General features: G+C 66.8%; 39 protein-coding genes and 3 pseudogenes (1 of these 42 running past the window's edge). 19 read left to right on the top strand and 23 right to left on the bottom strand.

Features of this window, described 5'->3' with window-relative positions; translation table 11 throughout:
• Both AC5Y47_RS16605 and AC5Y47_RS16600 read right to left on the bottom strand, forming a co-directional pair.
• On the bottom strand, window positions 1-274 hold the start of the coding sequence (locus tag AC5Y47_RS16605; protein ID WP_499945192.1) for a sulfate ABC transporter substrate-binding protein. Its footprint begins 764 nt before the window's first position; only the first 274 of its 1,038 coding nucleotides appear in the window; the start codon lies at window positions 272-274; its stop codon lies off the left edge, out of view.
• Window positions 275-627: 353 nt separating this feature from the next.
• Complete coding sequence (locus AC5Y47_RS16600) at window positions 628-831, bottom strand: hypothetical protein (RefSeq protein WP_499945281.1); 204 nt, start codon at window positions 829-831, stop codon at window positions 628-630.
• Window positions 832-1,067: 236 nt separating this feature from the next.
• Here AC5Y47_RS16600 and AC5Y47_RS16595 point away from each other — a divergent pair.
• Window positions 1,068-2,972, top strand: a pseudogene (locus AC5Y47_RS16595) (glycoside hydrolase family 15 protein); the annotation flags it as partial.
• Window positions 2,973-2,982: 10 nt separating this feature from the next.
• On the opposite strand, the gene AC5Y47_RS16590 reads toward AC5Y47_RS16595, so the two are convergent.
• On the bottom strand, window positions 2,983-3,732 hold the full coding sequence (locus AC5Y47_RS16590; protein ID WP_499945191.1) for a sensor domain-containing protein: 750 nt from the start codon (window positions 3,730-3,732) through the stop codon (window positions 2,983-2,985).
• 36 nt (window positions 3,733-3,768) lie between these two features.
• Window positions 3,769-5,717: pseudogene (gene lepA, locus AC5Y47_RS16585) on the bottom strand (translation elongation factor 4).
• Here lepA and AC5Y47_RS16580 point away from each other — a divergent pair.
• A complete protein-coding gene (locus tag AC5Y47_RS16580) occupies window positions 5,711-6,322 on the top strand; it encodes a type II toxin-antitoxin system PemK/MazF family toxin (protein ID WP_499945190.1) in 612 nt (203 codons plus the stop codon). The pseudogene lepA and the gene AC5Y47_RS16580 sit on opposite strands and share 7 nt — an antisense overlap.
• 84 nt (window positions 6,323-6,406) lie before the next feature.
• Here the strand turns inward: AC5Y47_RS16580 and AC5Y47_RS16575 are convergent, their stop codons facing one another.
• Complete coding sequence (locus AC5Y47_RS16575; protein WP_499945189.1) at window positions 6,407-6,835, bottom strand: CBS domain-containing protein; 429 nt, start codon at window positions 6,833-6,835, stop codon at window positions 6,407-6,409.
• Window positions 6,836-6,997: 162 nt separating this feature from the next.
• Between AC5Y47_RS16575 and AC5Y47_RS16570 the strand changes: the two genes are divergently transcribed.
• Window positions 6,998-7,837, top strand: coding sequence for a ribonuclease Z (locus AC5Y47_RS16570; RefSeq protein WP_499945188.1), 840 nt, complete (start codon window positions 6,998-7,000; stop codon window positions 7,835-7,837).
• 115 nt (window positions 7,838-7,952) lie between these two features.
• Entirely contained in the window at window positions 7,953-8,300 is a 348-nt protein-coding gene (locus AC5Y47_RS16565) for a PE family protein (protein ID WP_499945187.1), read from the top strand.
• 63 nt (window positions 8,301-8,363) lie between these two features.
• On the opposite strand, the gene AC5Y47_RS16560 is transcribed toward AC5Y47_RS16565, so the two are convergent.
• From AC5Y47_RS16560 to AC5Y47_RS16550, 3 genes are read right to left on the bottom strand one after another with little or no spacing between them, the layout of a single operon-like run.
• Entirely contained in the window at window positions 8,364-9,203 is an 840-nt protein-coding gene (locus tag AC5Y47_RS16560) for a transglutaminase family protein (RefSeq protein ID WP_499945186.1), read from the bottom strand.
• Entirely contained in the window at window positions 9,203-10,180 is a 978-nt protein-coding gene (locus tag AC5Y47_RS16555) for an alpha-E domain-containing protein (protein ID WP_499945185.1), read from the bottom strand. The genes AC5Y47_RS16560 and AC5Y47_RS16555 overlap by 1 nt, the downstream gene beginning before the upstream one ends.
• Window positions 10,180-11,832: a circularly permuted type 2 ATP-grasp protein gene (locus tag AC5Y47_RS16550; protein ID WP_499945184.1), complete on the bottom strand. Its 1,653-nt coding sequence runs from the start codon at window positions 11,830-11,832 to the stop codon at window positions 10,180-10,182. The genes AC5Y47_RS16555 and AC5Y47_RS16550 overlap by 1 nt, the downstream gene beginning before the upstream one ends.
• A gap of 143 nt (window positions 11,833-11,975) precedes the next feature.
• Between AC5Y47_RS16550 and rpsT the strand changes: the two genes are divergently transcribed.
• Complete coding sequence (gene rpsT / locus AC5Y47_RS16545; protein ID WP_499945183.1) at window positions 11,976-12,239, top strand: 30S ribosomal protein S20; 264 nt, start codon at window positions 11,976-11,978, stop codon at window positions 12,237-12,239.
• A gap of 4 nt (window positions 12,240-12,243) precedes the next feature.
• Here rpsT and holA read toward each other — a convergent pair whose 3' ends face one another.
• Complete coding sequence (holA, locus tag AC5Y47_RS16540; protein ID WP_499945182.1) at window positions 12,244-13,227, bottom strand: DNA polymerase III subunit delta; 984 nt, start codon at window positions 13,225-13,227, stop codon at window positions 12,244-12,246.
• A gap of 112 nt (window positions 13,228-13,339) precedes the next feature.
• On the opposite strand from holA, the gene AC5Y47_RS16535 reads away from it, so the two are divergent.
• Window positions 13,340-15,055 (top strand): serine/threonine protein kinase PknE, encoded by a 1,716-nt coding sequence (locus AC5Y47_RS16535; protein ID WP_499945181.1) that lies wholly within the window; start codon window positions 13,340-13,342, stop codon window positions 15,053-15,055.
• Between the two features lie 3 nt (window positions 15,056-15,058).
• Here AC5Y47_RS16535 and AC5Y47_RS16530 read toward each other — a convergent pair whose 3' ends face one another.
• Both AC5Y47_RS16530 and AC5Y47_RS16525 read right to left on the bottom strand, forming a co-directional pair.
• On the bottom strand, window positions 15,059-16,621 hold the full coding sequence (locus AC5Y47_RS16530) for a ComEC/Rec2 family competence protein (protein ID WP_499945180.1): 1,563 nt from the start codon (window positions 16,619-16,621) through the stop codon (window positions 15,059-15,061).
• A gap of 17 nt (window positions 16,622-16,638) precedes the next feature.
• Window positions 16,639-17,478 (bottom strand): ComEA family DNA-binding protein, encoded by an 840-nt coding sequence (locus tag AC5Y47_RS16525; protein WP_499945179.1) that lies wholly within the window; start codon window positions 17,476-17,478, stop codon window positions 16,639-16,641.
• 219 nt (window positions 17,479-17,697) lie between these two features.
• Here AC5Y47_RS16525 and AC5Y47_RS16520 point away from each other — a divergent pair, with 219 nt between their 5' ends.
• From AC5Y47_RS16520 to AC5Y47_RS16505, 4 genes are all read left to right on the top strand, one after another.
• Entirely contained in the window at window positions 17,698-18,105 is a 408-nt protein-coding gene (locus AC5Y47_RS16520) for a phage holin family protein (RefSeq protein ID WP_499945178.1), read from the top strand.
• The gene (locus tag AC5Y47_RS16515; protein ID WP_499945177.1) at window positions 18,092-18,337 is read left to right on the top strand and encodes a DUF3618 domain-containing protein; all 246 of its coding nucleotides are present in this window, start codon (window positions 18,092-18,094) and stop codon (window positions 18,335-18,337) included. The genes AC5Y47_RS16520 and AC5Y47_RS16515 overlap by 14 nt, the downstream gene beginning before the upstream one ends.
• 122 nt (window positions 18,338-18,459) lie before the next feature.
• Window positions 18,460-19,617: an acyl-CoA dehydrogenase family protein gene (locus AC5Y47_RS16510; RefSeq protein WP_499945176.1), complete on the top strand. Its 1,158-nt coding sequence runs from the start codon at window positions 18,460-18,462 to the stop codon at window positions 19,615-19,617.
• A 7-nt stretch (window positions 19,618-19,624) separates the two neighbouring features.
• Complete coding sequence (locus AC5Y47_RS16505) at window positions 19,625-20,734, top strand: acyl-CoA dehydrogenase family protein (protein ID WP_499945175.1); 1,110 nt, start codon at window positions 19,625-19,627, stop codon at window positions 20,732-20,734.
• Between the two features lie 9 nt (window positions 20,735-20,743).
• Here AC5Y47_RS16505 and AC5Y47_RS16500 read toward each other — a convergent pair whose 3' ends face one another.
• Window positions 20,744-31,771 carry a type I polyketide synthase gene (locus tag AC5Y47_RS16500; RefSeq protein ID WP_499945174.1) on the bottom strand — a complete coding sequence of 3,676 codons (11,028 nt, stop codon included), beginning with the start codon at window positions 31,769-31,771 and terminating at the stop codon, window positions 20,744-20,746.
• A 377-nt stretch (window positions 31,772-32,148) separates the two neighbouring features.
• Between AC5Y47_RS16500 and AC5Y47_RS16495 the strand changes: the two genes are divergently transcribed.
• The 7 genes from AC5Y47_RS16495 (at window position 32,149) to AC5Y47_RS16465 (ending at window position 43,948) form a co-directional block, all read left to right on the top strand.
• The gene (locus AC5Y47_RS16495) at window positions 32,149-33,570 is read left to right on the top strand and encodes a condensation domain-containing protein (protein ID WP_499945173.1); all 1,422 of its coding nucleotides are present in this window, start codon (window positions 32,149-32,151) and stop codon (window positions 33,568-33,570) included.
• A 9-nt stretch (window positions 33,571-33,579) separates the two neighbouring features.
• Window positions 33,580-36,573, top strand: a complete 2,994-nt coding sequence (locus tag AC5Y47_RS16490) for an MMPL/RND family transporter (RefSeq protein WP_499945172.1) — start codon at window positions 33,580-33,582, stop codon at window positions 36,571-36,573.
• Window positions 36,574-36,617: 44 nt separating this feature from the next.
• Window positions 36,618-37,730: an acyltransferase PE gene (gene pe, locus AC5Y47_RS16485; RefSeq protein WP_499945171.1), complete on the top strand. Its 1,113-nt coding sequence runs from the start codon at window positions 36,618-36,620 to the stop codon at window positions 37,728-37,730.
• A 43-nt stretch (window positions 37,731-37,773) separates the two neighbouring features.
• On the top strand, window positions 37,774-38,823 hold the full coding sequence (locus AC5Y47_RS16480) for an NAD(P)H-dependent amine dehydrogenase family protein (protein WP_499945170.1): 1,050 nt from the start codon (window positions 37,774-37,776) through the stop codon (window positions 38,821-38,823).
• A 167-nt stretch (window positions 38,824-38,990) separates the two neighbouring features.
• Window positions 38,991-39,446, top strand: coding sequence for an MmpS family transport accessory protein (locus AC5Y47_RS16475; RefSeq protein WP_499945169.1), 456 nt, complete (start codon window positions 38,991-38,993; stop codon window positions 39,444-39,446).
• Window positions 39,443-42,346 (top strand): MMPL/RND family transporter, encoded by a 2,904-nt coding sequence (locus tag AC5Y47_RS16470; RefSeq protein ID WP_499945168.1) that lies wholly within the window; start codon window positions 39,443-39,445, stop codon window positions 42,344-42,346. Before AC5Y47_RS16475 ends, AC5Y47_RS16470 begins: the two co-directional genes overlap by 4 nt.
• A gap of 75 nt (window positions 42,347-42,421) precedes the next feature.
• Complete coding sequence (locus AC5Y47_RS16465) at window positions 42,422-43,948, top strand: PecA family PE domain-processing aspartic protease (protein ID WP_499945167.1); 1,527 nt, start codon at window positions 42,422-42,424, stop codon at window positions 43,946-43,948.
• An 8-nt stretch (window positions 43,949-43,956) separates the two neighbouring features.
• On the opposite strand, the gene AC5Y47_RS16460 is transcribed toward AC5Y47_RS16465, so the two are convergent.
• From AC5Y47_RS16460 to nadD, 5 genes are read right to left on the bottom strand one after another with little or no spacing between them, the layout of a single operon-like run.
• Entirely contained in the window at window positions 43,957-44,787 is an 831-nt protein-coding gene (locus AC5Y47_RS16460; RefSeq protein ID WP_499945166.1) for a DegV family protein, read from the bottom strand.
• Window position 44,788: 1 nt separating this feature from the next.
• Window positions 44,789-45,523: a diglucosylglycerate octanoyltransferase gene (octT, locus tag AC5Y47_RS16455; RefSeq protein ID WP_499945165.1), complete on the bottom strand. Its 735-nt coding sequence runs from the start codon at window positions 45,521-45,523 to the stop codon at window positions 44,789-44,791.
• A complete protein-coding gene (gene gpgP / locus AC5Y47_RS16450; RefSeq protein ID WP_499945163.1) occupies window positions 45,513-46,196 on the bottom strand; it encodes a glucosyl-3-phosphoglycerate phosphatase in 684 nt (227 codons plus the stop codon). Before gpgP ends, octT begins: the two co-directional genes overlap by 11 nt.
• Window positions 46,193-46,579 (bottom strand): ribosome silencing factor, encoded by a 387-nt coding sequence (rsfS, locus tag AC5Y47_RS16445; protein ID WP_499945162.1) that lies wholly within the window; start codon window positions 46,577-46,579, stop codon window positions 46,193-46,195. The genes gpgP and rsfS overlap by 4 nt, the downstream gene beginning before the upstream one ends.
• Complete coding sequence (nadD, locus tag AC5Y47_RS16440; RefSeq protein WP_499945161.1) at window positions 46,576-47,220, bottom strand: nicotinate-nucleotide adenylyltransferase; 645 nt, start codon at window positions 47,218-47,220, stop codon at window positions 46,576-46,578. Before nadD ends, rsfS begins: the two co-directional genes overlap by 4 nt.
• Window positions 47,221-47,391: 171 nt before the next feature.
• Here nadD and AC5Y47_RS16435 point away from each other — a divergent pair, with 171 nt between their 5' ends.
• Complete coding sequence (locus AC5Y47_RS16435) at window positions 47,392-48,384, top strand: class I SAM-dependent methyltransferase (protein WP_499945280.1); 993 nt, start codon at window positions 47,392-47,394, stop codon at window positions 48,382-48,384.
• Window positions 48,385-48,554: 170 nt separating this feature from the next.
• Here AC5Y47_RS16435 and AC5Y47_RS16430 read toward each other — a convergent pair whose 3' ends face one another.
• The 6 genes from AC5Y47_RS16430 to AC5Y47_RS16405 form a co-directional block, all read right to left on the bottom strand.
• The gene (locus tag AC5Y47_RS16430; RefSeq protein WP_499945160.1) at window positions 48,555-49,997 is read right to left on the bottom strand and encodes a vWA domain-containing protein; all 1,443 of its coding nucleotides are present in this window, start codon (window positions 49,995-49,997) and stop codon (window positions 48,555-48,557) included.
• On the bottom strand, window positions 49,997-50,872 hold the full coding sequence (locus AC5Y47_RS16425) for an AAA family ATPase (RefSeq protein ID WP_499945159.1): 876 nt from the start codon (window positions 50,870-50,872) through the stop codon (window positions 49,997-49,999). The genes AC5Y47_RS16430 and AC5Y47_RS16425 overlap by 1 nt, the downstream gene beginning before the upstream one ends.
• Before the next feature lie 27 nt (window positions 50,873-50,899).
• Window positions 50,900-52,147, bottom strand: coding sequence for a glutamate-5-semialdehyde dehydrogenase (locus AC5Y47_RS16420; protein ID WP_499945158.1), 1,248 nt, complete (start codon window positions 52,145-52,147; stop codon window positions 50,900-50,902).
• Between the two features lie 47 nt (window positions 52,148-52,194).
• Window positions 52,195-52,692, bottom strand: coding sequence for a hypothetical protein (locus AC5Y47_RS16415; protein WP_499945157.1), 498 nt, complete (start codon window positions 52,690-52,692; stop codon window positions 52,195-52,197).
• 197 nt (window positions 52,693-52,889) lie between these two features.
• Window positions 52,890-54,293: a mechanosensitive ion channel domain-containing protein gene (locus AC5Y47_RS16410; protein ID WP_499945156.1), complete on the bottom strand. Its 1,404-nt coding sequence runs from the start codon at window positions 54,291-54,293 to the stop codon at window positions 52,890-52,892.
• Complete coding sequence (locus AC5Y47_RS16405) at window positions 54,290-56,473, bottom strand: adenylate/guanylate cyclase domain-containing protein (RefSeq protein ID WP_499945155.1); 2,184 nt, start codon at window positions 56,471-56,473, stop codon at window positions 54,290-54,292. The genes AC5Y47_RS16410 and AC5Y47_RS16405 overlap by 4 nt, the downstream gene beginning before the upstream one ends.
• Window positions 56,474-56,775: 302 nt before the next feature.
• Here AC5Y47_RS16405 and AC5Y47_RS16400 point away from each other — a divergent pair.
• A pseudogene (locus AC5Y47_RS16400) lies at window positions 56,776-57,671 on the top strand (DUF222 domain-containing protein); the annotation flags it as partial.

The raw sequence follows: 57,671 nt of genomic DNA, 5'->3' as shown, positions 1-57,671 counted from the left end.
CGACGCCGCGTGACTGGTCACCGGAGGCCCCGAAGGAACTGATCACCTGCACGCCGTTACCTTCCTCGGACGCGTTGAACGCCGGAATCACCTTGCTCCAACCGGGTTCGGCGACCGAATAGGCGACCAGGGTGATGCTGGACTTCGCGTTGCCGAGTCCTGCGCCGCCCACGACGTCGCTGGGACCACCGCGGCACGCCGCCACAACTCCGACGAGGAGCACGGTCGCCACCAGCTGTTGCCAGCGCGGCACGCTCTTAAACCCTATGGACATATACGGTTGGTGGCCTTCCGGTGCGGGACTTGTGATTGCGGTCCCGTGACTGCGGATAGGCGATCAATGAGAATCAGGGCGATTCACAAACTCCACACCAGGCCGCGCACGGGGCAGGAGTCAGCGACAACAGTGCACGCGTGCCGCGGAGCAAGCCACGACGGAGTCAACGCAGCCGAGCGCGAAGATATCGCGCTTCAGAACATCGGCTGCTGCGTGCATGTGGCGAAGCCTAACAGAGTTCGCGCAAGCGGCAATTCGAGAGCCGATTCAGTGCGTGAGCAGCCACGCGACAAGCACCAGCACCACCAGAGCGACCAGAATCAGGGTGACGTGCGAACGCGGCATCGAAGTTATCCGGACGCCTCATCGGAGTGGCGAACCCGGCGCATCAGTTGGATTCCCCTGCCGAGCAGTGCATCCAACGATGCCGCCAGAAAATACGCCAGGGCCAACACCACTGGCATCACCGCCAGCGCCTGCAGCACGAACGGCAGCCCGGAGAGCCAGAGCTCCACGCCGTCCCACCAACTCAGGAACCCGTTCACCGGGCCCACCCTATGCGGCACGGCCCCTGAAACCAACGCGCCTCCCACCGGGTAACACCTCGGTCGCGAAGTGGACGAGCGGCCGGTGAACAGTCGATGATGTCGGGATGGTCCTGCATGCCGATGCCGCTGATTCAGCTAACGACCAGCTTGTCCCGCTCGACGAACCCGCCACTGAGCTGGCCACTCTCGACGCGGTGGCAGTCGAACTCGAGTCGACCGGCCCCTATGTGTCCAGTTCGCCGTCGCGCAACCCGTTCCCGCCCATCGCCGATTACGCCTTCCTGTCGGACTGGGAAACCACGTGCCTGATCTCACCGGCAGGATCCGTGGAGTGGCTGTGTGTGCCACGGCCGGATTCCCCGAGCGTGTTCGGTGCGATCTTGGACCGCAGCGCCGGGCATTTCCGGCTCGGTCCGTACGGCGTCTCGGTGCCGTCGGCGCGGCGCTATTTACCCGGCAGCCTGATCATGGAGACCACCTGGCAGACCCACACCGGTTGGCTGATCGTGCGCGACGCGCTGGTGATGGGCCCCTGGCACGACATCGAACGCCGCTCCCGGACACACCGTCGCACCCCGATGGACTGGGACGCCGAGCACATCCTGTTGCGCACCGTGCGCTGCGTCAGCGGCACCGTCGAGCTGATGATGAGCTGCGAACCGGCTTTCGACTACCACCGTCTCGGGGCGACGTGGGAGTACTCGGCCAACGCCTACGGCGAGGCCATCGCCCGCGCCACCAAGCAACCGGACGCGCACCCGACGCTGCGGCTGACCACCAACCTCAACATCGGCCTGGAGGGCCGCGAGGCGCGCGCCCGCACCCGGATGAAAGAGGGCGACGACGTGTTCGTCGCGCTGAGCTGGACCAAGCACCCGGCGCCGCAGACCTACAAAGAGGCCGCCGAGAAGATGTGGCAGACCACGGAGTGCTGGCGGCAGTGGATCAACATCGGCAACTTCCCCGATCACCCGTGGCGGGCGTACCTGCAGCGCAGCGCACTCACGTTGAAGGGGTTGACCTACTCCCCGACCGGCGCGCTGCTGGCGGCGAGCACCACTTCGCTGCCGGAGACGCCGCAGGGCGAACGCAACTGGGACTACCGCTACTCGTGGATCCGGGACTCGACGTTCGCGTTATGGGGTCTCTACACGATCGGGTTGGACCGTGAGGCCGACGACTTTTTCGCGTTCATCGCCGACGTGTCCGGGGCCAACAGCGACGAGCGCCATCCGCTTCAGGTGATGTACGGCGTCGGTGGCGAGCGAAGCCTCGTCGAAGAAGAACTCAACCACTTGTCCGGCTACGACCATGCCCGTCCGGTGCGCATCGGCAACGGGGCCTACGACCAGGTCCAGCACGACATCTGGGGCTCGGTACTGGACTCGTTCTACCTGCACGCCAAATCCCGCGAGCAGGTCCCGGAAAACCTGTGGCCGGTACTGAAGAAGCAGGTGGAAGAGGCGATCAAGCACTGGCGGGGACCCGACCGGGGAATCTGGGAGGTGCGCGGGGAGCCGCAGCACTTCACGTCGTCGAAGGTGATGTGCTGGGTGGCGCTGGACCGCGGGGCCAAGTTGGCCGAGCGGCAGGGCGAGAAGAGCTACGCCCAGCAGTGGCGTGCGATCGCCGAGGAGATCAAGGCCGACATCCTGGAGCACGGTGTGGACTCCCGCGGCGTGTTCACCCAGCGCTACGGGGATGACGCCCTGGACGCCTCGCTGTTGCTGGTGGTGCTGACCCGGTTCCTGCCGCCCGACGACCCGCGGGTGCGTGCCACCGTGCTGGCCATCGCCGACGAGCTCACCGAGGAAGGACTGGTGCTGCGCTACCGCGTGCACGAGACCGACGACGGGCTGTCCGGCGAGGAGGGCACGTTCACCATCTGTTCGTTCTGGCTGGTGTCGGCGTTGGTGGAGATCGGCGAGGTGGCGCGAGCCAAGCGGCTGTGCGAACGACTGTTGGCCTATGCCAGCCCGCTGCATCTGTATGCCGAGGAAATCGAGCCTCGCACCGGTCGGCAGCTGGGTAACTTCCCGCAGGCGTTCACCCACCTGGCCCTGATCAATGCGGTGGTGCACGTGATCCGGGCCGAGGAGGAGGCCGACGGTTCGGGCGCGTTCCAGCCCGCCAACGCGCCCGTCTAGCCGCCGGCTGTCACGTCGCCGCGGTGATCTTGTCCATCACCGTGTGCGCGATTTCGATCGCGCTGGTGCCCAGATTGGCAGATCCCCGATCCGACGGATTGTCGGTGCTGAAGAAAGCGACCTCCACCTCGACCAGGCAGTTCCCCCGCACGCCGACAGCGCGTGCCACCGGCATGGGAGTGGAGCTGGACAAGCTGGCCTGGTCGTAAATCGTCGCTGCCAGAACGGAATCGGCGACACGCACACTGCCGATGGTGTCGGTGAAACTGAGCGTGGCGCCGGGCAGTTCCACGGCGGTGCCGTCGCAGTTCTTCCATTGGGTGGTGAACTGGTCGAAGAGCGCAGCGGCATCAGAGATCTTGGGGAACGTCACCACGCCTTCGGTCACGCTGATCACCTTGACGGAATCGGTTGCATGCCACCAGGTTTGGCGTGCGACGTCCTGCACGGGCGCGGAGTCGTAGACGCCCTTCTCCATGGTCGTCACGACGCCGACACACTCGACCGGCGACGCGGGTCCGTACGCGTGCGCCAACTTGTCGCGGTCACCGTAACGGGGCGGGAATTGCGAGTCGACCTTGAACGGCTGGGCGAGTATCCGCTCCAGCGCGGCGTCGTCGAGCAGCACCTGTTTGACGCTGTCGCCACCGAGCGGGCGCGGTTTCAATCCAGGTGCGGGGTGTGCGGTACCGGTGACGGATTGCGTACAGCCGGTCAGCACGGCCAAGAGCCCGAAACCGACGATCCAGCGGGACTTCATCTGCTCGAGACCTTCCTCGCGTAGCCCTGGTTGCGGCTATTTCTTGCCTTTGTCCCCCGCGGCATCGGTGGACAGTGCGGCGACGAAGGCTTCCTGCGGCACGTCGACCCGCCCGATGGTCTTCATCCGCTTCTTGCCCTCCTTCTGCTTCTCCAGCAGTTTGCGCTTGCGGGTGATGTCACCGCCATAGCATTTGGACAGCACGTCCTTGCGGATCGCCCGGATGTTCTCGCGCGCAATGATTTTCGAGCCGATCGCGGCCTGTACCGGCACCTCGAACTGCTGGCGCGGGATGAGTTCCTTGAGTTTGGTGGTCATCTTGGTGCCGTAGGCCGAGGCGCCGTCCTTGTGGACGATCGCGCTGAACGCGTCGACGGCTTCGCCCTGCAGCAAGATGTCGACCTTGACCAATTGGGCTTCCTGTTCGCCGGCCTCTTCGTAGTCGAGGCTGGCGTAACCACGGGTGCGCGACTTCAGCGAGTCGAAGAAGTCAAAGATGATCTCGCCCAACGGCAGTGTGTAGCGCAGCTCCACCCGCTCGGGCGACAGATAGTCCATGCCGCCCAGTTCGCCGCGCCGCGACTGGCACAGCTCCATGATGGTGCCGATGAATTCGCTGGGCGCGATGATGGTGGTCTTGACGATCGGTTCGTAGACGGTGCGGACCTTGCCCTCCGGCCAGTCCGAGGGGTTGGTCACCACGATCTCGGTGTTGTCTTCCTTCTCCACCCGGTAGACGACGTTGGGCGAGGTCGAGATCAGGTCCAGGTCGAATTCGCGCTCGAGTCGCTCGCGGGTGATCTCCATGTGCAGCAGCCCCAGGAAGCCGCACCGGAAGCCGAAACCCAGAGCCACCGAGGTTTCCGGCTCGTAGGTCAGCGCGGCGTCGTTGAGCTGCAACTTGTCCAGCGCGTCGCGCAGGTTCGGGTAGTCGCTGCCGTCCACGGGATACAGGCCCGAATAGACCATCGGCTTGGGCTCCCGGTAGCCCGTCAACGCTTCCTTGGCGCCGTGCCGGGCGGTGGTCACCGTGTCCCCGACCTTGGACTGCCGCACGTCCTTCACGCCGGTGATCAGGTAACCCACCTCGCCCACGCCCAGGCCCGCGCTGGCTTTCGGCTCCGGCGAGACGATGCCGACCTCGAGCAGTTCGTGGGTGGCGCCGGTGGACATCATCGCGATGCGCTCACGGGGACTGATCTTGCCGTCGACCACGCGGACGTAGGTCACCACTCCGCGATAGATGTCATAGACGCTGTCGAAGATCATCGCCCGGCTGGGCGCGTCGGCGTCGCCCTGCGGCGGCGGCACCTCGCGCACCACGTGGTCGAGCAGGTCGCCGACGCCTTCGCCGGTCTTGCCGGAGACCCGCAGCACATCGGTCGGCTCGCAGCCGATGATGTGAGCGATCTCACCGGCGTAGCGGTCCGGATCGGCAGCGGGCAGGTCGATCTTGTTCAGCACCGGGATGATGTGCAGGTCACGGTCCAGCGCCAGGTAGAGATTGGCCAGCGTTTGCGCCTCGATGCCCTGGGCGGCGTCGACCAGCAGCACCGCGCCCTCGCAGGCTTCCAGCGCACGGGACACTTCGTAGGTGAAGTCGACGTGACCGGGGGTGTCGATCAGGTGAAGAACATAGTCGCCTGCGCCGGCCCCGTCCTTCAAGGTCCAGGGCAGCCGGACGTTCTGGGCCTTGATGGTGATGCCGCGTTCCCGCTCGATGTCCATCCGGTCCAGGTACTGGGCCCGCATCGAGCGTTCGTCGACTACGCCGGTCAGCTGCAGCATTCGGTCGGCCAGCGTCGACTTGCCGTGGTCGATGTGAGCGATGATGCAGAAGTTCCGAATCTGCGCCGGCGGCGTGAACGTCTTGTCGGCGAAACTGCTGATGGGAATCTCCTGGTTGGGCGGTTGGCGGGTATGCCCAGCGTATCCGTGCACAACAACCGGGACACAATCACGCGGTTATGCTGCGAGCATGGCACCGGGTAAGAAGTCGTCCGGCAAGTCACAGTGGAAGACGTTCCAGCGCTTTGCGGAGAACCTCGTCAGCGAGGCTCCGAAAGTGGTGCAGCGCCTGCAGAACACGCAGGAGACACTGCGGACCATCCAGCAAGCCGTGAAGATCACCGCGAACATCGTCGCGATGGGTTTGCCGGCGCCGCCGGCCGAGATCACCACCGGCCGTCCGGTGACGAAGACGAGCTTCCCGACTGCGCAGCGGGCTCGCCGGGTGGTCTATTCCCCAGATCTGGACGGTCGGGCCGACCCCGGCGAGATCGTCTGGACCTGGGTGGTTTACGAGGACGACCCGACCCGCGGCAAGGACCGGCCGGTGCTCGTGGTGGGCCGCGAACGCAGCGTCTTGCTGGGACTGATGCTGTCCAGCCAGGAGCAGCACGCCGGGGATCGGCATTGGGTCGGGATCGGTTCGGGCGATTGGGATTACGAGGGCAGACAGAGCTGGGTGCGGCTGGACCGCGTGCTCGACGTGCCCGAAGAGAGCATCCGCCGCGAGGGCGCGATCCTGAACCGCGAGACCTTCGATCTGGTGGCCGCCCGGCTGCGCAGCGAGTACGCCTGGCGCTGAGCGCCCTGCCCAATTTGACTCTGCGCCTACGGCGACAAAGTGTGAGAAGACCCCGCCCTCAGCGCAGACTCAACGCCCAAACACTCAGCCCTGCGTGATGTAGGACTGCAGCTGCTGCTGCTCGGCCTCCAGTTCGCCCATCCGGGTCTTGACCACGTCGCCGATGCTGACGATCCCGATCAGCCTCCTGCCGTCGAGCACAGGTATGTGTCGCACCCGGTGCTGCGTCATCAGCACGCTGATCTCGTCGACCGTGTCGGTCTTCGCGCAGGTGGCCACGGCGCTGGTCATGATCTTGGACACCGGACGCGACAGCACGCTGGCGCCGTGCGTGTGCAGTTGGCGCACCACGTCGCGCTCGGAGACGATGCCGACCACTCCCTCGTCGCCGACCACCACCATCGCGCCGATATTCTGCTCCGCCAGGCCGGCCAGCAATTCCCGGACCGTCGCGTCGGGGTTGATCGTCGTCACCGCCGCCCCCTTGTTGCGCAAGACATCCGAGATCCGCATCTAGCCTCCCGTGGGTTGTGATCCGATTCACACCAGGCTACGACGTACGCGGTCGGCGCAAAAGCCAGCATCCGAAGCCGTGATCCGTTGCAGCGAAACCGTCATGCCATCTTGACTGCCGAGCACTACGTCTCGATGCGTTCGGCTTGCGAGGATAGAGCCATGATCGAGGTCACCCTGCTCGGCACCGGCAGCCCCGTTCCAGACCCGAACCGGGCCGGGCCCGCCACCCTGGTACGCGCGGGCGGACAGGCTTTCCTGGTGGACTGCGGGCGCGGAGTACTGCAACGCGCGGCCGCGGTGGGCGTGGGTGCCGCGGGATTGAGCGCAGTGCTGCTCACCCACCTGCACAGCGACCACATCGCCGAGCTCGGCGACGTCCTCATCACCAGCTGGATCACCAACTTCGCGCCGGATCCGGCGCCGCTGCAGATCATCGGGCCGCCCGGCACCGCACAGGTGGTGGACGCGATGCTCAAGGCATTCGGTCACGACATCGGCTACCGGATCGCGCACCACGCCGACCTGAACTCCCCGCCACCGATCGAGGTTCATGAGCACACCGACGGGCCGGTATGGGATCGCGACGGTGTGACGATCCGGGTTGCCCCCACCGATCACCGTCCGGTGGCGCCGACGATCGGGTTCCGCGTCGAGTTCGAAGACGCGTCGGTGGTACTTGCCGGCGACACCGTGCCCTGCGCCAGTCTCGACGAATTAGCCGCCGGTGCAGGCGCTTTGGTGCACACCGTGATACGCAAGGACATCGTCTCCCACGTCCCCCAGCAACGGCTGAAGGACATCTGCGACTATCACTCGTCGGTACCGGAGGCGGCTGCCACCGCGGCCCGCGCCGGGGTCGCCACCCTGGTGATGACGCACTATGTGCCGGGTATCGTGCCGGGCCAGGAAGAGCAGTGGCGGGCTCTGGCGGCAACCGAATTCGGCGGGCAGATCGAACTCGGCGACGACCTGCACCGGGTCGAGGTGCACGCGCGCTGACGGCGGCTCAGCCGGCACGGTCCGCCACCCGAGGCGACCTGGCGAAAACGCACGTATTCAACCTGCCGGCGAGGTACGATCCGGGCCTGCCGTTCTTGAGTTCAAGAGGTGCGTGATGACGTGGTTTGCAGCGGGGCCGGAGGGGATGGCCGCTGCATCCAGGGACCTGGCCGACATCGGCTCGACGATCAGCGAAGCCAACGTCAGTGCGCGACTGCAGACGGCCGGCGTGCCGGCTGCCGCCGCCGATCAGGTCTCGGCCGTGGTCGCAGCGTTCTGGGGTGCTCACGCAGAGGGCTATCAGCGGATCGGCGCGCAGATGGCGGCCTTCCACGAGCAAATCGTCCGAGGCTTGACCGCGTCCGGCGCGTCCTACGCCGGCGCCGAGGCGGCTGCGGCCGAATCGCTGGGTAGCCAGCTCGACGCGATCAACGCGCCGGCCAGGCACCTGCTGGGTCACTGACCGGATCGGGGTTTCGTCCGCCGGGAAGCCGGCAGCCGCGTGACCAGGCCGCGGCAGCCCCGGCTAGGCGAGCCTGGTGATTTCGACGTCCACGTCGAGGTCGGTGGCTCCCAGCCCGGAGTAGATCCCTTTCAGCGGTGACACGTCGGCGTAGTCCCGGCCGACGCCCACGCTGATGTACTGCTCGGTGATCTCGGTGTCGTTGGTGGGGTCGTAGTTGAACCAACCACCGGTCCAGGCCTGAATCCAGGCGTGGCTGCGTCCGGCTACGGCTTTGCCGATCGCGGCGTCGCGTTTGGGGTGCAGATACCCCGACACATACCGTCCGGGAATCCCCATGCTGCGCAACAGAATCAGGGTCAGGTGCGCAAAATCCTGGCATACCCCTTTGCCCTGTTCCAACGCATCCAGCCCGGACGATTGCACACCGGTGGTGCCGGGCAGGTAGTCCAACTCGCTGCGCGCCCATCGGGACGCTGCGACGGCGGCTTCCGCGGGATCATAATTTTTGATGATCCGCTTACCCACGGCCGCAACACGTTTGCTGGTCGGGGTGTAGTCGGTGGGGCGCAACACTTCGTCGAACCGATCGATCACGGCCATCGATTCCAGTTCTTTCCAACTGGCCTTCTCCGCCGGCGGTTCAGGGGGTTCGGTTTCGACCACCGACGAGGACGTCACGGTGAGCTCGGTGTGCGGCGCATGCAGGTCGAAGGCCGTGACCGCGGTCCCCCAGTAGTCGATGTAGCGGTAGGACCGGGTGGCCGGGATGGTCTCGACTCGGTTGAGGATGACGTTCTGCCGGGTGTTGGACCGCGGCGTCAGCCGGGCTTCGTTGTAGGACGCCGTCACCGGCGACTGGTATGCGTACCCGGTGTTGTGCACCACCCGCATCCGCCACATCAGGAGTCTCCCTGGCTTTGCACGAGTTCGCCACGCTGTCGGGCATCCGTCCACGCCACCCACGGAGCGGCGTGAAAGTACTGTAGCGCCAACGCATCTCCTACCTCGCGGCATGTTCTCTGCAAACCGCCCAGGCGGTTCTCCAGCGTCTCGAGCAGCACTCCCGGCTGCAGGAATTCCAACTCGCTGCGCGCCTGACCGAGTAGTCGCTGGGCTTCGGTGGTCGCGCCGACCCGGCTCTGCGGATTGTGCAGGAGTTCTTCCAGGTTGTGTTCGGCCAGTTTCAGCGAGTAGAAGACCGAGCGCGGGAAAAGCCGGTCCAACAACATGAACTCCACCACCCGCGCCGCATCCAGTGCGCCGCGGTAGGTGCGCAAATAGGTGTCGTGCGCACCCGCCGAACGCAACAGTGTCACCCAGGCGGGCGACGACGCGCTGTCACCGACCCGGGACAGCAGCAACCGCACCGTCATGTCTACCCGCTCGATCGCGCGACCCAGCACCATGAACCGGTAGCCGTCGTCGCGGGACAGCGTGGAGTCGGCCAGACCGGCGAACATCGCCGCGCGGCCCTCGATGAACGACAGAAACTCGTGCGGCCCAAGGCGTTTGGCCGCGCGTTCGCGTTCGGGCAGCGCGTGGTAAGTGGTGTTGATGCACTCCCAGGTTTCGCTGGAGGTGACTTCCCTTGCCGACCTTGCGTTTTCGCGTGCCGCCGAGATCGCGTCGACGATCGAACAGCCGCCCTCGGTGTTGGGCCGGAACGCGACCAAGTCGGTCAGTGACCAGACGTCCAGTCGGTGCTCGGGGGGCTCGATGCCCAGCACCTTGAGCAACAATCGGGAGGACCGGTCCGGGTCGACGCTGGAATCCTCGAGCAGGTGGTGTACGGCCACGTCCAGGATGCGCGCGGTGTCATCGGCACGTTCCACGTAGCGCCCGATCCAATACAAGGCTTCGGCGTTGCGGGCGAGCATCAGTCCACCGCCTTCTGCTGTTGCTGCTGCTCGTCCTGCGGCTGATGAACCGATGACAGTGCATGGTCCGGGCGGGGCTCGGGAACGGCCCGCGGCAGCGAGCGCACCACCTGAGCCCGCCCCAGCTCGCGAGCGGCCACCGACGTACGGGGCGCCAGCACCCAGGTGTCCTTGGACCCGCCGCCCTGGCTGGAGTTGACCACCCGGGATCCCTCGACCAAAGCCGTGCGCGTCAGGCCGCCGGGCAGCACCCACACGTCGTCACCGTCGTTGACCGCGAACGGGCGCAGGTCGACATAGCGCGGCGCCAACGAGTCGCCGATCCGGGTCGGCACGGTGGACAGCTCCATCACCGGTTGCGCGATCCAGGCCCGCGGATCGTCGCGGATCTTCTTGGCCAGGGCGTTGAGTTCCTTGTCGGAGGCTTCGGGGCCGAACACGATGCCGTAGCCGCCCGAGCCCTCCACCGGCTTGACCACCAACTCGTGGATCCGGTCGAGGACTTCCTCGCGCTCGTCGTCGAGCCAGCAGCGATACGTGTCGACGTTGGCCAGCAGGGGCTTCTCCCCCAGGTAGTACTCGATGATGGTCGGCACGTAGGTGTAGACCAGCTTGTCGTCGCCGACGCCGTTGCCGATCGAACTGGAGATGACGACGTTGCCGGCGCGGGCGGCGTTGACCAGCCCGGCTACCCCCAGCACCGAGTCGGCCCGGAACTGCAGCGGGTCCAGGAACGTGTCGTCGATGCGCCGGTAGATGACGTCGACCTGGCGCTCTCCCCCGGTGGTGCGCATGTACACCTGGTTGTCGCGGCAGAACAGGTCGCGCCCCTCGACCAGCTCGACGCCCATCTGGCGGGCCAGCAGGGAGTGCTCGAAGTAGGCCGAGTTGTAGACGCCGGGCGTGAGCACCACCACAGTCGGGTCGGCCTCGTTGGTGGCCGCCGAGTTGCGCAGCGCCCGCAACAGGTGTGACGCGTAGTCATCGACGGTGCGCACCCGGTGGGTGGCGAACAGGTTGGGGAAAACGCGCGCCATGGTGCGCCGGTTTTCCACAACGTACGACACCCCCGACGGGGAGCGCAGATTGTCCTCGAGTACCCGGAAGTCGCCCTTTTCGTCGCGGATCAGGTCGATGCCGGCGACGTGGATCCGCACCCCGTTGGGTGGGACGATGCCGACCGCCTCGCGGTGGAAATGCTCGCAGGAGGTGATCAACCGCCGTGGGATGACGCCGTCGCGCAGAATCTCCTGGTCGCCGTAGATGTCGTCGAGGTACATCTCGAGTGCCTTGACGCGCTGGGTGATGCCGCGTTCCAAACGGGTCCATTCAGCGGCCGAGATCACCCGTGGGACCAGGTCCAACGGGAACGGGCGCTCCTGACCCGAGAGCGAGAACGTGATGCCCTGGTCGATGAACGCCCGGCCCAATGCGTCGGCGCGCGCCTTCAACTCCGACGCATCGGTGGGCGCCAACTCGGTGTAGATGCCCTTGTAGGGGCCGCGAACGTTGCCCTGTGCGTCGAACATCTCGTCGAAGGCCAGCGCGTACACCGGATCTGAGGTGTTGTAACCCTGGAAGATGCGTTCGGAACGGACGCTGGGCCGCCCCCTCGGTGGTTCGACCTGGTTGGCAAGACTCACCTGTGTCACTCTGCCTCAATCCCCCTAGCTCGGCAGACCCAGAATTACTGTTTTGGGCGAAAACGTAACCGACTGATAACCTGGGCAGTCGCTGTCGGGTTGCAGGGGTACCCCGAGCAAAGCCAAATCGAAACGGACTAAGGAATTCACGCGTGGCCAACATCAAGTCGCAGCAGAAGCGCAACCGCACTAACGAGCGCGCCCGGCTGCGCAACAAGTCGGTGAAGTCTTCGCTGCGCACGGCTGTTCGCGCGTTCCGTGAGGCGGCCCATGCCGGTGAGAAGGAGAAGGCCGCCGAACTGCTGGTCTCGACGAGCCGCAAATTGGACAAGGCGGCCAGCAAGGGCGTGATCCACAAGAACCAGGCCGCCAACAAGAAGTCGGCGCTGGCCCGCGCGCTGCACAAGCTCGGCTGAGCTCTCAGTTCCGGTCTGCCGCCAATTCGGCGACCTCACGCACCGCTGATTCCAACGCGTAGTCGGCGTCGGCGACGGCCCCTTTGACATTTGCGTTGAGGGTTGCCGCCACCTTCATGGCGACGGCCAACCGATCGCGCGACCAGCGCCGGGCCTGCTTCTGCGCTTTCTGCACCCGCCAGGGGGGCATTTTCAGCTGCCCGGCCAGCCGGTAGGGGTCACCGGACTGCGCCATCACCAGCCCGATCGTGTGAATGGCCTCGGCCAGCGCGTCGGCCAGCACCACCAGCGGTTCGCCGCGCATCATCGCCCAGCGCAGCGCCTCGGCGGCACCCGCGACGTCGCCGGTCACCGCCTTGTCGGCGATGTCGAATCCCTTCACCTCGGCTTTGCCGCTGTGATACCGCCGGACCGCGGCGGCATCGACTGAGCCGTTGGTGTCGGCGACCAGCTGCGAGCACGCCGATGCCAGCTCACGGAGATCGGAGCCGACGGCGTCCAGCAAGGCCGTCACCGTCTCCTCGTCGACCTTGACCTTCAACGAGCGGAATTCGCGCCGGACGAAGTCGGTGCGCTCGCTCGCCTTGGTGATGCGGGCGCACGGATGCTCCTGGGCGCCATGGGACCGCAGCTCCCCCGCCAGCGCCTTGGCCCGGCCGCCACCGGAGTGCACCACCACCAGCACGGTGCCCGGCGGCAGGTCCGCGGCGGCCGACGCGATCAAGGTGGCCGCATCCTTGCCGGCTTCTCCCGCTGCCTCGAGCACCACGATTCGCTCCTCGGCGAACAGGGACGGGCTCAGCAGTTCGGCGAGCTCGTTGGTGCTGACATCGCCGGCCCGCATCCGGTTCACCGGGACATCGGCTATCCCCGTCTCGGCTCCGGTGCCCGCGCGTTGTCGGGCCGACCGCAGTATCTGCGCGACGGCCCGCTCGATCAGCAGTTCCTCTTCCCCCAGGACAAGGTGCAACGGCGAAACCTCGCTCACGCCACGATGGTGTCACGAGCCTGCGACAGCCGCGGTTGCGAGTCGGACATGCGACAGTTGTCCTCGGTTGGTCGTCGGGAGTTCCGCGGGCCGCGGATCCTAGGAGGCTGGTGTGGCGGAAACGAAGTTCGGGCGCTACCGCTTGGTCGAATTGATGGGCCGCGGCGGCATGGGCGAGGTCTGGCGCGCCTACGACACCGAGACCGACCGAGTCGTGGCGATCAAAGTGTTGTCAGCGCACCTGTCCGACGACGCGGAGTTCCAGCGCCGATTTCGTCGGGAAGCTCACGCGGCCACCCGGCTGAACAGCCCGCACGTCGTCCCGATCCACAACTATGGTCAGATCGACGGCCGTCTCTACCTGGAAATGCGGCTGATTGAGGGCCGCGACCTGGCCAGCCTGCTCGCCGACGGACCGCTGGATCCGGCGCGGGCAGTTGAGATCGTCAGCCAGGTGGCCAAAGCGTTGCACGCCGGCCATCGGGTCGGGTTGCTGCACCGCGACATCAAACCCGCCAATGTGCTGCTCGACGAAGACGATTTCGCCTATCTGATCGACTTCGGGATTGCCCGCACGGTAGACGAGACGCGCATGACCAAAACGGGCAGCACGATCGGCACCTTCCACTACATCGCACCGGAGCGCTTGGCCATCGGGGCCGACGAGGACGCCCGCGCCGACATTTACTCACTCGCCTGTGTCCTCTTCGAGTGCCTGACCGGGAGGCCGCCGTTCCCGGGCGACACCATCCCGCAACTGGTGGCAGCACACTTGAGTACCCCGCCACCGCGAGCCTCGACCAACGATGCGCATATCCCAGCCTCCATCGACGACGTCATCGCGCGGGGCATGGCCAAAGATCCCGATCAGCGGTATGCGACGACGGGCGAGTTGGCCAACGCCGCCCGCCAGGCGCTTCGCGACACCACCGCCCCGCCGCCGCCGGGTCCGACACCGCCACCCATCAGACAGGCGCAAGCCCCCGCCGCCAGTCCTATGCCGGCGACCTGGGCACCGAGCGCGCCGGCAAATCAGCACGTTTTCACCAGTGCGCCACCGCGACAAGCCGCGAACAAGAACGGACTGAGCCCCGGACGGGCGGCACTCGTCGCGGGCGCTGTCGCCCTGGTGGCAGTGCTTGTCACGGCCATCGGCGTTTATCTTTGGGGCAAGCAGCAGCCGTCGGAGTCGCCCCAGACCGCATCGGGACAAAACGCCGGGTCCCCTCCCAGTTCTGCGGTGCGGGTGGCGTCGAACACGCTGGTCACCCGCCCCGACACCACTGAACCCAAGGCCGTGGTGGCTTTCTACGAAGACTTCCTGTGTCCTGCTTGTGGCCGTTTCGAGCAGACGTTCGGGCCGTCGGTGTCCAAACTGATCGATATCGGCGCTATCGCCGCCGACTATTCGATGGTGTCGATCCTCGACAGTGCGCGGACGCAGAACTATTCGTCGCGGGCAGGCGCGGCTGCCCTGTGTGTCGCCGATGAATCTGTCGATGCGTTCCGCCGATTTCACGGCGCGTTGTTCAGCAAGGGCATTCAGCCGTCGGAAACCGGCACCTCGTTTCCCGACAATGCGTGGTTGATCGAATTCGCCCGGCAAGCCGGCGCGGCCGGCACGGTCCCGGATTGCATCGACAGCGGAAAGTACCTGTCGAAGGTCACCTCGGCCGCCGACGCCGCGGGCATCCGCGCCACGCCGACGGTCAGGATAAACGGCCAGCAATACGACTTCACTACACCAGCCGCGCTCGTCGCGAAGATCAAAGAAATCGTCGGGGATGTGCCGGGTATCGACGAGGCCGCGGTTGCACCCAGCCCCTGATTCCTAACCATGGGGTTGGACCGCTCGAGACAGCCACCACGCCACCAGGCAAAAGGTGCCCGTTCCCACCGCCGAACCCGCGGCCAGGCGGAACCAGCGCCACCGCCACATCGCAGCCACCAGCACGCTGCTGCAACCGACCACGACCAGGCCGGCGACACCCGACGGCACCGGCACGCCGGCGCCCGGCACCCCGGCAGCCCAGTGCGCGACGCGCAGCACCCACCACACTTCCGGCCCGGTGAACCGGATCAGCAGCTGCGCTACGGCCGGCCAGCAGACGGCTGACACCGCTGCGGCTGTGCCGAGCACCGTGATCGGCGCGATCACCGGCGCCACCACCAGGTTGGCGACCACTGCGACCAGGCTGAACCGGCCGGAAATCGCCGCGACCAGCGGGGCGGTCACGACCTGAGCCGCCGCGGCGACGGCGAGGGCGTCGGCCAGCGGTTTCGGACAGCCTCGGCCCACCAGCCGCCGTGACCAGGCGGGCGCGACGACAACCAACGCGCCGGTCGCCACCACGGACAGGGAAAAGCCCAGGTCGACCGCCAGGTGCGGAGCCGCGGCCAGCAACACCAGCACCGAGGTCGCCAGCGCCGGCATGGCTTGTCGCCGCCGCGAGGACAGTATCGCTGCCAGCGCGATCGCGCCCATCACGGCGGCGCGCAACACACTGGCCGTCGGCTGCACCACGATCACGAATGCCACCAACGCCAGCCCGGACAGCGCCACGGCGGCCCGCGGCCCGATCAACCGTGCCGACAGCAGCACGGCCGCGCACACGATCGTGACGTTGGCTCCCGATACCGCGGTCAGGTGCGTCATGCCCGCCGCACGGAACTCGCCGCTGGTAGCCGCGCCGACCAGCGCGGTGTCACCGAGAACCAGGGCGGGCAACATGGCGGCCTCGTCAGCGGGCAACACCTGGTGCACGGCCGTGCCGAACCGATCGCGAACGAGTTGGGCGGCCCGCTGCACCGAGCCCGCACTCCCCATGGTCGGTTGCCCTGTCACGGTCAGCACCGCGACCGTCAGGTCATGGCGGGTGGGACGGGTGATGCGTGCGGTGAACCGCACCGGCCGACCGACCATCAGCTCGTCGAACTCGCCGCCGCCTTCCGGCACCCGCGCGAAAACCACCACGCGACCGGAGGATTCGTCGTCATGCAACCGTTGCAGGGTTGCCCGGAACATCAACCGGCTACGTCCCAGCGCCAGTGCGCTTTCGCTGGGCGTCACCGTCACCGGCGCGACGGTGCCGAACGCCGCGGTGATCGGGTGGTGCCCGACCGCGTCCGTGCGCAGCGCGATCGCCAGGCCGTATCCGGCTCCCACCACACCGACCGCCACCAGGCCGGCGCTGACCGCGGCCGTCCGTGCCCGCGGATCGCGCCGCATCCGCCACCACAGCAGGCCCCCACCGACCGCGAGCACAACACAGCATCCCGACAGCGACCGGCCGATCGGCCAGACGATCCCGGCGGCCGTCACCACCCACCCAGTCAGCGCCGCCGGGACCAGCCGCACGTCCAGCGGTGCCGGCGGGTCCGGAACCGTCCCCACCGCCGGTCGCCCCGCGGTCAGACACGTACCAGGGCGCGCAGTTTGTCCAACCGCGCCGGGCCGATGCCGTCGACCTCGGCGAGTTGGTCGACGGTGGTGAACCTGCCGTGGGTCTGGCGCCACGACAGGATCGCTGCGGCGGTGACCGGACCCACCCCGGGCAGCGCGTCCAGTTGCTCGACGGTTGCGCTGTTCAGGTCGAGCGCCTCCCGCGGCGCCTTCGGTTTGCCTGAGCTCGGCGGCACGCTTGAGGCGGGCGGCCCGGCGGGACTGCCGGTGCCGACGGAGCTGCCGAGCACCGCGGGTTTGCCCGACGGCGGCGCCAGCCCGACGACGATCTGTTCGCCGTCACCGAGCGGGCGGGCCATGTTCAGGCCGACGGTGTCCGCACCGTCGACCGCGCCCCCGGCGGCCTGCAGCGCGTCGGCGATGCGCGCGCCCGGTGCCAATGTGACCAAGCCCGGCTTGTGTACCAGTCCCACTACGCTGACCACCACCGGTCCGGCCGGCGGAGCGGTGCCAGCCGACGACCGTGCGGACGAAACCCGTTCTACCGGTGGCAGTTTCGCCGAAGTAACCGGCGACGGCCGATCGCTTACCAGGGTGAAGATCGTGATCAGCACCGCCAGCGCGGCGATCACCGCGAGCGCGATGGCACCGGACCGTCCCGGATCCGCCCGCACCCTGTCCAACCAGCCTCGACCCTTCGACGGGTCGGGAATCCACCGCGGCAACAGCGAGTTCGGGTCGTCCTGGTCGTCGTCTTCCACATCGGCTTCGGCATCGTCGTCTGGTTCGGGATCCGGATTGCCGGCCAGCCGTCGCTGCAGCCGCTCGGCGGGGAGTTCTGTTCGCATGTCGCGACCGTATGCGCGGCCACCGTCGTCCAGGCCGTGCCGCACCCGCCGGACGGCCCGCTTGTGGATCGATACGAAACTGTGGAAAAGCCCGTTGTCGAGCAGGTTTGGCGGCCCATCTCGCGGGTAGCCGGGTCGCCATGGGCCTGGTTTTGATTACCGCCGCCAGCGGGCTGATGTCCGCGCCGGTGGGCGACCAGTAGAACGGAGGATGCACCGATGAGCGTGAATGCGACGCCCGAGGATGCCTCGATCGGCGAGTTGCTGGCGCAGCTCTCCTCGCAGACATCACGCCTTGTCCGCGACGAAATGCGTTTGGCGCAGCGGGAACTCGTAGAGTCGGCCAAGCACGCCGGCGCCGGCGCCGGCCTGTTCGGCGCGGCGGGACTGCTGGGGTTTTTCGGTTTGGCCAGTGTGATCGCGTCCGCTATCGCGGGGCTGGCGTTGGTTGTGCCGACCTGGGCGGCGGCGCTGATCGTGGCCGCCGTGCTGTTCGCGATGGCCGGGGTGGCGGCGCTGGTCAGCAGACGCCAGGTCAAAGAAGCGACACCGGCGGCCCCGCAGACCGTCGCCAGCGTCAAGAAGGACATCCAGCAAGTGAAAGACGCCCGCCATGACCGGAGTTGAGCCCACCCCACCCGAACCGGGACCAGACGCCGACATCGTCGAATTGCGGGCCGACATCAACCAGACCCGCGCCCAGCTGGGCGACACCGTCGAGGCCTTGGCCGCCAAGGTCGACGTGCCGGAGCGGGCGAAGGAGAAGGTGGAAGCCGCCACGCCGACGATCGTGCTGGCGGCTTCGATAGCCGGCATCGCGCTGGTCGGCCTGCTGTGGTGGCGGCGCCGCCGCCGCTGACGCCGTGTTGGCTTCGACTGCGCACTACCCGGTTGAGGATTGCCGCCACGCAGCGCCTAACGTGCAGTGCAGGACTGCCGCGGCCCCCGTCCCGGCGGTCACCCGGACAAAGGAGGCTGCCAATGAAGCTGGCACTCACATCTGAGGAAGCCGCGTTCCGCGACGAACTTCGGACCTTCTTCACCACCCAGGTCCCCGCCGAGATCCGGGACCGGGTCCGGGAAGGCAAGTCGCTGACCCGCGAGCAGATCGTCGCCAATCACAAGCTGCTGCACGAAAACGAACTCGCGGTACCCAATTGGCCCGTCGAATGGGGCGGCAAAGACTGGACGCCGACCCAGTCGCAGATCTGGACCGACGAGATGCAACTCGCCAGCGTTCCGGAGCCGTTGAACTTCAACACCAAGATGGTCGGACCGGTGATCGCCGAGTTCGGATCGGACGAGATCAAACAGCGTTTCCTGCCTCCGACCGCCAGCTTGGACATCTGGTGGTGCCAGGGCTTCTCCGAGCCCGAAGCCGGCTCGGACCTGGCTTCGCTGCGCACCACCGCGGTCCGCGACGGCGACAGCTACGTGGTCAACGGTCAGAAGACATGGACGACGTTGGGCCAGTACGCGGACTGGATCTTCTGCCTGGTCCGTACCGACCCGCAGGCGCCCAAGCGTCAGGCCGGTATCTCGTTCCTGCTCTTCGAGATGGACACACCGGGGGTGACTCTGCGTCCGATCAAGCTGATCGACGGCGGCGTCGAAGTCAACGAGGTGTTTTTCGACGAAGTTCGCGTACCCGCGAATCAGCTTGTCGGAGAAGAGAACCAGGGCTGGACGTATGCGAAGTTCCTGTTGGGCAACGAGCGCACCGGCATCGCCCAAGTGGGCCGGACCAAAGTGCGTCTGGCCGAAGTGAAGCGGCACGCCGCCAAGAACGGACTGCTCGACGACCCGCTGTTCGCCGCTCGGCTGGCCGAAGCCGAAAACGAGGTGCTGGCGCTGGAACTCACCCAGGCCCGGGTGGTTTCGGGTTCCTCGGGCGGTAAACCCAATCCGGCTTCCTCGGTGCTCAAGCTGCGCGGCAGCCAATTGCAGCAGATCTCCACCGAGCTGATGGTGGAAGTCGCCGGTGCCGACGCGCTACCGGTCGACGGGGACGGGATCGCGTCGCCGGACTGGGCGCAATCCAGTGCGCCGCACTACCTCAACTACCGCAAGACCTCGATCTACGGCGGCAGCAACGAAGTTCAGCGCAACATCATCGCGTCCACCATTCTCGGATTGTGAGGCAGTCATGGACTTTCAGTTGAGCGAAGAGCAGGTGCTGCTGCGCGACACCACCCGGGAGCTGCTGTCGCGCAGTTACGACACCGAGAGCCGCAACAAAGTGATCGACACCGAACTGGGCTGGAGCCGGGAAGTCTGGAGCCAATTGGCCGACACCGGGATCCTGGGTCTCGGCTTCGACCCGGACGAAGCCGGTCAGCTCGAGATCGCGGTGGTGCTCACCGAAATCGGACGCCGCCTGGCACCCGAACCCGTGCTGCATGCCGCGCTGGCACCCGGGGCGTTGATCGCCGAGTTGGGCAGCGACGCGCAGCAGGAACTGCTGGACGAGGTCGCCGGCGGCGAGCGCTTGCTGGCCTTCGCCCACCTCGAGCCCGGCCACCGCAGCCCGTCCGCCGAGATCACCACTCGCGCGGCGCGACAAGGTGATTCGTGGACGGTCAGTGGACGCAAGAACCCCGTCCTGGCCGGTGACTGCGCCCAGACTCTGGTGGTCAGCGCGGCATTGCCCGACGGCGGCACCGGCCTGTTCCTGGTCGACGCGGACACGGTCAAGCGCAAGTCCTATCCCACGTTCGACGGCCAGCGCGGCGCCCAGATCGACTTCGAGGAGGCCGCGGCCGAACCGTTGGGTGAGGATGCCGCTGATGTCTCCGGAGCCATCGGCAACGCCGTCATCCGGATCCAGTCGGCGTTGTGCGCCGAAGCGCTGGGCGCGATGGAGGAAGCGCTGCGATTGACCACCGACTACCTGAAGACCCGCAAGCAGTTCGGGGTCACCCTCAACAAATTCCAGGCACTGACCCAGCGTGCGGCCGACATGTACGTGTCACTGGAGTTAGCGCGCAGCATGAACCTGTACGCCGCGATGTCGATCGCGGACGGCAACTACGACCCGGTGATCGCCGCCCGCGCCAAGCTGCAGGTCGGTCGCTCCGGCCGGCACATCGGGCAGGAAGCGATCCAATTGCACGGCGGCATCGGGATGACCGCCGAATACCCGGTGGGGCACTACACGGCGCGACTCACCGCGATCGACAACACCTTGGGTTCCACCCAGGATCAGTTGCGCGTCCTGATCGACCGCATCGGCGAGTACGACCTGGCCAAGCTCTGACGCTGCGGCTCACTGCGGCTCCGCCGCGGGCGCGGCTTCCACCTCCGGTGCGGCAGCAGACTCGGCGGCACCGGATGCAGCGAGGAACTCCGGCAGCTGCTCGGCCAGGTATTCGGCCAGCGCCCTGATCGTCGGATAGTCGAATACCGCTGTGGCGCTGATGGTGAACGCGCCGCCGAACTGGCTGTACAACCGGTTGCGCAGTTCGACGGCCATCAGCGAGTCCGTGCCCAGGTCCAAAAACCGGCTGTTCGCGGACGGGGGTTGGGCGAGCCGAAGGAAGCCCTGCACTTCCCGTTGCAGATATTCGGTGAGGAAGTCGGCCCGCTGCGCCTCGGGTATGTCCTGCAACTGCCGCAGCAGCTCGCTGTCGCCGGGGGTGGCCGCGACAGCACTGGGCAGGACATGGTCGAGCAGCGGCGGGCGCGCACCACCGAGCATCTTGGCCGCCCGCTGCCAGTTCGCCTTGATCACCGTGGCCTGCCCGATCCCGTGACCGATGACCTCACTCAGCGCGTTCAGCGCGGCGGTGGGGTCCAGCGCGATCATGCCCTGGGCACCGAGATTGGCCCGCGCGGCCTGCGATGCGGCCATGCCGCCCTTGGCCCACGGGCCGAAGTTGACACCGGTCGCGGGCAGCCCCTGCGATTTGCGTTGCGCGACAAGGCCGTCGAGCAATGCGTTAGCTGTGGCGTAGTTGGCCTGACCCGGTGAACCCAGCACGCTGGACGCCGACGAGTACACGATGAAGAAGTCGAGATCGTCGTTCTCGGTCATCCGGTGCAGGTAGTGCGCGCCGAAAGCCTTGGGCGCCAACGTGGTGCGGAAACGCTCCATGGTCTGCTGCGGCAGCAGCGCGTCGTCGAGCACGCCCGCCAGGTGCGCCACCCCCGCCAGCGGCGGCAACTCGGCGCGGATCTGCTCCAGCAGCGCGGCCACCTGAGACTCGTCACCCACATCGGTGGCGAAGGTGTGGATCCGGCAGTGGAACCGCTCGGCGATGTCGGCGATCGTCCGGGCTGCGTCCGCATCGGGTGCGCGTCGGCTGGTCAACACGATGTCACCGGCCCCGAGTTGCGCCAGGTACGCGGCCGTGTGCAGGCCGAGCGCACCCAAGCCCCCGGTGATCAGGTAACTCCGATCACCGCGCGGAGCAAGCGAATTGGGCATCTGCACCACGATCTTGCCGATATGGCGCGCCTGCTGCATGCGGCGGAAGGCGGCCTTGGCCTCGGTCAGCGGATAGATCTCGGCCGGCACCGGTGCCCACTCGCCATTGCCCAATCCGTCCGAGACCTCGCAAAGCAGACGCTGGATGTGCGCCGGGTCGGCAACGATGGTCCCGTCCAGCGCCACGATCTCGTACTCGATGTCGGGACGCTCCGCCGCCATCTGCTCCGGCGTCCAGATGTCGCGCTTGGCGATCTCGGCGAACCGGCCGCCCTGGGCGGTCGCCCGCACGGTAGCCGCGACGAAACCCTCGTTGGTGAGGCTGTTGAGCACCACGTCGACGCCCGCGCCCTGGGTGTCGGCGAGGATCTGATCCGCGAAATCCGTGCTGCGCGAATCGTAGACGTGTTCCACACCCATTCGGCGCAGCGTCGCGCGCTTGTAGTTGCTGGCGGTGGCGAAGACGACGGCACCGCACTGCCGGGCCATTTGCACCGCGGCCAGCCCGACACCGCCGCTGGCGGCATGGATCAGCACCCGGTCGCCGGCCCGCAGCTTGGCCCAGTCGAACGCGAGCCGCGCGGTGAGCGCCGCGGCGGGAATGGTCGCCGCGTCCACCGCGCTCATCCCTTTGGGCACCGGCGCCAGCAACTGGGCCGGCACGTTGACCCGGCTGGCGAACGCACCCGGCATGAAGCCCATCACGCGTTGCCCGACTTCCAAACCGGTGACGTCGGAACCCAATTCGGCGACGATCCCGGACACGTCGCCGCCGATCGGTCCCGGATCACCCGGGTAGAGGCCCAGCACGTTGAGCACGTCGCGGAAGTTCAGACCGGCTGCCTCCACCCGGATCTGGACTTCGTGCGCCTTGGGCGGCGACATCTGCGCCTCGGTGAGCCGGAGGTTGTCGATGGCACCCCGTTCGGTCGGCGCAAGGACGTAGTCATCCGAACGCGGCAGCGCCAAGTGGCCGCTGCGTGCCCACGGCATCAACCGTGCCACCAGGTACTTCCCTTGTCGCAGTGCGAGTTCGGGTTCTTCACCGGGGTTGGCGAGCAGGCTGGTGAGCAGACGCACGGCGTCCTCGGACCCGTCGTGGTCGACGAGTCGGCAACGCAGGATGGGCTGCTCGGCGATGATGGTGCGGCCCAGCCCCCACAGCGCCGCCTGGACCGGGTCGACCGGCTCGCCGGGCTCGGTTGCCACGCCTCGTTCGGTGACGATCCACAGTCCGCGTGGGAGTTTGACCGACTCGTTCGTCAACGGCGTGTGCACCGCGGCGAGCAGCGCGGCGATCTCGTCCTCCAACCGCGCGGCGAACTCGGCGCTGGACTCCGCCACGTCCGGTTGCGTGTCGCTGCGCCAGACGATTCCCGAGATCGGCGCGCCACTTTCCTCGGCCGCTGCGAACAGCCGCTGCCAATGCTCGGGATCGGTACTCCGGTCGGACACCAGGCAGCCCGGCAGGGCGGCGGCGAGCTTGTCGAAACCGGCCACCAGCAAGGTGGCGTTGCCGGCATCGCTCGCGTCGTCGGCCGGAGGCGGTACTTCGTGCCAGCCGACGGTGTACAGCAGCCGTGCGGCGTCGCCGCCGAGGCCACGCAGCAACGCTTCCCGCGGGGCGCGTTTGACGGTGAATTCGCGGATCCCGCCGAGGTGACGGCCATCTCGGTCCAGGAAGTCGAGATCGAATACCTGTGTCTCGCTATCCGTTCCCCCGGCCTGCCAGGTGGCGCGGCAATAGAACCGTCGCGGCATGCGTTCCCGCAAGACCACCCGCCCGTAGCGCAGCGGGAGGAACAGATCCGGCAGAGCCTGCGCATCCAGGGTCGCTGCCATCAGTGCGGGGAAGGCGGGAAAGGCGACACCGGTGCACAGGTCCAGCAGCACCGGGTGGATCGGTTCACTGCCGAGCTGTTCGGCCAGTTCCTCACCGACGACGACGTCGCCGATCGCCTCGCCGTCGCCGACCCACAGCGATTTCAGGGAGGTGGACCAGGTGGGTCCCCAGGCCAGTTCCATGTCGGCGAAGGTGTCGAACAGTTGTTGCGGACGGGTACGGCTCAACCGCTCGATGGCCACGTCCACCGTGTCCGCGGGGTCGGTTGCGGGCTCCTCCTCGACACCGGTGACCACCGTTCCGTCGGCGTTCAACGACCACTCGGCTTCGCGCACTCCGTACGGGCGGCTGTGCACCTTGAAGGTGTAGCCACCGCCGTCCTCCAGCGGATGCAACGTCAGCTGCACTTCGCGAGAGTGCTTGTCGGGCAGGATTATCGGCTCGTAGAAGAAGACATCCTGTACCCGCGCCGGCGGCCCGACCGCGGCCAGTGCCATCGCCGCGTAGGTGGCGCCGGGAACGACGACGGTGCCGTAGATGACGTGATCGGACAGCCACGGCTGCGACTTGACCGACAGCCGACTGGTGTAGATGACGTCACCGGACGCGAGATCTTTGGCGCTGCCGGCGATTCCGGAGGCAGCGGTACCCCCGACGTCGGTGCCCGCGATGGCCGAGGTTCTGGGCCAGAACCTACGACGCTGAAAGGCGTAGGTGGGCAGTTCGAGTCGGCGCCGCGGTACATGTTGCAGCGCAGCGAAATTCGGCCGATGGCCGGAGACGTAGGCCGCGGCCAGCGCCTCGGCCATCTGTCGACGGGCGTCGGCGCCTTTGCGCAGCGACACGATGGCCCGAGGGGTCGCCGACGACTCCGGCCAGACCTGCAGCGCGGCCGCGGTCAACACCGGCTGCGGGCCGATCTCCATCAACACCGAGCAACCCAGCCCGGCCGCGGTGCGCACACTCTCGGCAAACTGCACGGGCTGACGGGAATGGCGTCGCCAATACTGGGCATTGAGCGGGGTTTCCGCGGTCAGGACCGCGCCGGTCCGGTTGCAGACCAGCGGCCGGGTCGGCACGGCGAACGTCAGACCGGCAGCGTAGGACTCGAATTCGCCCAGAACCGGCTCGAGCAACTCCGAATGGAAAGCGTGGCTGGTCTCCAACCAGGTGCAGCGAATTCCTTCGGCGCTGAATGCGGCGACGACCTGTTCCAGATCCTCGCCCGGGCCCGACAGCACGGTGTTGGGGCCGTTGTAGGCACCCACCGAAACCCGTGGGTACCTGTCGGCGACCTCCTCGACGTGTTCGGCCTCGGTGAATACCGCCACCATCCGGCCGCCCTCGGGCAGACTGCCGAACAGCCGGCCACGCTCGGCCATCAACCGGATGCCGTCTTCGATGCTGAAGACGTCGGCTACGCAGGCCGCCGCGTACTGGCCGACACTGTGCCCGAGCACCACGTCGGGCTCGACACCCCACGACTGCCACAGCCGCGCCAGTCCCATCTCGACGGCGAACAGCGCGGGCTGCGCAAAAGAGGTGTGCCGCAAGGTTTTCCCGGCTTCTCCGCCGGTTTCCCGATCGGTGGCGAACAGCACCTGCAGCAGCGGACGCGGCAGCATCCCGTCGACCGCTTCCGCGCACCGGGTCAGGGTCTCGGCGAAAACGGGTTCGGCGTCGAACAACTCGCGCGCCATCCCCGGATACTGGCTGCCCTGGCCGGTGAACAGCCACGCCGTCGTCGGAGGGTCGGTGCACTCGCCGCGCACCACCCCCGGACGCAACCGGTTGTCCGCCAGGTCCAGCAAGGACTCCCGGGCACCCTGAACCGAGGCGTCTTTATCCAAGACCAGTGCGGCCCGGTGTTCGAAGTGCGAACGGCCGACCCCGGCGGTGAAGCACACGTCGTTGATGTCGACGTCTGGGTGGGCCGCCAGCCAGGACTCGTACCGCTGCGCCAATTCGATCAGCGCCTGCGGTGACCGCGCGGACAACGGCAACACGTTGACCGGTTCCGGCTCGACCGCCGGATCCGGTTCGGCGACAACGTCTTCTGGGCGCTGTTCCGGTGACGGCGCCTCCTCGATCAGCACGTGGGCGTTGGTGCCGGTGAAGCCGAACGAACTGACTCCGGCCCGGCGCGGCCGGCCGTTGGCCTGCCACGGCAACGCCTCGTCGACCACGCGCACCGGCAGGCTGTCCCACGGAATGTGCGGCGACGGATTCTGGAAATGCAGGTTCTGCGGCAGGGTTTCGTGCTGCAGCGACAACACGACCTTGACCAGCCCCGCGACCCCGGCGGCCGATTCGAGGTGCCCGATGTTGGTCTTCGCCGACCCCATCAGCAGCGGGCGGTTCGGGTCCCGGCCCGCCCCGTAGACGGCGGCGGCGGCCTGCACCTCGATCGGGTCGCCCAGCGCGGTCCCCGTTCCGTGCGCCTCCAGGTAGTCGACGTCGCCGCCGCCGAGACCGGCACGCGCCAGGGCGGCGGTGATAAGCCGTTGCTGCGCACCGCCGTTGGGCACCGTCAAGCCGCTGGACGCGCCGTCCTGGTTGACCGCGGTACCGCGGATGACCGCGGCGATCCGATCGCCGTCCCGCACCGCGTCACTGAGCCGCTTGAGCACCAGGATGCCGCAGCCTTCACTGCGCACATAGCCGTCGGCCGCGGCATCGAAGGTCTTGCACCGGCCGTCCGGGGAAAGCATCCTGGCCCGCGATGCGGCCACGATGGACGCCGGACTCAGCAAGACGTTGACCCCGCCGGCCAGCGCCAGATCGCAGTCACCGGAATGCAGAGCCTGGCAAGCCTGATGCACGGCCACCAGCGACGAACTGCACGCGGTGTCCACGGCGACCGCGGGTCCTTCCAGGCCGAGCGCGAACGCGACCCGACCCGCGATCGCGTTGAGCGCGTTGCCGGTGATGAAGTGGGCCTCGATCGTCTCGACCGTGTCGCTGGAAAGCAGATGCGAGTATTCGTTGGCCGCGACCCCGACGAAGATGCCGCTCCGGCTGCCGCGCAACGCCGCCGGCGAATACCCGGCCCGTTCCAGGCCTTCCCAGGCGATTTCCAGCATCAGCCGCTGCTGCGGATCCATCCACACCGCCTCACGCGGGGAGATGCCGAAGAATTCCGGGTCGAATCCGTCGATCGCGTCGAGATATCCGCCCGAGCGGGTGTAGATCTTGCCCGGGGTCTCCTGATCCGGGTCGTAGTACTCGTCGATGTCGAAGCGGTCGTCGGGGATCTCGCGGATCGCGTCGACGCCACCGGACAGCAGGTCCCAGTAGGCATCGGGGTCGGGCGCACCGGGGAAACGGCACGCCACCGCGACAACGGCGATCGGCTCGTCCGACGCATTCGCCGCCCGTGCCGACGAAGCCGCCGGGGCCGCGGATCCGGACGGCGCGGAGGCCGGTGCACTGAGACCCAGGACCTGGTCGAGCAGATAATCGGCGACGTCGGTGATCCGGGGATAGTCCATCGCCAAGGTCGCCGGCAGCTCTTTACCGACGGCCTGCTCGAGCTTGCGCCGCAGCTCGACGGCCATCAACGAATCCATGCCGAGATCGAAAAGACCGGCGTCCTCACGGATTTCGGCGCCGTCGGTGTGGGTCACCTCTGCGACGGTGTCGCGCAGATGCTGCAGGACGATTCTCTTCCGCTGCTGCACCGGGGCCACGGTGAGTTGTTCGACCAGGCGGGTGGTTCCCGAGGAGGTCGGTGCCGATACCTGATCGGGCACCTCACGTTCCACCTCGGCCAGGAACGCCCGTTTGCCGGCCTGCTGGTAGAGCGGCAGGAAGCGCGCCCAGTCGATGCGCGCGACAACGCCCTGCGGCGCTGCGGCGGCCATGAATTCGGCCATCCCGGCCAGCGCGTCAGCGGGCTGTAACGTCTTGACTCCGCGCTGATCCAGCCGCGCGCGGGCGTCCTCGTCGGCCATCCCCGCCATCCACGGACCGAAGTTGACACTGACCCCCGGCACACCCTGCTCACGCAGCCGCCAGGACAGGCCGTCCAGGAATGCGTTGGCCGCGCTGTAGGCGGTCTGGCCGAAGCTGCCCCACACCGAGGCGATCGAGGAGGTGCTGAGGAAGAAGTCCAACCGGAGGTCAGTGGTGGCCTCGCTCAAATTCCAAGCGCCCCAGACCTTTCCGGCGAACACCCGGTCGACTTCGGAGTCGTCCAGGGCGCGCAGCGGGGTGGTGCCCATCTCGCCGGCGGCATGGACGATACCGGCCAGCGGCGGCAGCTCGGCCTGTAGCGTGGCCACCAGACGGGCCACGTCGTGCGGATTGCCGACGTCCGCCGTGACGATCCGGGATTCGCAGCCGAACTGTTCGCGCATGGCTTCGATGCGTGACTGCGCCGCCTCGCCGGGTGCGCGACGACTGGTCAGCACCAGTTGCCGGGCACCGTGCGCCGCGAGATACCCGGCGATCTCCAGACCGACCGACCCCAGCCCACCGGTAACCAGATACGTTGCATCAGAGCGCAATTCGAGCGGCGTCGCGACCGGCAACCCGGCGCGGCGGGTCAACCGCGGCACATAGATCGCCTGATCCCGCAGCGCCAGTTGGTCTTCCGCGCCGGGTACGGCCATGTGGTCGACCAACCGAGTCCAGTCGTCGACCCCGTCGTCGGGCAGATCGGCGAGTCCGCCCCAGATCTGCGGATGTTCCAGGGAGGCGGCCCGACCGAACCCCCACAGACAGCTCTGCACCGGCGACACGGTGTCGGCGTCGGTGACCCGCTGCGCACCCTGCGTCAACAACCAGATCGGGGTGCGCAGTTCGGCGGCGGCCGCGGCGCGGAACAGGCGCCGGGTTCCGCTGAGCACTCGATGTTGCATCCGCAACAACGACCGGGTCGACGGGACCCGGTCCGCGTCGAGCGCGGCCAGATGCAGGATCCGCAGCGACGGCTCTTCTGCTGCCGCAGCGCGCAACGCCGCTTCGGCCACCTGCTCGTCACCGTCCGAGAGCGGCAGAGCGAGAATCCGGTGGCGGTGCCCGCGTCCGGTCAGGGCTGCCACGAGGGGTTCGATGACGTCGGACTCGCCACCGACCAGGAGCCAGCACGAGTCCTCACCGGCCTGTGTCGCCGCGGCCTTCTCCCACCGGATCTCATAGCGGGCGTCGGCGATGGACTGCGCACTACGTTGCCGGTTATGTTGCGCTGCAAGCTTGTTCAACACTTCGGCGGTCTGCTGGTTGCCGCCGGCGCCATCCAGCAGAGCCGCGAGTTCCTCGATCTTGCCGTCCTCGAGAAGCCGGACGGCCTCGGTGCGCGCGGCGTCCACCTGGTGCGGCGACGCGGCGGCGGCCACCCTCTTGTCCCGGAACCAGTACTCGCGGTGCTGGAACGGGTAGGTGGGCAGGTCCAGTTTGCGCGCCGGACGTTGCGCCAGAGCGGCGAAGTCGGGTAGGTGGCCCGCGGTGTAGGCGGTGGCGAGGGCTTCGGCGAGCTGGCGGTGGTCGTTGCCGTTGCGCCGCATCGACGCGATGGCCCGTGGCGCGGTGGCCGGGTCCGGCCAGGCCCGCAAGGCCGCGGCGGTGAGCACCGGCTGCGGGCCCACCTCCAACAGCAGGGCGCAGCCCAGGTCCGCCAGCGTGCTCACGCTCTTGGCGAATTCGACGGGCTGACGGGCGTGCCGGCGCCAGTAGGCCCCGTCGAGTCGCACGCTCCTGCCCAATGCCACGCCGGTCCGGTTGCACACCAGAATGCGTTGCGGCGCACTGTATTCGAAGTGACCCGCGAACGCCTCGAACTCGTCGAGGACCGGATCCAACAGCGCCGAGTGGAACGCGTGGCTGGTATCGAGCCAATCGCACCGGACGCCGTCGGCTGTCAACCTGGCCACCGCCTGGTCGAGATCCTCCGCGGGTCCCGACAGCACGGTATTCGCTCCGTTGTAGGCGGCCACGGACAGACGCGGGAACTCGTCGGTGAGGCTTTCCACCCGCTCAGCCGCGGCGAAGACCGCCGCCATCCGACCGCCCGCCGGCAGGCTGCCGAAGAGTCGGCCACGTTCGGCGAGCAGCAACGCGCCGTCCTCGAGACTGAAGACGCCGGCGACGCAGGCCGCCGAGTACTGGCCGACGCTGTGGCCCAGCACCACGTCGGGTTCGAAACCCCACGACTGCCACAACCGGGCCAGGCCCATCTCCACCGCGAACAGGGCGGGCTGGGCGTAATTGGTCTGGCGCAGGGTGGATTCGTCGTCGACGTCGAATATCACGTCCAGCAAAGGCTTTTCGAGTACGTCGTCGACCACGGCCGCGCACCGGGTCATCGTCTCGGCGAACACCGGTTCGGTCTCGAACAACTCGCGGGCCATCCCGGCGAATTGGCTGCCCTGACCCGGGAACACCCAGGCCGTCTTGGGTGCGTCGGCGCACACACCGCGCACCAGCCCCGGGGCCGGGCGGTCGTCGGCGAGGGCGCCGAGCAGCTCTCCGGCGGACTCCTTCGAATTCACCACCAACGCGGCCCGGTGTTCGAAATGAGTTCGCCCCGCCCCGGCGGTGAAGCACACGTCCGACAGGGCGGCTCCGGGATGCTTGGCCAACCAGGTGCGGTACTGATCGGCGATCTGGATCAGCGCGGCCGGGCTGCGTGCCGACAACGGAAGCACGTCGAACCGGCGGTGTTCGGGCTGCTCGACCGACTCGGGCGCCGCAACCGGGGCCGGGGCCGGGGCCTCCTCGAGGATGACGTGCGCGTTGGTTCCGGAGAACCCGAACGAACTGACTCCGGCGATCCGGGACGTACCGTTGCGTTCCCACGGGATGGTCTCTCGTACCACCCGCACCGCCAGCCGGTCCCACGGGATGTGCGGCGACGGGTTCCGGAAGTTGCAGTGCTTGGGCAGTTCCCCGTGCTCGAGGGCCAGGATGACCTTGACCAGGCCGGCTACTCCCGCCGCGGCTTCGAGGTGACCGATGTTCGTCTTCGCCGATCCGATCAGCAGCGGCCGGTCGGCCTCGCGTCCGTCGCCGAACACCGCGCCCGCGGCTTGGACCTCGATCGGGTCACCCAGCGATGTCCCGGTTCCGTGCGCCTCCAGGTATCCGACGTCGCGCGGTGCCACCCCGGCGCGCTGCAGCGCCTCGCTGATGCAGCGCTGCTGGGCGACACCGTTGGGCACCGTCAACCCGCCCGAGGCGCCGTCCTGGTTCACCGCGCTGCCCCGGATCACCGCGCGGATCCGGTCACCGTCGCGGATCGCGTCGGCCAACCGCTTCACGACGACGACACCGCAGCCTTCGCCGCGTACGTACCCGTCGGCGGCCGCGTCGAAGGTCTTGCACCGGCCGTCCGGAGCCAGCATGTGCGCCTGCGAGAACGTGATCATGGTCGCCGGACTGATCAGCACGTTGGCACCGCCGGCGAGCGCGAGATCGCACTCCCCCAGCCGCAACGCCTGGCAAGCCTGGTGGACCGCGACCAACGACGAACTGCACGCGGTGTCCACGGTGACGGCCGGGCCCTGCAGCCCCAGCCGATAACTGATCCGTCCCGCGCCGGCGGCACCCGCTGTCCCGATGGCCATGTAGGCCTCGATCTCCGGGTAGTCCAACTCCGCGGAGGCCATCCCCAGGTAGTCGTGGGTGGACAGACCCACGAACACACCGGTCTTGGTGTTGGCCAACGACATTGGGGCGGTGCCCGAATGCTCCACGGCGCGCCAGGCCGTCTCCAGCAGCAGTCGGTGCTGGGGGTCCATCAGCCGGACTTCGCGGGCGGACAGCCCGAAGAACGGCGCGTCGAACCCGGCTACGTCGTCGATGAACCCGGCCCGGCGGGTCGCCATCTTGCCGGGCGCGTCAGGATCGGAATCGAAGAATTCCTCGACACTCCAGCGGTCCGGCGGTACCTCGGAGATCGCGTCCCGCCCCTGTCGCAACACGTCCCAGAACTCGTCCGCATCGGCAGCGCCGGGAACGCGAATCGCGTAACCGACTATCGCGAAACCCGAGGCAGGCTCGACCGGGTTCTCGACGGTTGCCATGCATGTGTCCTCTCTGCCTGGAGTGCGATCGCTCCGAGCGCCCTGGGCTGGCCTCTCGGCGCCGGGCTTCGTAGCCACGAACGGTTCGTAGCCGAGTGCATCACCGCCGCTTGGTTGCGCGGCAGGATTACTCCCAACGGCAAGTATTACAACGAAGGACGCTGTACCGGGTCGGCATCACGCGATTGGCACCCGCAGCAGTGCCGATTCATATCCACGTCATACCGGTTGACACTTTAGCCGTCCCCGCGAGCCGGCTCCGGGCCACTGGCGATCGGTCGCGTGACCGCGCATTTCGCCGGCGGCGCACGGCCAAGGGTTATCTTGATGTCGCTACCGGCGGGCCTGTCTAAGCGGTCCCAACCAAGGAGAATTCATTGCGTATCGGGAAGATCACGATCGGCTCAATCAACGATTGGGCGGTGCGCCCCGGCGTGGTCACCACCTGGCACCCGACCGCCGAGGCGCGCGAGAAGGCGCGTCAGGCGCCGGTCAGCCCGGTGCCGGTCAGTTACATGCAGGCGCAGCATCTTAGTGGGTGTTATGAACGTCCCGCCGCCGGGCTCGACTACTCGCGCCAGATCATCGCCACGTGCGAGGTCCCGGGCGAATGCGACATCAGCGTCATGGACCGTGCGCTCAACGCCTATCTGCGCCGGCACGACACCTACCGGAGCTGGTTCGAATACCACCCGGACGGCGACATCGTCAGGCGCACCATCAGCGATCCCGCCGACATCGAATTCATGCCGGTGGACCACGGCGAGATGACCGTCTCGCAGATTCACGACCACGTGGTGGCCACGCCGAACGCGTTCGAATGGGGTTGCTTCACGTTTGGCATCGTGCAGAGCGAAAACCACTTCACCTTCTACGCCTGCATCGACCACGTCCACGGCGACGCGACGCTGATCGGGATCACCATGCTCGAGTCGCACGGCATGTACACCACGTTGACGACAAGCGGGCAGACCCTCGCCCTGCCCGAGGCCGGCAGCTACGACGACTTCTGCGTGCGGGAGCGCGAGTACACCTCGACGTTGACCGTCGATGCACCGCAGGTCCAGGCCTGGATCGACTTCGCCGAGAACAACAACGGCAGCCTCCCCGACTTCCCGCTGCCGCTGGGTGACCCGCCGACGCCGTGCACCAGCGATATGGTCACCGAGATCCTGATGAACCCCGAGCAGACGGTCCGGTTCGAGTCGGCCTGCACGGCCGCCGGCGCCCGCTTCGTCGGTGGCCTGTTCGCCTGCATCGCGCTGGTGGAACACGAGTTCACCGGTGCGGCCACCTATTACGGACTCACCCCGCGCGACTCCCGCACCGGTGCGGACAATTTCATGACTCAGGGATGGTTCACCGGGTTGGTGCCCATCACCGTGCCGATCGCGGCGACATCGTTCGGCGAAGCGGCGTGGGCAGCACAAGCGTCCTTCGATTCCGGCCTGGACATGGCGCGGGTGCCCTATTACCGCGCGCTGGAGCTGGCCCCTTGGCTGAGTTGGCCCCGCCCCAATTTCCCCGTGACGAATTTCCTGCACGCGGACGCAGCTCCGCTCAACGCCGTCCTCGCCGCGGCCGACATGGGATATGCGGACAGCATCGGCATCTACGGCGACGGCAGGTATTCCTACCAGCTCACCATCTACGTCTTCAAATACGGGGAGGGCACCGCGATGGCGGTGATGTACCCGGACAATCCGGTCGCCCAGAAATCCGTAGCCCGCTACATGGAGGCGATGCGAGCCGTGTGCGCGCAGGTCGCCGACCGCGGACACTGGGGACGCGTTGCATAGGAGGACGAAATGCGACGGCTAGCAGATCTGGTGGTGCGGTGGCCCTGGGTAGTGATCGGACTGTGGGTCGCGATCGCGGTCGCGCTTCCGCTGACGTTGCCTTCCCTCAACGAGATGGCCGAGCGTCACCCGATCGCGATCCTGCCCGAGGATGCGCCGTCGAGCGTCGCCGCCCGGCAGATGACCGAGGCGTTCCACGAATCGGGTTCGGAAGACCTGCTGCTGGTGGTGCTGACCAACGAGCGCGGCCTCGGTCCTGCCGATGAAGCCGTTTACCGCAAGGTGGTCGACGCGCTGCGCCAGGACACCCGCAACGTCGTGATGGTGCAGGATTTCGTGAGCACTCCCGCCTTGCGTCCCGCCCTGACCAGCAAGGACCGCAAATCCTGGGTGCTGCCGGTGGGCCTGGCAGGCGAACTGGGCACTCCGAAGTCCTACGCCGCCTTCAACAAGGTCTCCGACACCGTCGGGCACATCGTTGCCCAAACGCCGGCCGGAACCTCGCTGAAAGTGCATCTCACCGGACCCGCGGCCACCGTCGCCGACCTCACCGCAGCCGGTCAGCACGACCGGCTGCCGATCGAGATCGCCATCGGCGTCCTGGTGCTCCTCGTCCTGCTGGTCGTCTACCGCAATCCGGTGACCATGTTGCTGCCGTTGATCGCCATCGGGGGTTCGCTGGTGATCGCCCAAGCCGTGGTGGCCGGTGTCTCGCAGTTGACCGGTCTGGGGGTGTCGAATCAGTCAATCGTCTTCCTCAGCGCGATGATCGCGGGCGCGGGGACGGACTACGCGGTGTTCTTGATCAGCCGTTATCACGACTATGTGCGCTCCGGCGCGGACTGCGACGACGCGGTCCGCAAAGCGCTGGTTTCGATCGGGAAGGTGATCACGGCATCCGCCGCCACGGTGGGAATCACCTTCCTCGGGATCAGTTTCTCGCGGATGGGGATCTTCTCGACCGTCGGGGTGGCGTCGGCGATCGGGATCGGTGTGGCATTCCTGGCTGCGTTGACCCTGCTGCCCGCGATCCTGGTGATCGCCGGCCCGCGCGGCTGGGTCAAGCCGCGCCGTGAGCTCACCGCCCGGTGGTGGCGGCGTTCGGGCATTCGCATCGTGCGGCGCCCGACATCGCACCTGGTCGCCAGCGTGCTGGTCCTGGCGATCCTGGCCGGCTGCGCGGGCTTGGTGCGCTACAACTACGACGACCGCAAGGCCGTGCCGCCGTCTGCTCCCAGTTCGATCGGTTATGCCGCCCTGGAGAATCATTTCCCGGTCAACCAGTCCATCCCGGAATTCATCCTGATCTCCTCACCGCATGACCTGCGCACGCCGCGCGCGCTGGCCGACCTGGAACAGCTGGCCGAGCGTGTCAGCCAACTGCCGAATGTCGCCGCGGTCAGCGGCGTCACCCGGCCGACCGGGGTCGTGCCGGAACAGTTGCGGGCCACGTATCAGGCCGGAGCCATCGGGGCTCGGCTGGGCGGTGCCTCAGATTTGATCAGCGACCACACCGACGACCTGAATCGCCTGGTGAACGGCGCCGATCTGCTGGCGACCAACCTCCGCGACGCCCGCGGCCAGGTGACCCAGATCGTGTCCAGCTTCCAAGGACTGATCGACGAGTTCGCCTCGATGCGAAGCCAATACGGGGGCGACAGGCTGGTTGCGGAAGTCGAGACCGCCGCCAAGCTCGTCAACAGCGTCAACGCGCTGGGCAATGCGATGGGGCTGAACTTCATGGCCGTGCGAGACATGTTCGGCTGGATCGGACCGGTGCTGGCCGCCCTGCAGAACAACATGGTGTGCAACGCCGACCCGTCCTGCAGCAATACCCGTGCCCAGTTCGAGCGCATGATGCAGGTGAGCGGTGACGGAAGCATCGACCGGATCAACGATCTGGCCCGACAGATGCAGACGTTCCAGGATCGGCAGACCCTCGATGCGACGGTGACCCGGTTGCGCGCAACGCTCACCCAGTTGAACAAGGCCGTGCATGCGGCGGGACTGGATCAGCCCGGTGGAGTCCAGGGCGGCCTGACCAAACTCCAACAGGGCGCCGACCGCTCCGCGGGTGGCAGCCGACAGTTGGCTGACGGAGTGGAGCAGCTCGTCGAACAAGTCAAACAACTGGGCGCGGGGCTGGGTGAGGCGTCGGCGTTTCTGCTGGCGATGAAAGACGAGGCGGCACAACCGTCCATGGCCGGCTTCAACATCCCGGCTCAGTTGCTGCAACTGGACGAGTTCAAGAAGGCCGCCAAGATGTTCGTGTCCCCGGACGGGCACACGGTGCGGTATCTGGTGCAGACCAAGCTCAATCCGTTCAGCGCCGAGGCGATGGATCAGGTGGATACCATCACCGCCACCGCCCGGGGAGCCCAGCCGAATACCGCGCTGGCGGACGCCAAGGTCTCGATGGCGGGATACCCTGTGACGCTGCGCGATACGCGCAACTACTACGACCATGACATCCGGTTCATCATCGCCGTGACCATCATCGTCGTACTGCTGACGTTGATGGCATTGCTGCGAGCCGTGATCGCTCCGCTCTACCTGGTCGGCACCGTGGTGATCTCGTACCTGTCTGCGCTGGGTATCGCTGTGTTGGTCTTTCAATACCTGCTGCACCAGCAATTGCATTGGAGCGTGGCACCATTGGCCTTCGTGGTGTTGGTCGCGGTGGGTGCCGACTACAACATGCTCTTCGTCTCGCGCATGCGCGACGAGTCGCCACGCAGCATGCGGTACGGCGTGATCCGCGCGCTGGGCTCGACCGGGGGCGTGATCACCGCGGCAGGCTTGATCTTCGCCGCTTCGATGTGCGGTCTGTTGTTCTCCACCATCAGCACCGTGGTGCAGGGCGGCTTCATCATCGGTGTCGGCATATTGCTCGACACCTTCGTGGTGCGCACCGTGCTGGTCCCGGCGGTCGCTGCGCTGATCGGGCAGGCCAGCTGGTGGCCATCCCGGCCGAGACCACGCCGGGTCGGCACGGACGCGTGACGTGTGACAGACTACGAACCGAATCGAGCAGGCGAGGAGTAGGGATGAAGAAACTACTCGCGGGGGCTGTCGCGCTGGCAATGACATTGGTAATCGACTCTGCCGCAGCATCTTTCGGCACACCGGTTGCCAGAGCCGACGAAACGCCGCTGGTTCCGACGCCGACGGACGAGTTGGCGTACGCCCTGGGCGGCGCGCACGTCCTGGGCATCCCGTACGACGAATACATCCGTCGCGAGGGGGCTGATTGGCTCCCCACCCGGCGCCGCCAGATCGTCGACTACCCCGCAGGCCAGGTCCAGGGCCACGTCCTGGGACGCCTCTTCCCCGGCATCGCCAAGCTGGACGAGATGATGCCCGGGTTGGGCGCGGACGGTCCGAGCGTCGGCGAATCGGTCCTGGTCGGCGCGGACAATCTCACTGCGGCGATCGGTCGAGGCGGTCCCGGCACCGTGATCGGGTTGTCCGAGGGTGCGCTGGTGCTTGACGAAGTGCAGGCACGGCTCGCCACCGATCCCAACGCTCCGCCGCCAGATCACTTGACATTCAACACGTTTGGCGATCCGGTTGCTCGGCACGCGTTCGGCGAGAGTTTCCTGACCGCCATGTTCCCGGTCGGCAGCATCGTCCCCGCGCTCGACTATCCGGTGCCGCCACCGGTCGAGAGCCAGTACGACACCAGGATGTTCATCTCCGCATACGACTCGATCGCCGACTTCCCCGACCGGCCGGACAACTGGATGTCGCTGGCCAATACGCTGGTGGGGCTGATGACCGGGCACACGGCGGTCGCGTTCACCAACCCCAGCGTGGTGCCGCCGCAGAACATCCGGAGCACGGTCAACTCCCGCGGTGCGACGACCACCACTTTTCTGATTCCCGAACGGCACCTTCCGCTGGTGCTGCCCTTCCAATATCTCGGGGTCGACGAGGGGACGCTGAACAAGCTCGACACGGTGCTGCTGCCCTCGGTCAACGCCGGCTACTCCCGCAACGACGACCCGCTGACCGCTCCGGTGCAGGTGGACCCGGTCAACGGTTACGACCCCGCGGCTGTCACCGCCCCGGCCACTCAGGCCACCTTCGGCGGCGGCGCCGATCCGATCTCACAGATCCTGTCCGGTGCGATGTACGCCTTCAACCAGTGGCAACACTGACGCCGGGGCGGCCACCCACTGCCGCAGTGCGGGTCAGCGCCCGATGAGCGCCGACCGTCGGCTGCGGGTCATCCAGTGGACCACCGGCAACATCGGGCGACGGTCGCTGCACGCGATCATCGGACGGCCGGACATGGAACTGGTCGGGGTGTATGCGCACGGTGCTGACAAGGTCGGTCTCGACGCCGCCGATCTGGCCGGCTGGCCGGAGCCGACGGGTGTGCACGCCACCAGTGACGTCGACGCGCTGATCGCGCTGGGTGCCGACGCGTGTTGCTATAACCCGTTGTGGCCCAACATCGATGAGCTGGTGCGGCTGTTGGAGTCCGGGGTCAACGTATGTTCCAGCGCGGCCTGGATCACCGGCGGCAAGCAGACCCCGCAGGACCGCGAGCGCATTCTGGCGGCCTGCGCAAAAGGCAACTCCACGATCTTCGGCAGCGGCGCGCATCCCGGCATGACGAATATGGTCGGCATGGTGCTCAGCGGTTCCTGCGAGCGCGTCGACGAGATCCGGATCACCGAATCGGTGGACTGTTCGACCTACGAATCGGCGGAAACCCAAACAGCCATGGGCTTCTCGCAGTCGCCCGACACCCCCGGACTGGCCGAGAGCGTGCGGCGGGAAAGCGAGGTGTTCGCCGAGTCCGCGGCCATGATGGCCGACGCGATCGGCGCGCGCCTGGACCGGATGACTTTCGACGTCACCTTCACCGCCGCCACCGGCGACTCCGACCTGGGCTTCATGACGATCCCGGCGGGAACCGTCGGCGGCGTGCACGGCTACCACCGCGGCTGGGAGGGTGACCGCAACGTCGTCAGCGTCGGATTCAACTGGACCATGGGCGATCACGTCGTCCCGCCCAAACCGCTCGAGCACGGACATGTCATCCAGGTGTTCGGCCTGCCCAATATGCGCACCGTCCTGCACTGCCTGCCGCCCCGGGACTGGAAGGAACCAGGGTTCATGGGCCTGGGCATGATCTACACCGCCATGCCGGTGACCAACGCGGTCCCGGCGGTGGTCGCCGCTCGTCCGGGCATCGTGACGCTGGCCGACCTTCCGCCGGTCACCGGTCGCCTGGCGCGCTGAGACTGTGTCGTCCGGCACATTGCGGTCACCCCGAGGAACGCTTCCGTGCACTAAGGGTTAGGGTACTTAGCCGAGCAAAGATTTCCGCGCGCCCGACGGGTGGGTGGGAAGCAAGCTCTCCGATTGGGTGTTGCAACCCCAGTATCGGCGTGCGAAAGGCAGTGACGATGAGGAATGGTTCGGTCACGGGCACCGCAACCCGTCTGCTCAAACGAATCTGGATACCGCTGATTCTGGTGGTCGTCCTCGCCGTCGCGGGTCTGGTCGTGTCGCGCTTGCACAAGGTCTTCGGCTCCCAGGACCTCAACGCGAATGCCGGTGCCGGGATAGAGATCGTGCAGTTCAACCCCAAAGTCGTGGTCTACGAAATCTTCGGGTCGTCCGGGGCCACCGCCAACATCAACTACTGGGACGCCGACGCCAACACCCACCAGGTGAACTCGGCAGCACTGCCGTGGTCGGTCACGATCTCCACGACGTTGCCTTCGGTGAGCGCCAACATCATGGCCCAGTCCGACGGCAGCAACGTCGGCTGCCGCATCACGGTCGACGGAATCATCAAGGAAGAGAAGAAGTCTGGCGGCGTCAACCCGCAGACCTTCTGCCTGGTCAAGTCCGCATGAGTGGCGTAGAAGACACGAGGGACGCGACCACCGGCCCGATCGCCGTGCAGCCCGCCGAGACCCCGCCGCCCGCCGAACGACCACACCGGCCCGCTATCCCCCACTTCATCCGCATCTTTGCGATTCCGATCATCCTGGCCTGGGTGTTCGTCACGGTGCTGGTGAACGTCGCCGTCCCCTCCCTGGAGGTCGTCGGCGAGCAGCATTCCGCACCGATGACCCCGTTGGACGCGCCGTCCATGCAGGCGATGATGCGGCTGGGACACAACTTCAAGGAGTTCGACTCCAACAGCACGGTCATGATCGTCCTGGAAGGCGATGCGCCGCTGGGTCAGCCGGCGCACGACTACTACGACAACCTGATCCGCCAACTGCGCGAGCAGCCCAAGCACGTCCAGCACATCCAGGACTTCTGGGGCGACCGGTTGACGGCCGCCGGAGCCCAAAGCGCCGACGCCAAGGGCGCTTACGTGATGCTGAACCTGGCCGGCAACCAGGGCACCACCGAGGCCAACGATTCGGTCGAGGCGGTGCGCAAGGTCATCGACAAGAACCCGACACCACCCGGGCTGAAGGTTTACGTCACCGGTCCGGCCGCGCTCAGCGACGACATGCACGTGATCGGCAACGCCAGCCTGGCCAAGATCACCCTGTTCACCCTGGGCGCGATCGCCATCATGCTGCTGCTGGTCTATCGCTCGATCGTCACCACACTGATCCAGCTGTTCATGACGTTCATCGCGCTGGCTTCGGCGCGCGGAGTCGTCGCGGTACTGGCGTACAACAACGCCTTCGGGCTCACCACGTTCGCGGCCAACATCCTCACCATGCTGGCGATCGCCGCCGGCACCGACTACGGGATCTTTCTGGTGGGCCGGTATCAGGAAGCGCTACGCGCCGGTGAGGACCGGGAAACCGCCTACTACACGACCTTTCGCGGGGTTGCGCCGGTGGTGCTGGGGTCGGGCCTGACGATCGCGGGGGCCACCTATTGCCTGAGCTTTACCCGGCTGCCGTGGTTCAACACCATGGGTTGGCCGGTGGCGATCGGGATGCTGGTGGTAGTGCTGGCCGGTGTGACGCTGGGCCCCGCGGTGGTGCTCGTGGGCAGCAAGCTGCACCTGTTCGAGTCCAAGCGCGCCACCGGGCAAGGACGGCTGTGGCGGCGGGTCGGCACCGCGGTGGTGCGTTGGCCCGCACCGATTTTGGCGGTCAGTACCGCGATCGTGCTGATCGGCATGGTCGCGCTGCCGAGCTTTGTCACCAGCTACAACGACCGCTTCTACCTGCCGACCTCGGCCCCGTCCAACCAGGGACAAGAAGCTGCCAACCGGCACTTCTCCGAGGCCCGGATGAATCCCGACATGCTGATGGTCGAAGCCAACCACGACATGCGCAATCCGGCCGACATGCTGGTGCTGGACCGAGTGGCCAAGAACGTCATGCGCACGGTCGGAATCGCCATGGTCCAGGACATCACCCGGCCGCTGGGCATTCCAATTCAGCACAGCTCCATACCTTTTCAGAACAGCATGCAAAGCCAGACCACCATGCAGAACATGGCTTTCCTGCAGGACCGGATGGCCGACATCACCAAGATGGCCGACCAGATGCAGTTCATGATCGAGACCATGGAGCGCATGTACAAAGTGACGCAGGAGCTTTCCAGCGCCGCCGACGACAGCGCGAGGACCACGGCCGAGACCGCCGAGATCACCAACCGGTTGCGTGACCACATCGCCGATTTCGACGATTTCTGGCGCCCGATCCGCAGCTACTTCTATTGGGAGAAGCACTGTTTCGACATTCCGATCTGCTGGTCGTTGCGCTCGCTGTTCGAGTCGTTGGACGGATTCGACCAGCTGGCCGGGCAGTTCGACGAACTCACCAAGGACATTCAGCGCACCGCCGCGGCCACGCACCAGATGTTGGTGCTGATTCCGCCGATGATCACGACGATGAAGACGACGAAGGCGCTCACGCTGACCATGCAGGCCACCTTCTCCGCGATGCTGGACCAGATGAAGTCGTTGAGCGATACCGCGGTGGTGATGGGGCAGAGTTTCGACCAGTCCAAGAACGACGACATGTTCTACCTGCCGCCGGAGGCGTTCGACAACCCGGACTTCCAGACCGGCCTGCGGATGTTCCTGTCGCCGGACGGGAAGTCGGCGCGGTTCTTCATCACCCACCAGGGCGATCCGATGACCCCGGAAGGGATTTCGCGCGTCGAAGCCGAGCGGACCGCTGCACAGGAAGGACTCAAGCAGTCGTCGCTGTCCGACGCCAAGGTATACCTCGGCGGCACCGCCGCGACATTCAAGGACATGCACGACGGCGCCAAATACGACCTGATGATCGCGGTGGTGTCGGCGCTGACGCTGATCTTCATGATCATGCTGCTGCTCACTCGCAGCGTGGTGGCGGCGATGGTGATCGTGGGCACCGCGGCCAGTTCGATCGCCGCGTCCTTCGGGTTGTCGGTGCTGATCTGGCAGGACCTGTTCGGCATCAAGATCCACTGGATCGTGATGGCGTTGTCGGTCATCATCCTGTTGGCCGTCGGGTCCGATTACAACCTGTTGCTGGTGTCCCGGTTCAAAGAAGAGATCCACGCCGGGCTCAAAACCGGGATCATCCGGTCGATGGCCGGAACCGGTGGTGTGGTGACCGCGGCGGGTCTGGTCTTCGCGTTCACCATGGCCTCGATGCTGGGCAGCGACCTGCGGGTGCTGGGTCAGTTCGGGTCGACGGTGTGCATCGGTCTGCTGCTCGACACCCTGATCGTGCGCACGTTGTTGATGCCGTCGATCGCCACGCTGCTCGGGCGGTGGTTCTGGTGGCCCATGGTGGTGCACCCGCGCGGGGACAACGCTCTGGTACATGCCCGGCGGGCCTAGCTGCGCTATTCGGCACACCAAGTAAGCCGTTGCCGGTTACTCTCTTGAGTGATTGACGCGACGAGGAGGCCGGGCATGTCATTTCTGCTGGTTTCTCCTGACCAATTCGGTTCGGCGACAACTGTTTTGGAACGCATCGGTTCGTCGCTGCATTCAGTCAACGCCGCGGCGGTCGTTCCCACCACCGGCCTGGTGGCCGCCGGCGCCGACGAGATCTCGGCCGCGGCGGCGACGTTCTTCACCGAGCACGGGCGGCAGTACCAGGCGGCGGCCGGGCAGTTCGCCACGTCCTACGAGCAGGTCGTGCTCAGGCTGCTGGAAACCGCACGTGCTTACGCGGACGCCGAGATCGCCGTTGCCAATCACCTGGTCGCCAGCGCGTCGCACTTCGTCAACGACCCCATCCTGCAGATCACCGGACGCCAGCTGTTCGGCGACGGCGCGAACGGATACACCGACGCACAAGGCGTGGGAACCCCAGGCGGGCCCGGCGGGTGGTTGTTCGGCAACGGCGGCACCGGCGGCGTCAGCGTCCGATACGGGGCGGCCGGCGGCGACGGCGGCGCCGGCGGTCTGTTGTTGGGCAACGGCGGCACCGGCGGACGCAACCTCTACGGCGGCATGCCGGGTGGCGACGGCGGGTCCGCCGGTCTGATCGGTATCGGCGGCACCGGCGGAGCCAGTGGGCCGGGCGGCGTGGGCGGGGCGGGCGGTCGCGGCGGGTTGCTGGGACTGCCCGGCACCGCCGGAATCAGCACCGCGCTGGGGCCGAACCAGACGCTGATCCATCCCGGCCAGTGGGGCAGCCCGATCGTGAACATCTCGGTCGGCGGCGGACCGAGTGTGCCCGTCACCGTCGACTCCGGCGCCAGCGGTCTGGTGGTACCGCCGCAATTCGTCGATCTGACCAAGCTTGGTACGCCCATCTCCTCCGGCAATGTCACGTACGGTGGGACCGTCTTCGTCAGCTACCAGACGTATCAGACGACAGTGAACTTCGGGAACGGAATCGTCACCGCGCCAACGACTGTCGGCGTCGCCACCTCGGCGTATGTCGGCACTCCTGCAAACCCGATCCCGGTTTCGTCGCTGCCGGCCTATCTCGGCGTGGGCCCCAACAACGACTTCCCGTTCAGCAGCCCCGTGAACGCCGCCTTGCCGGCCAACATGAATCAGGGCGTGCTGATCAATCTGCCCCGCGGTCTGCTGGAGTTCGGGCCCAATCCGCTGCCCCCGCTGGTCGAGATGGACGGTGCCCCGAGAACCGTTGTGCAGGTGCAGATCAACAACGAATTGCCGCAAACCGTGGGCGCATTCATCGATTCCGGGGGCGAGCTGGGCGCGATCCCACAGTCATTGGTGCCGGGCCTGGCGGTCGGCAACCACCTGCCGGCCGGGACAGTCATCACCGTCTCCACGATCAACGGTGTGCCCCTCTACACGCAGACGGTCACCGCGGCCCACAGCCCGTTCGTCGTCGCGTCGGCGACGCCCAATAATTTCTACGTCTTCAACACCGGGTCCTACCCGTTCTCACAACTGCCCATCTACATCTGGAACAACGACGCGGTGGGTACGACGGTGTTCGTCCGGCAGATCTGACGCGAAATCTATTCGGCCAGTTGCAGACACACCGCCAGCGCACCCGCACCGACATGCACCGCCAGCACTGGACCCAGTGGTGTGACGATCGCCGGCTCCGCCGCCGGTAGCCGGTCGGCCAGCATCGCCGCCACTTCGCGTGCGCCGTCGGGATTGGCGACGTGCAGCACCGCCAGCGACGCCGCGCGCTCCCCCACCACCTCGCAGACCTGGTCGACCAGCGCGGTGACAGCCCCCTTGGCGGTGCGGATTCGTTGTGCCAGAACGAGTTTTCCGGCGTCGACGTGCAGCAGCGGCTTGAGTGCCAACGCCGTGCCCAGCCACGCCTTGGCGCCACCGATGCGTCCACTGCGGCGCAGGTTGTCCAGTCGCTGCACGATCATGAACGCGTGCGTGCGGTCCACCGCCCCGGCCGCGGCGGCGGTGACGGCATCCAGATCGACACCGGTGGCCGCCGCCCGGGCAGCGGCCAACGCGATGAAACCGGTCCCCATCGCCGTCGACCTGGAATCGACGACCCTGACCGCCGAGCCGAACTCCTCAGCGCTCAACTCGGCGGCACGGCAGGTCCCGGACAGATCCGACGAGATATGGACTGCCACAACGCCATCGCCGTCACTGGCCGCCAACGCCTCCCGATAAGCCGCGCACAGCTCGGCGGGGGTGGCGGCAGCGGTGGTGGCGTGGCGCTTGTGGATGTCGTCGGGGACCTCGTCGACGCCGTCGCGCAGATCGGCGCCGTCGAGCAGGATATGCAGCGGCACTTCGCGTATCGCCCACTTGTCGCGCACCTCGGCCGGTAGCCGCGCCGCGCTGTCGGTGACTACCACGACCGGCATGTCAGCGGGTTTTCTCGCTCGGCACGCCCGCTTCGGCCAGCGCTTTGAGCATCAACTCCGCGACCGCCCGGTGGGCCTCGAAGTTCCAGTGGATGCCGTCGGGATTGCCGCGCCCGTTGAGCACCTCGTCGGCGACAGCGGCCTTGAGATCCACCAGCGGAACGTCATGCTGTTGCGCCCATTCGGTGATCGCTGCAACCGTGCCCGCGCGGCCGTGGTGTGCCTTGCCGTACGTCTCGGCGATGTGCACCGACGGCAGCGACGCGACCACCGGAATACCGGGTCGGTTGAAATCGATTGCGCCACGGGTCATTTCCAAGTATTCCGCGGACAGGTGCGGCGGCAGTGCTGACCTGGCGACCGGCGACAGCCTCGGCTGCAACCACCCGTAGCCGTCGCGCACCCAGCGCCGCAGCCACGGCGGCCGCACGTAGCGGATGAGCTCGCGCAGCGCGGTCGGCCACACCGACGGCAACGAATCCATGCCGCTGGTCGCGAAGATCACCGCACCGGCCCTGGGCAGCGCCGCCCATGACCGCGGGTCCTGGGTCGCCGCCCACCACACGTCCCGGCAGGTCCAGCCGATCCGGCCGATCAGTTCGACATCCCAATCTAGCTGCGCTGCAACGATATTGGGCCAGATACGCGGGTCGTCGGCGGGCAGCCCGCCGGTGGGACCGTAGTAGGACAGCGAGTCGGCGAAGATCAGCAACGTGGGCCGGTGGTCAGAGGACATCGTCGGAAACCTGCGCCGAAGCGTTCCACACGTCCAGCCGCCAGCGGATCTCGTCCAACCCTGCCCCGAATCCGACATCGTCGTCGGAGTGACCACTGAGCTGCACCCAGCTGCAATTGCCCAAACCACCCAGGACCGGCCAGTTGGCGACCGGCAGACCCAACAGCGCGGCCGACAGTGCGGCGATCAATCCGCCGTGCGCCACCAGCACGATCGGCCGCTCCGGCTGGCTCGGGGCACCCCATTCGGGCTCATCGACCAACAGTTCGGCGACCAGCGGCAGGCTCCGGGCTGCCACGTCGACCCTGCTCTCGCCGCCGTGCGGTGCCCAGCTGGCGTCCTCGCGCCAGGCCAATCGGGCGCCCGGCAGCTCGGCGTCGATCTGCGCGTGGGTCATACCCTGCCAGTCACCCAGGTGTGTCTCCCGCAGCCGCGGGTCCACCCGCACCGGCAGACCCGTGCGCTCCCCCAGCCTGACCGCGGTGTCGTAGGCGCGGCGCAGATCCGACGACACGATCAGTGCTGGCTGCAATTTGCCCAGCACCTCGGCCGCGGCAACCGCTTGGGCGCGGCCCAGCTCGCTCAGATCAGTCTCGAGCTGACCTTGCATCCGGCTGCCCAGGTTGTAATCGGTCTGCCCGTGACGCAACATCACCAGCCGGCGCGCCCTCACGGCGTGCCCGCCTCATCGGGCTCGCCGTCCAGGTCCACCGGGATCACCGGGCAGTCGCTCCACAGCCGGTCCAGCGCATAGAAGTTGCGGTCGTCCTGGTGCTGGATGTGCACGACGATGTCGCGGTAGTCCAGCAGCGTCCAGCGGCCTTCGCGGGCACCTTCGCGGCGCGCCGGTTTGTAACCGGCCCGGCGCATCTTCTCCTCGACCTCGTCGACGATCGCGTTGACCTGCCGTTCGTTGGATGCCGAGGCGATCACGAAGCAGTCGGTGATCACCAGCTGCCCGGAGACGTCGATCACGATCACGTCGTCGGCGAGTTTGGATGCCGCGGCGGCCGCGGCGACCGTGGCCATGTCGATGGCTTCCTGGTTCGCGGTCATGCGCTGTTCCCGGCGGCCACGCTCGCCGCAGGCTGGCGATACAGCCGGCGCTTGGACACGTACTGCACGACCCCGTCGGGCATCAGGTACCACAGCGGTCGACGCTGCGCGGCACGTTGCCGGCAGTCGGTCGACGAGATCGCCAGCGCGGGAATCGTGAACAGTCTCAACGCTTCTGCGGGCAGGTCGCTCAGGACGCCGGTGATGTGGTCGTGGCGCAGTTCGTAACCGGGTCGGTTGACCCCGACGAACCGGGCGAGCTCGAAGAGTTCCTCCCAGCTCTGCCAGGACAGGATCGTGGCCAGCGCATCGGCGCCGGTGATGAAGTACAGCTCCGCATCCGGGTTGAGCTCGCGCAGTTCCCGCAGTGTGTCCTTGGTGTAGGTGGGGCCGCCGCGGTCGATGTCGACCCGGCTCACCGAAAAGCGCGGATTGGAGGCGGTGGCGATCACCGTCATCAGATAGCGGTCCTCAGCGGGGGACACTTCGCGTTCCTTCTGCCAGGGCTGGCCGCTGGGCACGAACACCACCTCGTCGAGCTCGAACTGGTGCGCGACCTCGCTGGCCGCGACCAGGTGTCCGTAATGGATGGGATCGAACGTCCCGCCCATCACCCCCAGCCTGCGCACCTGCTTTTGCATGGTTTGCCAGCTTACTTGAGCAGCCGCTCCCGCTCGCGCCGCGCGCTGGCGACCGCCATCAACGTCCTTTTGGCCCGATACCGTCCACCCGCGCCGTCGATCGTGTAGAAGGAGTCTGTGGAAACTCCGACGACGGGCTCGGTAGATCAGACGCAACAGTGGAAGGACGCCATGGCCCGGCGTTTCTTCAGCCGCTCGGTGGTCACCGGGGAGATCTCGCTTCCGGCCGTACCCAGCATGCTCGACCATTACGTGGAGATGTGCAGCAACATCTTCGCCAGCGTCGGCCGGCAGTTCAACGACGAGGAACTCGCGCACCTGCGCAAGGTCCTGGAAGGCCAACTCGCAGAGGCGTACTCCATATCCCAACGCTCCAATATCGTCATCTCCTACAACGCCCCCGTCGGCCCGACCCTGCACTACCAGGTCAATGCCCGCTGGTTCACCGTGGCCGAGTCGTACGAGAACTGGGTCGCCACTCGCGAACCACCGCTGTTCGGCACCCAGCCCGACGCCCGCGTGTGGGCATTGGCGAACGAAGCCGCCGACCCCACCACATACCGGGTACTCGACATCGGCGCCGGCACCGGTCGAAACGCGCTGCCGCTCGCGCGCCGCGGTCATCCCGTCGACGTGGTGGAGCTCACCCCGAAATTCGCCGAGATCATCCGGTCTGAGGCGCAGCGCGACGGGCTCGATGTGCGGATCATCGTGCGCAACGTCTTCGAGACCAAAGACGACCTGCGCCAGGACTACCAGCTGATCCTGCTGTCCGAAGTGGTGCCAGACTTCCGCACCACCGACCAATTGCGTGGCCTGTTCGAATTGGCCGCGCACTGCCTGGCGCCCGGCGCACGACTGGTGTTCAACACCTTCCTGCCGCGGCACGGCTACGAAATCGACGACGCCGCACGCGAGTTCGGCCAGCAGGCGTACACCGGCATGTTCTCGCGGCAAGAGGTGTCCGACGCGTCGGCCGGACTACCGCTGGAACTGGTCTCCGACGATTCGGTGTACGAGTACGAGCAGGCCCACCTGCCGCCCGGCGCGTGGCCGCAGACCAGTTGGTACGCCGCGTGGGTCAGCGGTCTCGACGTGTTCCCGGTCGAACGCGAGGACAGCCCGATCGAGATGCGCTGGCTGGTCTTCCGCAAGACCCGCTGACTGTCACGCTAGCGTGACGCTCGGCGTCGAGTGTCACGCTAGCGTGACGCTCGACGCACCTGGCGCTCAATTGCCGGGTCAATTGCCGCCTCAATTGCCGAGTGTGAATCTCACGACGCGACTCGCCGACTACGCGTCGGGAAATTCACACTGAGGGCCGACGGCGGCCGCTAAACCGGCAGCAGCTGATCGATCACCGCGGCCAGCTGTTTGGCCGACCGGCATTCGTGCATGGTGATCACGTCCTGATAGCGCGGCACCGCCGAATCACCGCTGCCCCACAGGTGTTTAGGTTCAGGATTGAGCCAGTGCGCATGCCGCGCGGCGGTCACCATGTCGTCGAGCACGTCGACGGCCGGGTTGCGGTAGTTGGTGCGCCCGTCGCCCAGAATCAGCAGCGAGCTGCGCGGTGACAGCACATTCGGGTTCGCCTGCTGGAACGTGATGAACGCGTTGCCGTAATCGGAGTGGCCGTCGCGGGCGTACACGCCCGCTTCGCGGGTGATCCGCTGAATCGCCACCGCCAGGTCGGCTTCGGGGCCGAACATGTGGGTCACCTCGTCGGTGGTGTCGATGAAGGCGAACACCCTTACCCGCGAAAACTGTTGCCGTAGAGCGTGAACCAGCAGCAAGGTGAAGTGACTGAACCCGGCGACCGAACCGGACACATCGCAGAGCACCACCAACTCCGGGCGGGCCGGGCGGGGCTTCTTCAGTACGACGTCGATCGGCACGCCGCCGGTGGACATGGACTTGCGCAACGTCTTGCGCAGGTCGATCGATCCGGCGCGGGACCGGCGCCGGCGGGCGGCCAACCGAGTGGCCAGCGTGCGCGCCAGCGGAGCGACCACGCGGCGCATCTGGCGTAGTTGATCGCCGGAGGCGCGCAGGAACTCGACGTTCTCCGAAAGCTGTGGAATGCCGTACATCTGGACATGCTCACGGCCGAGTTGCTCGGCAGTGCGTCGCTTGGTCTCGGCATCCACCATCTTGCGCAACTGTGTGATACGTTGCGCGGCAAGTGCTTTGGCGATCTGCTCTTGAGTCGGTGTGGGCTCGTCGCCGTACGGGGCGAGCAGCCCGGCCAGCAGCTTGCCTTCGAGTTCGTCCAGCGCCATCGCCTTGAGTGCCTGATACGACGAGAACGACGGGCCGCGGCTGGAACTGTATTTCCCGTACGCCTCGACGATCCGGGCGATCATCTGCACGAGGCGCTCGTCCATGTCGGCGAGCTCGGGATTATCGGTGAGCAAATCGAGCAGCATCTGGCGCATCGCCTCGACGTCGTCGGGCGGCAGCGAGTCGGGGTCCTCGGCGCCGTCACCGTCGATGACGACGGCGCGGGCACCCAGCGCGGCGGGAAACCACAGGTCGAACATCGCGTCGTAGGTGTCCCGGTGCTCCGGCCGCCGCAACACCGCGCACGCCAGGCCCTCGCGCAGCACCATGCGATCGCCCAAACCCAGCGTGGCCATCACCCGCCCGGCGTCCACCGTCTCCGACGGACCGACCGAAATCCCGCTGCCGCGAAGCGCTTCCACGAACCCGACCAGATGTCCGGGCAGCCCGTGCGGGGCGAGCGGCCGGCTGGGTCGGATGCGTCGGGTGGCCATCAGTTGAGCCTTAATTCTCCGGCCGCACGCTGCTGGTCGGACTGATGTTTGAGAACGACGCCGAGCGTTTGGGCGACGACCGCGTCGTCTATGGTGTCCAGCCCCAGGGCGAGCAACGTCCGTCCCCAGTCGATGGTCTCGGCGATCGACGGCACCTTCTTGAGTTGCATGCCGCGCAGCACCCCGATGATGCGCACCAGTTCCTCGGCCAGATGCTCCGGCAACTCCGGCACCCGGGACAACAGGATCCGCCGTTCGAGATCTGGCGACGGAAAGTCGATGTGCAGGAACAGACAACGACGTTTGAGCGCCTCGGACAGCTCGCGGGTGGCATTGGAAGTCAGCACCACCAACGGTGTCCGGGTCGCGGTGATCGTGCCGAGTTCTGGGACGGTGACTGCGAAGTCGGAGAGCACCTCCAGCAGCAGGCCCTCGATTTCGATGTCGGCCTTGTCGGTTTCGTCGATCAACAGCACGGTCGGCTCGGTGCGCCGGATCGCGGTCAGCAGCGGGCGCTGCAGCAGGAATTCCTCACTGAACACGTCGTCCTTGGTCGCTTCCCAGTCGCCCGATCCGGCCTGGATCCGCAGGATCTGCTTGGCGTGGTTCCACTCGTAGAGCGCTCGGGCCTCGTCGACGCCCTCGTAGCACTGCAACCGGACCAGACCGGAATCGGTGGCCTGAGCGATCGCGCGGGCCAATTCGGTCTTGCCGACGCCTGCCGGCCCTTCGACCAGCAACGGCTTGCCCAGTCGGTCGGCCAGGAACACCGCCGTGGCGGTGGCGGTGTCGGGCAGGTAGCCGGTCTCGGCGAGCCGCCGCGAGACGTCGGCGATGTCGGCGAACAACGGCACGGGGCGCGCGGGCACGCTCATCGGAGGTCTCCTTCGAAAAAATACAGTTCAGGCCGGACGGGTGTGGCCGTCACCCCACACGATCCACTTGGTCGAGGTCAGTTCCGGCAGCCCCATCGGGCCGCGGGCGTGCAACTTCTGGGTGGAGATGCCGATTTCGGCGCCGAAACCGAACTGCTCGCCGTCGGTGAACGCGGTCGACGCGTTCACCATCACCGCGGCCGCATCAACCTGCGCGGTAAAGCGCTGTGCAGCAGCAAGATTCGTGGTCACAATGGCTTCGGTGTGCCCGGTGCCGAACTCGTCGATGTGCGCGATGGCGCCGTCGACGCCGTCGACCACCGCCACCGCGATGTCCATCGCCAGGTATTCGCGGCGCAGGTCGTCGTCGTCGGCGTCGAGATGGACGGCGACGCCCGCATTCTGCAACGCATTCAGCAGTCGCGGCAGCGCATGCTCGGCGATCGCGGCGTCCACCAGCAGGGTCTCCGCGGCGTTGCAGACGGACGGCCGGCGGGTCTTGGAGTTCAGCAGGATCCGCTCGGCCACGTCGAGGTCGGCGGCTTCGTGCACATAGACGTGACAGTTGCCGACCCCGGTCTCGATGGTCGGGATCTGTGCGTCGCGTACCACCGCCTCGATCAGTCCCGCTCCCCCGCGCGGGATCGCCACGTCCACCAGGCCACGCGCCTGGATCAGGTGGGTGACGGTGGCGCGGTCGGCCGATGACAACAGCTGGACGGCGTCCGCGGGCAGGTCCTGAGCGACCAGGGCGCCGCGCAGGACCGAGACCAGTGCCTCGTTGGACTTGGCGGCTGACGAGCTGCCACGCAGCAGCGCGGCGTTGCCGGACTTGAGCGTCAACCCGAAGGCGTCGACGGTGACGTTGGGACGGCCCTCGTAGATCATTCCGACCACGCCGAGCGGAACCCGCTGCTGGCGCAGTTGCAGACCGTTGGGCAGCGTCGACCCGCGCAGCACCTCACCAACCGGATCGGGCAGACCCGCCACCTGCCGCAGCCCGGCAGCGATGCCGTCGACCCGCTGCGGGTTCAGCGCCAGCCGGTCGAGCATGGCGGCAGGAGTGCCGGCTTCCCGCGCGGCGTTCAGGTCTTCGGAGTTGGCGGCCAGAATCTGGTCGACGTGGGCCAGTACCTCGTCGGCGGCGGCGTGCAGTGCGCGGTTCTTAACCGCGGTGGGCGTCACGGCCAGGACGCGAGCGGCGACCCGGGCACGCCGAGCGGCGTCGTGCACCTCTTGACGCAGATCGGGCATCGCCGGAGCTGGCAGACTCATCAGCCCAGGATATCGGGCTTAGCGCTGCTCAGTCGGGTCGGGTCAGCTCAGCCGGACTTGGTCTTCCACCATTGGTAGAGGCTGCTGATGTCGTTGCCCTGGACCGCGGCGGCCCGCAGCTTGGCGTTGTCCGACCAGGCCACGACAGAGACCTTGCCGTTGCCGGCGACGACGGTCCCGCACTCGACCTGCCCGCCGACTTGACCTTGGCTGGTCCACGGCCCCGGCGACTGCTGATCACCCGGACAACTCGATGCCAGATCGATCTTGGCGCTGCTGAACCCCGTCGCCAGGTCGTCGACGCTTCGGTATAACGCGAACGAAGCCGCGGTCGGACCGCCTGCGACGGTGCTTTGGTCGCAGTTCACTTTCTCGACCGCGAGTCCTGTCGATGTCTGCGCCTCGCAGTTACTCGACGAGAAACCCTCGGGCAGCATCCCCATCAATTTGCTTGGCGCGGCCGACGCAACCCCCGGCACGGCGGCTCCACAACCGAGAACCGCGACCGTCACGAACACTCTCGCCCCGCGGGTGAATGGGACCATGGCAAACAACCTCCGCTCGGATAGAAGCCCGTACAGCAGGTCATGCGACTTGGTCGCCGACCCATGTGGCAAACGGTAACTCCAACGGCTTGTCTACCGCGACGGTTTTCGTGGAAAAAGTCCAAACGTGGGTCGGTGGACCGGCTCGCGGGGAGTCATCCGCGCTTTGCCGCTCTGCCGGCACCCCACCGGGCGGGTCAGCTCACCGCCTCGCGGCGGGTCACCCGCCGCGCCTTCCGTTGCCGCTCATCGATGAGCCGACCCAGATCCTGTAGCAGCGTCGGCTTGTTCATCACGATTTTTTCCACATGTTCGCGGTCGATCTCCAGGGCGGTCACTTCCTCGAGGGCGTAGGCACCTGCGACGTTGGGTTGCCGAGTCAGCGCGGTGATGCCGATGAACGATCCCTGGTCCAGGGTCGAGAACGGCACCATGACCCCGTCCTCGTCGGTCACGACCAGCCGGACGCTGCCGGCGACCAGGAACGTCATCACCGTGGGGACCGACCCGGGATACTGCACGACTTCGTCGGCGCCGTACCGAACGATCCTGGCGTACGGGGCGAGGAACTGCTGGTCGACAAGAGTGAGTCGCAGTTCGTCCGCAACCACGGTGCGCAGGGCCTCCGTCACCCGTTCTGGCGTCGAAAAGTCGTCTTGGGCGCCGTCCAGGTGGAGCTTTTCCCGACGGGCCGCGTACCAGATCCAACGCAGGAACGTCGATTCCGTGGCTCCTTCGTCGGCGGGCGAGTTGACCCTGATCGTCGTCCGGTACTCACCGCCACCCAGCGCGACCGAGTCCGGCGTGCTGCCGGGCTGCATCAGCGGCAGCGCGGCGGCCACCGACGACAGCATCGCGCACACTTTGTCGGGCGGATCCTCGACGGCGAACGTCGTGGTGATCGTGCACTTGTGCGGGCCCGCCGGGCGGCTGAGATTGGTGAATGCCGTGGCGGCCAGCACCGAGTTCGGCGTGATCCGAAGTCCGCTACCGGTCTGGATGTGCACCGCTCGCCAGTTCACCTCGATGACGCGTCCCCGCGCCGTCTGGGTGTCCAGCCAGTCGTTGATCCGGAAGGGCTGCTCGAAGAGCATGAACAGACCCGAGACGATCTGGCCGACGGAGTTCTGCAACATCAAGCCGATGACCACCGACGTGATGCCCAGGGCGGTGAACACCCCACCGACGCGAACGCCCCAGATGTAGGACAAGATCACCGCGAGGCCGACACCGATCAGCGCGAAACGGCCGACGTCGAGGAAGATCGCCGGAACCCGTTTGCGCCAGCTTTCTTCGGGAGCCCCTTCGAAGACCGTCGCATTCAGTCCGGACAGCAACAGCACCAGGACCAAGAAGCCGAAGACGGTCGTGAGCAGGCGCACCGGGACGTCACCGGCCGGGACCTGTGATGCCTTGACCAGCAGCAGCAACAGCGCTCCGAGCGGCAGCAGCCAGTTGCGCAGCATGCTGACCTGCCGGACCAGGCGGCTCCTGCGCCGGACGAGTGAATGCTGCAGTTCGGTCAACAGGATCAGACCGACCGGGAACCCGATCGCCACCGCGAGAGCCCAGTAGAACCACGAGGAGTGCAGCGGGTTCATTGCCGCTCCACCAACCGGTAGATCGTTTGTTCGGCGCCGCCGACCAGGATGGTTCCCGCCGGCGTGAAATTGCGGGTGTCACGCATCGCCTCGTACACTTGCGCCGCGACGTAGATGCCCGGTTGTGGTGCGCCGCTGTGCATTTGGTAGGCGAGGCTGACTGCCGCGCCCCACATGTCGTAGACGAGGCCGGACTGGCCGACCAGCCCGCTGACGACGTTTCCGGTGTTGATGCCGACCCGCAGACCGAGAACGTGTCTGCTCTTGTTGTTGAAACGATCGATGATGCGGCGCATTTCGAGCGCGAACTCGATGCTGCGGTGGATGCTGTCGAGTCGCGGTGTGATCACGCCGCAACTGGCGAGATAGCCGTTGTGGAACGTCCGGATCCGTTCCACGCCACGAGCTTCGGCGGCCGCGTCGAACTGACGGAACAGATCGTCGACGATCTCGACCAGTTCCTGTCCGGACAGCTCGTTGGAAATCTCGTCTACCCCGACGATATCGGCGAAGACAATGGCGACATCCTGGTGCATCTGCGCGACCGTGGCCCCGCCTTCGCGATAGCGCTGGACCACCGACTCCGGCATCAGGGCCAGCAGTAACCGGTCATTCTCTCTGCGTTGCTCGTTGAGCAGCTCCTCTTTGATCGCCAGGTTTCGGCTCATCTCGTTGAAAGCGCCAGTCAGGTCCGCGATTTCGTCGCGGGAGGTGATCGGGATGTTGACTTCGTAGTCGCCGGAGCTGATTTTTTGCGTGCCCTCTTCCAGGCGCCGCAACGGCCGAACGGCGGCCTGTGCGATCAGCATCGAAGCCACACTGATGACGAAGATCATCGCGGTGACCGCGACCGCCAGCGTCTTGCTGAACCGGCCCAACCGCGCGAACGCATCAGAATCGTCGCGGGTGGCCAGAATCGCCCAGTGCAGATCGGAGTTGGGGATGTCCAGCGGCGCGAACGCTTCCAACTCTTGGTTACCGGTGTAGTCAGTGCCGACCATGACGCCGGTCTCACCACGTAGCGCGGCACGCGCGCCGGCGCTCTTGATCGGCTGCACCAATGTGGTGCCGCCCAGCTTCATCGCCCGATCCGGGATTTCCGACGAGGTCCCCGCGGCAATGACCTCGCGGCGGTATGCCTTCGGGTCTTCCAGGAAAATCCTTGAGTCCGAGCGCATCAAGTCGTCCGTGCCGGTCAGATACGTCTCGGTCGCGGGACCCATGCCGGCGGATTGCCATTTTTTGTCGGCGGTCATGATCTTGTTGATCTTGGCAATCGGCAGCGGCAAGGCCATGACCCCGTCGACCTTGCCGTCGATGCCGATCGGCGAGACCGCCCACGCCGTCGGAGCTCCCAATGCCGGCTGGTAAGCCTGGAAGTCGGTTATCCATACATATTCGACGTCGTTGGCGCGCAGTGCTTTTCGATATGCATCGCGTAGGTTGGATTCGCGGTAAGGACCGGTCAGGATGTTGGTGCCGAGGTCTGGGCCTTTCTTGACGGAGTAGACGACATTGCCGTCCATGTCGAACAGCAGCGCATCCCGATAGTCGAATCGGTTGACGATGTCGCGCATGTAGAAGTCGTAGCGGACATTGGCTGCCGACCACGCGCTGCCGTCACCGGCGTCCAGTGGCGGCTCGGAGTTCGGAGCCTGGACGGCGGTGTAATGAGCCTGAAGGTACTTCTGCGCGTTGGTGTTCGGCAGAACCGCATTGAGATCGATCTCTTCGCCCGTCACCTGCTTGATCGGTTTGATCATCTGGTTGTCGTAGTAGTTGGTGATCGCCTGCTGCTGCGCCGGGGTGATGGTCGACGTAGCCAGCTGGTTGAACCCGGCGGTGAGCGCGATGACAGCCTGGCTGACGCTGAAGCCGCCGCTGTAGACGTCCAGCGAGTTCGTCACTTCGGCGAACAATGCCTCGATCTGGCGCTTCTGGGATTCGCGCAGTTCGATCAGTCGCTCGGATTCGACTTCGCGCAGAGCGCTGCGGCCGGAAAGCGCCCCGATGAGGCCGATGACCGCGACCGACAAAATAGACGAAAGCAGCAGCGCCACCAGGATCTTGGACTGGATGCTCACCCGGAAGCGTATCCGGGACAGGAAGCGACCGGCGCGCCTTCTGGCCGGAGCACTGCCGCTCTCCGGCGTTTCCTTTGTTGGCTCACCCGACGTCAATCGGCTTCCCTTCCCGATCACGCAGCACACTAGCTCGCACGCCCCTAGTTATCGGCTGTCGGAGCAAAGTGACGCCGGGCCGTGTCCGTGTTTTCACCGAAAGGAGATGCGGCGCAGGTGCGCCAGTATGCGAAGCCGAGTAGTCGTCGTAGGCAGCGTGTCCGAGGAAAATGCGCTGTGCGGCAAGCACTTCAGCGTCGTGTCGGGTCAGGCCAAGTTGATTTGTCCACAGTTGCAGGTTTATGCACAGGTGCGTCTTCGGGGCCGGGGAGTTGTCGGTGCCGGTTCCTAGAATTTGAGGTATGGCAGCGAGCACGCGTGAAGAGATCGTGGAGGTCTTCGACGCACTCGATGCGGATGTGGATCGTTTGTGCGCGTTGTCCTTTGAGGTGTTCACCACCCCGGAGCGGATGCGGGCTCTGGAGCGCCTGGAACGGGCAGCCCGCCAACTGCGCACACCCCAGCACGCGGTGATCAACCAACTCGCCGCCCAAGCCGCCGAGGAGGAGTTGGGCGGCAAGCTGCGCAGTGCGTTGGCTGATCGGTTGCGGATCTCTCAAGTCGAAGCCGGCCGGCGCATCGCCGAAGCCAAAGACCTCGGCGCGCGCCGGGCGCTGTCCGGGAGGCGCTGGCGCCGCTGCTCACCGCGACCGCGACCGCCCAAGGCGCCGGACTCATCGGCGATGAACACATCCGCTTGATCCGCAAATTCCTGGCACATCTGCCCGACACGGTCGATGCGGGCACCCGCGCGGACGCCGAAGCCGACCTGGTCGACAAAGCCACCCACTTTCGCCCCGAACAAGTCCAGAAATATGCCCAGGAAGTGATGGCCTATCTGCACCCCGACGGCAACTACAGCGACGACGAACGCGCCCGCCGACGCGGCCTGACCCTGGGCAAGCAAGGTGTCGACGGCATGTCGCGCCTAAGCGGGCTGGTCACCCCCGAGCTGCGGGCCGCGATCGAAGCGGCGTGGACGAAGTTGGCCGCACCGGGGATGTGCAACCCGGAACACGAGGCACCACGCGTGGACGGCGAACCCGACGCCGAGGAGGCGCAGCGCGATACCCGCTCGGGACCCCAACGCCAGCACGACGCGCTGCTGGCCGGGCTACGCGCACTGCTGGCCTCCGGCGAACTGGGCCGCCATCGCGGCCTGCCGGTCACCATCATCGCCACCACCACCGTGGCAGAA

The organism is Mycobacterium sp. NGS22 (assembly GCF_059813095.1).
Note: the sequence above shows the minus strand (reverse complement) of the source record. Positions and strands in the feature narration are given on the sequence as shown.

What these genes read in the sequence shown, in the direction of transcription:
- AC5Y47_RS16590 (WP_499945191.1), bottom strand. Translation starts at nt 3,732, where the DNA reads ATGAAGTCCCGCTGGATCGTCGGTTTCGGGCTCTTGGCCGTGCTGACC.
- AC5Y47_RS16580 (WP_499945190.1), top strand. Translation starts at nt 5,711, where the DNA reads ATGGCACCGGGTAAGAAGTCGTCCGGCAAGTCACAGTGGAAGACGTTC.
- AC5Y47_RS16575 (WP_499945189.1), bottom strand. Translation starts at nt 6,835, where the DNA reads ATGCGGATCTCGGATGTCTTGCGCAACAAGGGGGCGGCGGTGACGACG.
- AC5Y47_RS16570 (WP_499945188.1), top strand. Translation starts at nt 6,998, where the DNA reads ATGATCGAGGTCACCCTGCTCGGCACCGGCAGCCCCGTTCCAGACCCG.
- AC5Y47_RS16565 (WP_499945187.1), top strand. Translation starts at nt 7,953, where the DNA reads ATGACGTGGTTTGCAGCGGGGCCGGAGGGGATGGCCGCTGCATCCAGG.
- AC5Y47_RS16560 (WP_499945186.1), bottom strand. Translation starts at nt 9,203, where the DNA reads ATGTGGCGGATGCGGGTGGTGCACAACACCGGGTACGCATACCAGTCG.
- AC5Y47_RS16555 (WP_499945185.1), bottom strand. Translation starts at nt 10,180, where the DNA reads ATGCTCGCCCGCAACGCCGAAGCCTTGTATTGGATCGGGCGCTACGTG.
- AC5Y47_RS16525 (WP_499945179.1), bottom strand. Translation starts at nt 17,478, where the DNA reads ATGCGAACAGAACTCCCCGCCGAGCGGCTGCAGCGACGGCTGGCCGGC.
- AC5Y47_RS16520 (WP_499945178.1), top strand. Translation starts at nt 17,698, where the DNA reads ATGAGCGTGAATGCGACGCCCGAGGATGCCTCGATCGGCGAGTTGCTG.
- AC5Y47_RS16515 (WP_499945177.1), top strand. Translation starts at nt 18,092, where the DNA reads ATGACCGGAGTTGAGCCCACCCCACCCGAACCGGGACCAGACGCCGAC.
- AC5Y47_RS16510 (WP_499945176.1), top strand. Translation starts at nt 18,460, where the DNA reads ATGAAGCTGGCACTCACATCTGAGGAAGCCGCGTTCCGCGACGAACTT.
- AC5Y47_RS16505 (WP_499945175.1), top strand. Translation starts at nt 19,625, where the DNA reads ATGGACTTTCAGTTGAGCGAAGAGCAGGTGCTGCTGCGCGACACCACC.
- AC5Y47_RS16500 (WP_499945174.1), bottom strand. Translation starts at nt 31,771, where the DNA reads ATGGCAACCGTCGAGAACCCGGTCGAGCCTGCCTCGGGTTTCGCGATA.
- AC5Y47_RS16490 (WP_499945172.1), top strand. Translation starts at nt 33,580, where the DNA reads ATGCGACGGCTAGCAGATCTGGTGGTGCGGTGGCCCTGGGTAGTGATC.
- pe (WP_499945171.1), top strand. Translation starts at nt 36,618, where the DNA reads ATGAAGAAACTACTCGCGGGGGCTGTCGCGCTGGCAATGACATTGGTA.
- AC5Y47_RS16480 (WP_499945170.1), top strand. Translation starts at nt 37,774, where the DNA reads ATGAGCGCCGACCGTCGGCTGCGGGTCATCCAGTGGACCACCGGCAAC.
- AC5Y47_RS16475 (WP_499945169.1), top strand. Translation starts at nt 38,991, where the DNA reads ATGAGGAATGGTTCGGTCACGGGCACCGCAACCCGTCTGCTCAAACGA.
- AC5Y47_RS16470 (WP_499945168.1), top strand. Translation starts at nt 39,443, where the DNA reads ATGAGTGGCGTAGAAGACACGAGGGACGCGACCACCGGCCCGATCGCC.
- AC5Y47_RS16465 (WP_499945167.1), top strand. Translation starts at nt 42,422, where the DNA reads ATGTCATTTCTGCTGGTTTCTCCTGACCAATTCGGTTCGGCGACAACT.
- AC5Y47_RS16460 (WP_499945166.1), bottom strand. Translation starts at nt 44,787, where the DNA reads ATGCCGGTCGTGGTAGTCACCGACAGCGCGGCGCGGCTACCGGCCGAG.
- octT (WP_499945165.1), bottom strand. Translation starts at nt 45,523, where the DNA reads ATGTCCTCTGACCACCGGCCCACGTTGCTGATCTTCGCCGACTCGCTG.
- rsfS (WP_499945162.1), bottom strand. Translation starts at nt 46,579, where the DNA reads ATGACCGCGAACCAGGAAGCCATCGACATGGCCACGGTCGCCGCGGCC.
- nadD (WP_499945161.1), bottom strand. Translation starts at nt 47,220, where the DNA reads ATGCAAAAGCAGGTGCGCAGGCTGGGGGTGATGGGCGGGACGTTCGAT.
- AC5Y47_RS16435 (WP_499945280.1), top strand. Translation starts at nt 47,392, where the DNA reads ATGGCCCGGCGTTTCTTCAGCCGCTCGGTGGTCACCGGGGAGATCTCG.
- AC5Y47_RS16430 (WP_499945160.1), bottom strand. Translation starts at nt 49,997, where the DNA reads ATGGCCACCCGACGCATCCGACCCAGCCGGCCGCTCGCCCCGCACGGG.
- AC5Y47_RS16425 (WP_499945159.1), bottom strand. Translation starts at nt 50,872, where the DNA reads ATGAGCGTGCCCGCGCGCCCCGTGCCGTTGTTCGCCGACATCGCCGAC.
- AC5Y47_RS16420 (WP_499945158.1), bottom strand. Translation starts at nt 52,147, where the DNA reads ATGAGTCTGCCAGCTCCGGCGATGCCCGATCTGCGTCAAGAGGTGCAC.
- AC5Y47_RS16415 (WP_499945157.1), bottom strand. Translation starts at nt 52,692, where the DNA reads ATGGTCCCATTCACCCGCGGGGCGAGAGTGTTCGTGACGGTCGCGGTT.
- AC5Y47_RS16410 (WP_499945156.1), bottom strand. Translation starts at nt 54,293, where the DNA reads ATGAACCCGCTGCACTCCTCGTGGTTCTACTGGGCTCTCGCGGTGGCG.